Origin of the sequence: Microbacterium sp. 22296, assembly GCF_052045385.1 — a bacterium.
GTDB lineage: Bacteria > Actinomycetota > Actinomycetes > Actinomycetales > Microbacteriaceae > Microbacterium.
In genome coordinates, this window is sequence record NZ_JBQEOS010000002.1 from 352682 (window position 1) to 409991 (window position 57310).

Here is a 57310-nt window from a genome sequence, read left to right on the forward strand (position 1 = left end):
GCGGGCGGGATCAGCCCTTGATATATGGTTTGCCGGCGGCCGCGGGCCCGCGGACCTTTCCGACGAGACCGGCGACCGCGAAGATCGTCACGACGTACGGCAGCATCAGCATGAATTCGCTCGGCACGGGAGATCCGATGACGCCGAGCGTGTTCTGCAGGTTGGAGGCGAAGCCGAACAGGAGCGCCGCGAGCGTGGCGCGAATCGGATCCCACTGACCGAAGATCACGGCGGCGAGGGCGATGTACCCCGCGCCGGCGGTCATCTCTTTGTTGAAAGCGCCGACGGAACCGAGCGTGAAGAACGCGCCGCCGAGGCCGGCGATGGCGCCGCCGAGCGACACGTTCCAGAAGCGGGTCTTGGCGATGTTGATACCGACCGTGTCGGCGGCCTGCGGGTGCTCGCCCACCGCGCGCAGGCGCAGACCCCAGCGCGTGTGGAACAGGCCCACGTACACCAGCGCCACGGTGACGTACATGAGGTACACGATGACGGTCTGGTTGAAGAGCATCGGCCCGATGATGGGGATGTCGGCGAGGAGAGGGATCGGCAGGCGCGGGAAACGCGGCGGGGCGTTCAGCGTCGCCGCGTTGGGCGCGAGCAGCTGCGAGAACAGGAAGCTCGTCAGCCCCACCACGAGCACGTTCAACACGACGCCGACGATGACCTGATCGACGAAGTACTTGATCGCGAACGCCGCGAGGACGAACGACACGAGCACGCCGGAGACGCCGGCCGCGAGGAGCCCGATGAAGGGGTTTCCTGTCGCGGTGGCGACGATCGCCGAGGTGAAGGCCCCCGCGAGGAGCTGGCCCTCGATCGCGATGTTCACCACGCCCACGCGTTCGCTCAGCACGCCGGCCATCGCGCCGAAGATCAGTGGGACAGACAAGCTCAGGCCACCGGCGAGCAGGCCCGTCAACGGGATGACCGACGTGGTCGCACCGGCCGCGGCCCACGTAAGGAAGCCGATCATGAAGATCAGCGCGAAGATGACGGCAAGCCACAGCGGCGGGCGACGGTGCGCGCGCACCAGCAGAAAGCTGGCGGCGGTGATGAGCGCAAGCAGGACGGTGCAGACGGCACCGGTGACCACTCCCCCGAGAACCACCTCGGGCAGCTGCAGGAACTCCCCCGGGCTCGAGATGCGGAACACGGCGTCGCCGTCCTGGCGGGCGACCACGAACAGCACCACGGCGAGCACCGTGATGACGCCGTAGACGATCGGCGCTTTCCAACTGATGACCACGGCCTTGTCGAGCGCCTCCGGCTGCGGCGACACCCCGTGATGCTGAGCGGTGGTGCTCACTTGACCGCCTCCTTCTTCTTGGCGGCGCGGGACCTCGACGCGCGCGCACCGGGCGCGGGCAGACGGAAGATGGCGCGCACGAGCGGGGGTGCGGCGATGAACAGCACGATGAGGGACTGCACGACGAGCACGATGTCGATCGGGACGCCGTTCGCGGCCTGCATGGCGAAGCCGCCGGCCTTGAACGCTCCGAACAGGATGCCGGCCACGAGCACGCCGACCGGGGTGGAGCGGCCCAGCAGCGCCACGGTGATGGCGTCGAAGCCGATGCCGGCGTCGATGCCGCTGGAGAAGCCGGTGGTCACGGTGCCGAGCACCTGGTCGACTCCGGCGAGTCCGATGAGTCCGCCCGAGATCAGCATCGCCACGACGTACATCGACTTCACGTTGATGCCCGCCACGCGGGCGGCATTCGGGTTCAGACCGACCGCTCGGAAACGGAAGCCCAGCGACGACCGTTCCAGGATCCACCACACCAGCACGACCGCCGCGAGCGACAGGACGAACCCGAAGTGCAGGTTGTAGGCGGGCCCGAACAGGTCGGGGAAGACGGCGGTCTCCTTCATCGCCGGTGTCGTGGGGTTGCTCGACCCCGGCGCCTGCAGCAGACCGGGAGTTCTCAGCAGGTAGTAGACGAGGTAGAACGCCACATAGTTGAGCATGATCGTGACGATCACCTCGTGGGCGCCCGTACGGGCCTTCAGAAGCCCCGCGATTCCGGCCCACAGGGCGCCCGCCGCGATGCCCGCGACCAGTGCGACGAGCGTGTGCAGGCCCCACGGGAGGTCGAAGGCGAAGGCGACGTAGCCGCCGGCCGCCGCGGCGACGAGCATCTGCCCCCGGCCGCCGATGTTGAACATGCCGACGCGGAACGCCAGGGCGACGCCGAGGCCCGCGGCGATGAGCGGGGTCGCGAACGTCAGGGTTTCGGTGAGCGGACGGATTCCGGTGGCGAACTCGGGGCGGCGGAAGTTGTAGATCGCGCCCTGGAAGAACGAGGCGTATGCGCCCGACACGGACTGCCAGATCGCGACCAGGGTGTCGCCGGGACGGGCGAAGAAGTACCCCGAGGCCGCTTGCACGTTCTCGTCGGTCGCGGCGATCATGACCGCTCCGACCAGGAGCGCGAGGATCACGGCGAGGACGGAGATGATGGCGTTGCCCGTGGCGATCTCCCGCAGCGCGCGACGCCAGCGGTTCTCCTCCGTCGGCGGCTCGGGGGCGACGACGCGCGCGCCGGCCGCGGAGTCGACCGCCGATGCCCCCGCGAGAGCGGCATCGACGGATGTCGGGTCGGAGACCTCGGCGGCGCGGTCCGCGCGCGCGACACTCGGGTCGTGAGGGCTGTGCGGATCGCTCACGCGGCGACTCCTTCGTTGTGGGGCGTCTCGCCGGCCATCATCAAGCCGAGGACATCGCGCGTGGTGTCACCGGGCACGATGCCGACGACCCGGCCGCGGTACATCACCATGATGCGATCGGCGAGCGCGGTGACCTCGTCGAGCTCGGTCGACACGACGATCACCGGTACGCCCGCGTCGCGCGTCTCGACCACTCGCTTGTGGATGAACTCGATCGAGCCCACATCGACTCCGCGTGTGGGCTGCGCGGCGACGAAGAGCCGGAGATCGCGGCTGAGCTCGCGGGCCAGCACGACCTTCTGCTGATTACCCCCGGACAGGCGTCCGACGGGAGTCTCGATCGACGGCGTGCGCACGTCGAACTCGGCGACCTTGTCGCGCGCGAAATCGGCCAGAGTCGAAAGCTGCAGCGCGCCACCCTTGACGAAGGGAGCACCGTCGGCACGATCGAGCATGAGGTTCTCGGCGATCGAGAACTCGCCCACGAGGCCGTCCTCTTTCCGGTCCTCGGGCACGAAGCCGACGCCCGCGTCGAGCACCGTGCGCACGGTCGACCCGCTGAGTTCCTTGCCGTCGAGCGTGATCGACCCCTCGACGCGCTCCTGCAGGCCCACGAGGGCCTCGGTGAGCTCGGTCTGTCCGTTGCCCTGGACGCCCGCGATGGCGAGAACCTCGCCACGGCGTACTTCGAAGCTCACGTCGTTGACCACGACCTGGCCGATCGCGTCGACCACGGTCAGCCCCTTCACGGACAGACCCACGTCTCCGAGCGTCGGCGCGTCTTTGTGAACCGTGAGTTCGACCGCGCGGCCCACCATGAGCGAGGCGAGCTCGGCGTTGGAGGCGGTGGGTTCGGCCTCGCCGACCACCTTGCCGAGGCGGATGACGGTGATGCGGTCCGCGACCTCGCGCACCTCGCGCAGCTTGTGGGTGATGAAGACGATCGAGGTGCCCGCGGCCTTCAGCTGGCGCATGATCGTCATGAGTTCGTCAGTCTCCTGCGGTGTGAGCACCGCGGTCGGCTCGTCGAACACGAGCACCTTCGCGTCGCGCGACAGAGCCTTGATGATCTCGACCCGCTGCTGCACCCCGACCGGAAGGTCGTCGACGAGGGCATCGGGATCGACGTCGAACCCGAATCGGTCGGAGATCTCCGTGACCTTGGCGCGCGCGGCGGCGATGTCGAGGCGACCACCGGCTTTCGTGGGCTCGTGCCCGAGCATCACGTTCTCGGCGACGGTGAAGACGGGGATGAGCATGAAGTGCTGGTGCACCATGCCGATACCGGAGCGCATGGCGTCGCCGGGACCCGAGAAGTGCTGGACGACATCGTCGAGCAGGATCTCTCCCCCATCGGCCTGGTAGAGGCCGTACAGGACGTTCATCAGAGTGGACTTGCCGGCACCGTTCTCGCCGAGCAGGCAGTGGATCTCACCGGCGTGCACCGTGAGGTCGATGTGGTCGTTCGCCACCAGGGACCCGAAAGTTTTCGTGATCCCGCGGAGTTCGAGCTTCATGTTCCCGATCCTAAGTTCTCGACGCCGGATGAGGCAGGCGTCCGACGGGAAGGGCCGCCTCGTGAGCGGACCTGGAGAGGGGTCGGCCGGCGGAGGGAGAACCCCGGCCAAAGGGAGGGGAGGCCGGCGTACGCCGGCCTCCCCGAGAGAGTTCGTCGCCTCAGCCGGCGAGGTACGAGTCGACGGAGATCGAACCGTCGATGATCTGAGCCTTGAGGTCTTCGATCTTGCTCGTGAGGTCGGCGGGGACCCGATCCGACCAGTCGTGGTAGTCGGCGATGCCCACGCCCTCGTTCTCGAGCGTGCCGACGAACGGCGCCGCGTCGAACGAGCCGTTGCCGGCGGCGACGATGGCGTCCTTGGTGCCGACGTCGATGCCCTTCAGGATCGAGGTCAGCAGCAGGTCGCCGACGGTCGGGTCGGTCTCATAGACATCGGCGTCGACACCGACGAGGGCGATCTCGCGCCCGGCGTCACGGATGGCGACGGCAGCCGACTGGTAGATCGGGCCGCCGACGGGCAGGAGCACGTCGACGTTCTGGTCGATGATCGCCTGCGCGGTCTGACGCGCGGTGTCGTTCGCCTCGAATCCACCGGTGAACGAGCCGTCCTGCGCCGCGCGGTCCCAACCGACGACGCGCACGCTCGTGCCGTTGTCGGTGTTGTACTTCTCGACGCCCTGCGCGAAGCCGTCCATGAAGATGCTCACGGTCGGGATGTTCAGGCCGCCGAAGGTGCCGACGACGCCGGTCTTCGACGTGCCCGCGGCCAGGTAGCCGGCGAGGTAGGCCGCCTGCGCGGTGTCGAAGATGATCGGCTTGATGTTGGGCGCGTCGGTCTGGCCGTCGAAATCGCTGTCGACGGTGTCGTCGATGGAGACGTACTGCAGGTCGGGGTTGGCCGTGGCCGACTCGAGCGCCGCGGGGGCGAGGAGGAAGCCGACCGTGACGATCGTGTCGCAGCCCTGGTCGACGAGGTTCTGCAGGTTGGAGGCGTAGTCGGTCTCGGCCTGCGACTCGACCTCGATGGGGGTCTGCGAGCCGAGTTCGGTGGCAGCGGCGTCGACGCCCTCTTTACCGAGCTGGTTGAACGACTTGTCGTCGAAGCCACCGGCGTCCGACACCATGCAGGGCAGGTAGTCGCTCGCGCCGGCTGCGCCCGACGCGCCACCGGCGCTCTCGGGTGCTGCACCGCAACCGGCGAGCAGCACGGCGGCGCCGATCATGGCGAAGCCGCTGATGACGGCCTTCTTCGTGGTCTTCACGAATGGTCCTCCAAGACGGATGCCCCCAACGGGTTCGGGGGACGATCCCGTCACGTTACCTACTGTGTCGCCGCGCTTGCGTGTCGGGGGACGCCCCGCGCGCCAATGGTTACAAAGACGCAATCTCGCGTGATCCGACCGCCACACGACGTGACAGTCGAACGGGACCGGATGCCACGCAGCGCGGCATCCGGTCTCAGAGCACGTCTCTCAGAGCACGTCGCCGCGACCCGTCAGCTTCAGCGCGTCGACGACACCCTTCACGCGCTGCGCGTTCTCGGTCGTCGTGACCAGGAGCGCGTCGGGTGTGTCGACCACGACGATGTCGCGCACGCCGATGAGGCTGATCACGCGCTTGGTCTGCGAGACCACGATGCCGCTGGAGGCGTCCGACAGCACGCGCGCGTCCTCGCCGAGGATGGCGAGCTCGTTGCGCCCTCCCGAGGAGTTGAGCTTGGACAGGCTCGCGAAATCTCCCACGTCGTCCCAGTCGAAGTGACCGGGGATGACGGCGAGGCGTCCTTTCTCGGCGGCGGGCTCGGCGACGGAATAGTCGATGGCGATCTTCTTCAGCCCCGGCCAGATGCGGTCGACGGCGGGACCGCGGAGTTCGCGGTCGTCCCAGGCGGCGGCGAGCTCGAGCAGTCCCGCGTGCAGCTCGGGCTCGTTGACGGCGAGCTCGGCCAGCAGCACGTCGGCGCGGGTGATGAACATGCCGGCGTTCCACAGGTACGCGCGATCGGCGAAGTACTCCTTCGCCGTGTCGAGGTCGGGCTTCTCGACGAATCGCTCGACCGTGTACGCCTCGGGGGCGCCGTCGACGATGAGCTCGTCGGCCTTCTTGATGTAGCCGAAGCCCACCGACGCCTCGGAGGGCTGGATGCCGATGGTGCAGATGTATCCGGCGCGCGCGACGGCGACCGCCTGACGCACGGCGAAGTCGAACTGCCGGGTCTGGCGGATGACATGGTCGGCGGCGAAGGAGCCGATGATGACGTCGGGCTCGCGGCGCACGAGGATCGCGGCGGCGAGGCCGATCGCGGCGGATGAGTCGCGCGGCTCGGACTCGAGGAAGACGTTGTGGTCGGGCACGCCCGGGAGCTCCCGCTCGACGGCGGCGCGGTGGGCGCGTCCGGTGACGACGGCGATGCGGTCCTCGCCCGAGAGCGGGGCGAGACGGTCCCACGTGTCGCGCAGCAGGGTCTGGCCCGAGCCGGTGAGGTCGTGGAGGAACTTGGGGGCGTCCGCCCTCGAGAGCGGCCAGAGGCGGCTGCCGATGCCTCCGGCGGGGATCACGGCGTAGAAGTCGTCGATAGCACGGTCTGACATGGCTCGACCTTATCGCCCCGCATCCGGCATCCCCGCCGCCTGCGAGCCGGGTGAAACGGTGCCGCGCGGACACCCCGATTTATCTCGATGTCGAGAGAGTGTTAGGCCTCCCTAATCCCCGGGTTTCCCAGGCCGGACGTAGTATTCAGGGGCGCCCGTGTGACGCTCGGGGCCGGTGTCGGCCCCCACACCGTGTTCGATCAGGGAGGACGACCGTGTCAGCACCAGCACGTGCCACGCCGTCAGTGAAAACGACCACTTCGAAGAGGCCCCGCGGCACGCTCTACCGCGGCCATGAGGGGATGTGGTCCTGGGTCCTGCACCGCATCACCGGTGTGGCGATCTTCTTCTTCCTCCTCGTGCACATCCTCGACACGGCACTCATCCGCGTGTCGCCCGAGGCGTACGACGCCGTCATCGCGCAGTACAAGAACCCGATCATGGGTCTCGGCGAGGTGGCCCTGGTCGGCGCGATCGCGTATCACGCGTTTAACGGGCTGCGCATCATCCTCGTCGACTTCTGGCCGTGGGCCACACGCCACCAGCGTCAGCTGTGGTGGGGCGTCCTGGGCCTGTGGGTCGTCACGATGCTCGGCTTCACCCCCCGCCACCTGATCAACGTCTTCAGCGCCGTCACCGGGAGCCACTGATGTCCGTCGCCCAAGAAGCCGCCACGATCCCCGCCCCGCGCACGCCCAGCGTCCGCAAGAAGGGCTCCAACCTCGAGAAGTGGGGATGGATCTACATGCGCGCCTCCGGCGTGCTGCTGATCGTCCTGATCTTCGGACACCTCTTCGTCAACCTGATGACGAACGACGGCATCCACCAGATCGATTTCGCTTTCGTCGCGGGCAAGCTGGCCTCGCCGTTCTGGCAGTGGTGGGACGTGCTGATGCTCTGGCTCGCCCTGATCCACGGCGCCAACGGCATGCGCACGATCGTGAACGACTACGTCACGAACGCACGCATCCGCTCGATCCTGGTGGGGTCGCTCTGGGTGTCGGCCGGTTTCCTGATCCTGCTCGGCACGCTCGTCGTCTTCACCTTCGACCCCTGCATCGGTGTGACCGAGAGCAGCTCCCTCTGGGACGCGTGCCAGGCGGCCTGAGCCGACGGCATCCCTTCTTCCCCCTGACAGCAGAGGCAACGCACACTTGAGCACGCAGACTTCTTCGGACTCCGTCGTCAAGGACGGCGTCCACTACCACCAGTTCGACGTCGTCATCGTCGGCGCCGGCGGCGCGGGCATGCGCGCCGCCATCGAGGCCGGCCCCGGCGCGAAGACCGCCGTCATCTCGAAGCTGTACCCGACGCGATCGCACACCGGTGCGGCACAGGGCGGCATGGCGGCGGCGCTCGCCAACGTCGAAGAGGACTCCTGGGAGTGGCACACCTTCGACACCATCAAGGGCGGCGACTACCTCGTCGACCAGGATGCCGCCGAGATCCTCGCCAAAGAGGCGATCGACGCCGTCATCGACCTCGAGAACATGGGCCTGCCGTTCAACCGCACCCCCGAGGGCAAGATCGACCAGCGCCGCTTCGGCGGCCACACCGCCGACCACGGCAAGACCCCCGTGCGCCGCGCGTGCTACGCCGCCGACCGCACCGGCCACATGATCCTGCAGACGCTGTTCCAGAACTGCGTCAAGCTCGGCATCAACTTCTTCAACGAGTTCTACGTGCTCGACCTCATCACGGTGAAGGATGCCGCCGGCAAGACGCAGGTCGCGGGCGTGGTCGCCTACGACCTCGCCACGGGCGAGCTGCACGTGTTCCAGTCCAAGGCCGTGGTCTTCGCGACCGGCGGCTTCGGCAAGATCTTCAAGACCACCTCCAACGCCCACACCCTCACCGGTGACGGTGTCGGCATCGTGTGGCGCAAGGGCCTGCCGCTGGAGGACATGGAGTTCTTCCAGTTCCACCCGACCGGTCTCGCCGGTCTCGGCATCCTGCTCACCGAGGGTGCGCGCGGCGAGGGCGCGATCCTGCGCAACGCGAGCGGTGAGCGCTTCATGGAGCGCTACGCCCCCACCATCAAAGACCTGGCGCCCCGCGACATCGTCGCCCGCTGCATGGTGCAGGAGGTGGCCGAGGGCCGCGGCGCCGGACCACACCGCGACTACGTGCTGCTGGACTGCACGCACCTGGGCGCGGAGGTGCTCGAGACCAAGCTCCCCGACATCACCGAGTTCGCCCGCACCTACCTCGGTGTCGACCCGGTCGTCGAGCCCGTCCCGGTCATGCCGACCGCGCACTACGCGATGGGCGGCATCCCCACCAACATCAAGGCCGAGGTGCTCGCCGACAACGACACGGTCGTTCCGGGGCTCTACGCCGCCGGAGAGTGCGCCTGCGTCTCGGTTCACGGCTCGAACCGCCTCGGGACCAACTCCCTGCTCGACATCAACGTCTTCGGCAAGCGCGCCGGCCGCAACGCCGTCGAGTACGTCAAGACCGCCGACTTCGTGCCGCTGCCCGAAGACCCCGCCGCCGAGGTACGCGGGCTCATCGAGGGTCTGCGCAACAACAGCGGCACGGAGCGCATCGCGGTGCTGCGCAAGACGCTGCAGGACGAGATGGACAAGGGCGCGCAGGTGTTCCGCACGCACGAGTCGCTGGCCCACGTCATGGACGTGATCGCGGACCTTCGCGAGCGCTACAAGAACATCCACGTCGACGACAAGGGCAAGCGCTTCAACACCGACCTGCTCGAGGCCGTCGAACTCGGTTTCCTCCTGGACCTCGCCGAGGTCGTCGTCTACTCGGCGCAGAACCGCGAAGAGAGCCGCGGCGGTCACATGCGCGACGACTTCCCCACGCGCGACGACGAGAAGTACATGCAGCACACCATGGCGTACCTGTCGGGAGACCCCCACTCGTCGCACCCCGCCGATCACATCGAACTCGGGTGGAAGCCCGTGGTGTTCACCAAGAACAACGCCGGCGAGCTCCGCTACCCGCCGCTGGAGAGGAAGTACTGAGATGGCATCCACCGCCCTTCGACAGGCTCAGGGACCCGAGAGCTCAGTGGACACCTCGGACGAGGTCGAGCAGACGCCGGAAGACACCGGGATCCAGTCGTTCCTCGTCACCTTCAACATCCGCCGTTTCGACCCCGAGGTCGACGACGAGCCTCGCTGGGTCGACTATGACGTGGAGCTGTATTCCACGGACCGCGTGCTCGACGCGTTGCACAAGATCAAGTGGGAGACCGACGGTTCGCTGTCGTTCCGCCGTTCGTGCGCACACGGCATCTGCGGATCGGATGCCATGCGCATCAACGGCCGCAACCGTCTCGCCTGCAAGACGCTGATCAAAGATCTCGACATCTCGCAGCCGATCTACGTCGAGGCGATCAAGGGCCTGCCGCTCGAGAAGGACCTGATCGTCGACATGGAGCCGTTCTTCGCCTCCTACCGCGAGGTGCAGCCGTTCCTGATCTCGAACTCGAAGCCCGAGCCGGGCAAGGAGCGCGTGCAGTCGATCGTCGACCGCGAGGTCTTCGACGACACCACCAAGTGCATCCTGTGCGCCGCGTGCACCTCGTCGTGCCCGGTGTTCTGGACCGACGGCCAGTACTTCGGTCCTGCAGCGATCGTCAACGCGCACCGCTTCATCTTCGACTCGCGCGACGACGCGGGCGACGTGCGCCTCGACATCCTCAACGACAAAGAGGGCGTGTGGCGCTGCCGCACGACCTTCAACTGCACCGAGGCGTGCCCCCGCGGCATCGAGGTCACCAAGGCCATCGCCGAGGTCAAGCAGGCCGTCCTCCGCGGCGGTCGCTGACCTCTCCTCCCTCGAACGGCGGGTGCGCTCCGGCGCCCCGCCGTTCGGCGTTCCGCCGCTCCACCCTCGCGTCGAGGGGCGGCATCCATTCATTAGGCTCGTCGGGTGACTGAGAACCGCCACGACCCGCGGCCGCTGCCCGCGGTGCGCGACGAGGATGCCCCCGCGGGCGACGACGACGCGTCGTTCCGCGGCCGGCTCGAGGCGGCCCAGACGGCCGTACGTGAGCGGCTCGATCATCCCATCGCCCGGGCGGCGAAGATCGCCCAGTGGTTCCCGATCCGCGTGTGGCGGCACTTCCTGCAGCACAATGGATTCCTGCTCGCCGCCGGTATGAGCTACCAGGGGCTGTTCGCGGTGTTCTCGGCCCTGTACCTGGCCTTCGCCGGCGTCGGTATCTGGCTGGGCGGCAGCAAGACCGCGATCGACGGTCTGATCCACATCGTCAACAGCTACATCCCGGGCATCATCAGCGAGAACGGCCTCGTCGACCGCGAGCAGGTCGAAGCCGTCGCGCAGGAGAGCGGACGTCTGCTCACCATCACCGGCATCGTCGCCGTCGTGGTGGTGGTGTGGACGGCCATCGGGTTCGTCACGTTCACCCGTCGCGCGGTGCGCGACACCTTCGGACTCCCCTTCGACCTGCGCAACTACGTGCTGCTGAAGGCGCGCGATTTCGTCGCCTCGCTCCTGTTCGGCATCGCCCTGCTGGTCGGTGCCCTGCTGGGCTCGATCACCACCGGTGCGGTCGACCTGGTGTTCGGGCTCATCGGCTGGGACCGCGAGACCCTCGGCTGGTCGGTAGGGGCTCGGATCATCTCACTCGTCGTGGCGTTCGGTGTGAACACCCTCGCCCTGGCGTCCCTGTTCCGCTTCCTCACGGGCACGACCCTCACCTGGCGACGCGCGTGGCCGGGGGCCCTCGTCGGCGCGACGGGGATGGTCGTTCTGCAGGTCGCCGCGGGCTTCCTTTTCGTCTACACGCCCTCGAACCCGCTGCTCGCGACGTTCACCGTGCTCATCGGGTTCTTGTTGTGGTTCCGCTTCATCGGCATCGTGATCCTCGTCTCCGCGGCGTGGATCGCGGTGGCGGCGCGCGACCGCGACGTTCCCCTGCGCTCCCCCGAGGACCGTCTCGCCATGGAACAGGCGGCCCTCGTCATCGCGGCGCAGGTCGGCGTGCGCGAGGCCGAGAAGGCGGTCGCCCTGTCGCGGTGGCCCCTGCGCTGGCGTGCGAAGCGGCGACTCAGCGCGGCCGAGAAGCAGCTCGCGCGCGCGGAGGCCGACGTTCCGGCGCCTCGGCGGGTCTCCCTTCTCCCCGACTGAGCATCGCGCGGTCACCGGCCGCTCACGGGCCGGCGGCCCGCGGGGTGATGCGTGCTCGGTGGTTCCGTCGAGTTCGCCTCCCCGCGGCGATGTCCGAGGCGCGGGCTACGCTCGTGGGGTGCCTCGTTCTGTGCGAATCGTCTCCGTCAACGTCAACGGCATCCGTGCCGCCGTCCGCAAGGGCATGACCGAATGGCTCGATGCCTCGGGCGCCGACATCGTCGCCCTGCAAGAGGTCCGTGCTACCGCCGAGCAACTCGCCGAGGCTCTCCCCGGCTGGCAGATCGTCAACGACGAGTCGCTGCAGAAGGGCCGCGCGGGCGTCGCGATCATCAGCCGGCTGCCCGGCGTCGACACGCGCAGCCATCTCGGCCCCGAGCCCCTCGACGCGTCCGGCCGATGGATCGAGACCGACTTCGAGATCGACGGTGAGACGGTCACCATCGTGAGCGCCTACGTGCACAGCGGCGAGGTCGACACTCCGAAGCAAGACGCGAAGTGGCTCTTCCTGGATGCCATGGAGCAGCGCCTCGCAACCCTGAAGTCCGAACGCGAACTCGCCCTGGTCCTCGGCGACCTGAATGTCGGGCACCGTGAGCTCGACATCAAGAACTGGCGCGGCAATCGCAAGAACGCGGGGTTCCTGCCCCGCGAGCGCGCCTATTTCGACCGCTTCTTCGGGCCCGCGGGCGAGAAGGTCGAGGGCGTCGACGGAACGGTCGGCACGGGGCTCGGGTGGGTAGACGTCGGCCGCCGCGAGATGGGCGAGGTCGATGGGCCGTACACGTTCTGGTCGATGCGTGGCAAGGCGTTCGACACCGACAGCGGCTGGCGCATCGACTACCACGTCGCCACCCCAGCATTGGCGGAGCGGGTCACGGCCTACCGCGTCGACCGGGCGCCGTCCTACGACACGCGCTGGAGCGATCACTCCCCCGTGATCGTCGACTACACACTCGGGCGCTGACCGGCGGGACGCCGCGCTGTCGGCGGGCGCAACGACGATCGCGCGTCACGGAGCGCATCTTCGGCCGACCGGGTGGGTCCTCACCGATTCCCCGCCCGGCCGCTGCCGTACAGCCGCGCACACGTACCGCGATCTTCGGCACCGCGCGTCCCTGGGCACACCTGCACGTGCCGCGACCGCCACACGGCGACGCCTAGGATCGAGACGTGACTCAGCAGCGCCTCTACTCCGGAATGCAGCCCTCCGCCGACAGCCTCCAGATCGGCAACTACATCGGGGCTCTGCTGCAATGGCGCGAGTTGCAGGACCAGTACGACGCCTTCTTCTCTGTCGTCGACCTGCACGCCCTCACGCAGCCCGGCGACCCCGCCGAACGCCGAGAGAAGACTCGCCGTACCGCCGCGCAGTACATCGCCGCGGGCATCGAGCCCTCGCGCTCCACGCTCTACGTGCAGTCGCACGTGCCGGCGCACGCGGAACTGCAGTGGGTGCTGTCGACCCTCACCGGTTTCGGCGAGGCCGGACGCATGACCCAGTTCAAAGACAAGTCGGCCCGCTACGGCGCGGATGCCACCAACGTCGGGCTGTTCACCTATCCGGTGCTGATGGCGGCCGACATCCTGCTGTACCAGACCGACGTCGTGCCCGTCGGGGACGACCAGAAGCAGCACATCGAGCTGACCCGCGACCTGGCGGAGCGCTTCAACCAGCGCTTCGGCGAGACCTTCACGGTGCCCAAGCCCATGATCCAGCGCGAGACCGCCCGCATCTACGATCTGCAGAACCCGACCTCGAAGATGTCGAAGTCGGCCGAGTCCGACGCGGGCGTGCTGTGGATGCTCGACGAGTCGAAGGTGAGCGCCAAGAAGATCATGCGCGCGGTCACCGACTCCGAGGGCGTCGTGCGATTCGATCGCGACGAGAAGCCGGGCGTCTCGAACCTCCTCGTCATCTACTCGGCCCTCACCGGCCGCGAGATCACCGCCATCGAAGACGAGTACGCGGGCCGCGGCTACGGCGACTTCAAGAAGGGCCTGGCCGAGGTCGTCGTGAACGAATTCGAGCCCGTCCGACACCGCGCCCTCGAGCTTCTGGACGACCCCGCCGAACTCGACCGCGTGCTGGCGACCAACGCCGAGCGTGCGGCATCCGTCGCCGAGAAGACCCTCGCCGATGTGTACGACCGCATCGGGCTGCTCCGCCGCGGCTGACTCGCATCGTTCGACGCCGCGTGACCGCCCGCGTCACGCGGCGTCGCCGTTCCCGAGGATCGCGTCGCGCTCGCCGACCCAACGCAGGAGAACCGCGCTCTCGACCGCGTCGCGATGCCGACGGGCGGCGACCGACGTCCGTCTCTCCTGCGTCGTGTCTATCTGCGAAGCGCCGCGCCCGTCGCAGCGCCGATCCCGCTGAAGGGTCCCTTGCTGGACACAACGCAGGAGTTCTGGCTGCTGTTGACGACGTGGTGGCATCCGCGATGCCTCACAGCGCGCAAGATTCCTGCGTTATGTCGCTAGCGGCGCGCGGATCTGAGGCCCTGGACGGCACGGCGCAGAAAGTCGGGGTTGCTGAAGATCATTCTCGCCGTCGGTCGAACGACGGTATACCCGCGCTCAGCGAGCAGAAGATCACGCAGCCTGTCGCGCTCCTGCGCTTCCCATCCGCCGTGGTGTGCCCGGCTGTCGCACTCGACGACGATCCATCCGTCGACGACGAGGTCCACACGACCGACGCCGTCGATCCATACCTGCACCTGCACGGAACAGCCCAGTTGTCGCAGGAGTAAGCGCGCGAAGCTCTCGGAACCCGCCTCGGCACGACCGTCGAGAAGCGGCCGCAGGGCCGCATACTTCGCGGGAAGACCGGCGAAGAGTTCGCGCACGTCCGCGTCGGTCACGCGGCCCTGGTGAAGCGCGTTGTCGAGCATCGCGATCGACGCCCGCGGACTCTGGCACCGGATGGCGCGCGCCAATGCCTCCATGAGGGGAATGGAGTGGGCGGCGCCCTGATCACTGCTCCGCCAATGGACGACGACGTTCGATGCGCCGCTGAGGCGCTGGCGACGCGACGACGGGGAACGCAGTCTCGAATGGGTCGGCTCGACCTGCACGTGCAGGTGCGACTGGTCCAGAGCGAAGATCCCGGCCGCTCCGACGGCCGAGATGCAGTCCAGTCGGCCGCCGACACGTTGAGCCGCAACGACCGCTTCGTGGACTCCGCCGGCGACGTACACGTCGCGCCGAGCGCGATGCAGGACCCCCGCCGCGAGGGCTTCACGGATGCCGGCGCGACTCGCACCGGTCGCGCACAGATCGGCGTACGACATGACCGAGTCGAGCGGAAATCCCGCTGCCTGTTCGTTCTCCATCGCATGACGATGATCGATCGCGCGCATCCCCCGCTGCGCGGATCGACGAGTTCGTGGACAGCTTCCGGGAAGCCGGAATCGGGGAGGGGTCGAACACAACGCAGGAAATGGACGCCGGGTCCCCGGTCGCGGCTCTCGCCCGAGCGGGAGATACGGCACGACTCCTGCATTGTGTCGCCGTCCGGGCCCACGGCGCCGGAGGAGGTGCGCACCGGAGGCGCAAGCCCGCCTCGGGATGTCGGGGGTGCGTGGGAGCATGGGCGCATGCCGGAGATGCCAGAGGTCGAAGGACTCGTCGAGTTCCTGCGGGTGCGGCTCGCGGGCGTGCGGTTCGACAAGGCGAGCGTGTCGGCCATCAACGCCCTCAAGACGTACTCCCCGCCCTTGTCCGATCTCGTCGGCGCGCAGGTCACCGGAGTCGATCGTCACGGCAAGTTCGTGGACATCGCGACCGACGGCGGCATCCATCTGATCTTCCACCTCGCCAAAGCGGGTTGGCTCCGCTGGTACGACGCCCTGCCCGCGACGCTGATCAAGCCGGGCAAGACCCCCATCGCCCTGCGCGTCGGCTTCGACGACGGCTCGGGCTTCGATCTCACCGAGGCGGGCACGAAGAAGTCGCTGGCGGTGTACGCCGTCACCGCGCCCGACGAAGTGCCCGGCATTGCGCGCCTCGGCCCCGACCCGCTCGCCGACGATTTCGGCCGGGAGGAGTTCGGTGCTCTGCTCACCGGGCGGAGGACGCAGATCAAGGGTGTGCTGCGCGACCAGTCGATCATCGCCGGTGTCGGAAACGCGTATTCCGACGAGATCCTGCACGCGGCGAAGATGTCACCCTACGCCCTCGCCGCCACCCTTGCCGACGACGACGTGGACCGTCTCTTCACGGCGATGACGACGACACTCTCCGAGGCCGTCGATGCGGCCCGCGGCAAGCCCCCGGCGGAGCTGAAGGATGCCAAGCGCCGCGGCATGCGCGTGCACGGGCGACGCGGCGAGGCGTGTCCGGTCTGCGGCGACGAGGTGCGCAGCGTCTTCTTCGCCGACAACTCCCTCGAGTACTGCGCCACGTGCCAGACCGGCGGGAAGCTGCTGGCCGACCGGCGCCTGTCGCGCCTGCTGAAGTAGCCCGCCGGGTCGGGCCCCCGCTCGCGGTCGCAACGCGCCCCGCGTCGTCGTGATCGGAGTGTTCACGCACAACCAACGACGACGGCGGGCGACACCGAAGTGCCGCCCGCCGCCGTCGTCAGTGGGTCAGGAGATCGCGATCGTCACGATCGGGCTCCACCCGATGTTGCCCGCAGCGTCCGTGGCACGCGACCGGATCTGGTAGCGGCCCTTCGGGTACTGGCTCGAGTCGAGGGTCGTGCGCCACAGGCCGTCGCTGCCGCGCACGGCATCGCCGAGCTTGGTCGAGCCCGCCCAGAAGCTGACACCGGTCACCGCGACGTTGTCGCTCGCCGAGGCGACGATGTCACCACGTCCGGAGATCGTCGAGCCCGTGGTCGGGCTGGTGATCGACGTCGTGGGAGCGGTCGTGTCCTTCGACGGCGTCGGCGTCGGGGTGGGAGTCGGGGTGGGAGTCGGCGTGGGAGTCGGCGTGCGCGTCGGCGTCGGCGACGGGGTCGGCGACGGGGTCGGCGAAGCGGTCGGCGTCGGGGACGCCGTGGGCGTCGGCGAAGCGGTCGGAGTCGGCGTCGGGGTGGGAGTCGGAACCGGCCCCGAACCCGTGGGGGCGACGGTCGCCAGGTAGCCGTAGTACTTGCTCGGCGAGGAGCCGGCGGCCGAGGGGCTGCCGAACCAGGTGTGACCCTTGGCGTCGGCCGCAGAGGCCTGCGCGATGAGCTGTCGGTGGACCTGCGACGTGGTCATCCCGGAGCAGGTGCCCGTCGCGAAGCAGTTCAGGACGACGCCGCTGAGAGCCGCGGTCGCCATGGACGTGCCCGACTGGATGTATCCGAAGCGGTCACCCTTGAGCGTCGTGTAGGGGCAGGTGCCGGGCGCGGCCAGGACGTGGGCCTTGTCGGCGTCGGACACCGCGAAGTTGGTGTTCAACCACGGTGTGTCGTCCTTGGTGGAGAGGCCACAGGTGCTGGCTGCCAGTCCACCCGGCTTGCCGTCGTAGTCGGCCATGTTCGTCGCCACCAGCACCTCGTCGTACGCGCCGGGGAGAACACGGGCGAGGTCGGTGGCGCCGTTTCCGGCTCCGGCGACGACGACGACTCCCTGAGACGTCAGCTTGCAGATCGACTGGTGAAGCGCGTCACTGTTGGAGAAGCCGCAGTTGCCATCGTCGACGCCCTCGAATCCGAGGCTCATGTTGGCGACCTTGATGTTGTAGGTCGCTGCATTGTTGACGACCCAGTCGACGCCGCAGAGCACGGAGGAAAGCGTGCCCTTGTTCTTGGCATCCATCACGCGGACCGAGTAGATCGGCGCACCGGGGGCGACCCCGACCGTGCCGAAGCTGTTGTCGTAAGCGGCGATGTAGCCCGATACGCCGGTCCCGTGGCCGTTGCCGTCGCGCTCGTCGCTCGTGCCGAGGCAGTTGACCGCGTTCACGAGGTTGTAGTCGATGTGCGGGTTGACGCCCGAGTCGATCACGGCGACCGCGGGGCCCGTCCAGGGCGTCTGCACGCCGTCGCCCGCGCTGACCGGCGCCACGTCGGCCTGAACCGTTTTCGGGGTGGGGGTGTCCATCTGCGCGAAGCCCTCGACCTCGACATCAGGGGTGAGGATGCTGACGCGGCGGTCGTTCGCCAGCGCGGTGGCCTCGGCGGCCGTGAGCGACGCGGCGAACCCGTTCAGGGCAGCGGTGTAGCGATCGTCCACGTCGACGCCGTAGCGGGCCGCGAGAGCAGCCGCGTCCACGCCGTCGGCGAGCCCGATGACGTAGTCACCGGCGGGACGCGTGGCCGCCGACGCCGGCGATGCGCCGACCACACCGGCGAGCAGGACGGCGGCGACAGCCACCATCGCGCCCGCGGGACGAATAATCTTCAATGCCATTCCCTCTACCCTCGCGAAGAACTCAGGGCGGAGTGATAAGAAAGCCCGCCGACAGACAGAATAGGGCCAGAACGTTTCAACTACGTGACGCGGTGCGGATTCTTTGATATAGCTTGGGGCTTTGTTCGTGCGGGCGGTGCTCTCATCTCGAAGCCTTCTCGTCGGGGCGCCTCGCGAGAGGACGGGTCCGAGCCGCCCGTCGGGGCGCGCTGCGCACCCGCAGGATTCGTCGTGGCGGACGTCACCGTCGACCCGCCTCGCCTGCTCGCCATGTGTCCGTTCATTCCGGGGAATGAAACCGCCGACGCGGCGTTGACTAGACTTCGAAGAGCAATAACGTGCTCCGGGGTCGGTGAGAATCCGAACCGGCGGTGACAGTCCGCGAACCCCTCCGCCCAGCGGTGGGGCCGATCCGGTGGAATTCCGGAACCGACGGTGATGCGAGGGTTCCTCCCTCGCTAGTCCGGATAGGAGGCAGCACGGACGGCGCGTCGCGCCTTCCCGCTGGCCCTGCCCCGGCACCGCGGGAAGGACAGGGAAATGGCATCCGCCATCGAGATCGACGCCGTGCGGCGAGCGCTGCAGCTCGCCCGGCGCGGCCCGCGCGGGCTGAACCCGCAGGTCGGGGCGGTCATCCTCTCCCCCGACGGCGGTGTGCTGGCCGAAGGTTTCCACCGCGGCGCCGGCACCCCGCACGCGGAGGTGGACGCTCTCTCGCAGCTGGCACCGGGTGCCGCCCGCGGCACCACCGCCGTCGTCACGCTCGAGCCGTGCAATCACACCGGTCGCACGGGGCCGTGCGCGCAAGCCCTCATCGACGCCGGGGTGGCGCGAGTGGTCTACGCCCTCGACGACCCCACCGACGCCGCAGCCGGTGGGGCCGAACGCCTGCGCGGTGCGGGCGTCGACGTGGAGAGCGGCGTCGATGCCGTCGCCGCTCTCGAACTGATCAGCGACTGGATGGCGCTCCAGCGCACCGGACGCCCGCACGTCACCGTCAAGTGGGCGCAGAGCCTCGATGGGCGAGCCGCCGCCGCCGACGGAACGAGCCAGTGGATCACGGGACCGGCCGCGCGGCGCGACGTGCACGTCCGCCGCGCGCACGCCGACGCGATCGTCGTCGGCACCGGCACGGTCCGGGCCGACGATCCCGCGCTCACCGCACGCGCCGACAACGGCTCGCTGCTCGAGACCCAACCGACTCCGGTGATCATCGGCGAGAGCGAGACGGCCCCGGATGCCGCCGTGCGCCGCCACCCCCGCGCGCCGCTCTTCTACGCGACCCACGACCTTCCCGCGGTGCTCGCGGATCTCGCCGAGCAGGGCGTGCAACGAGTGTTCGTCGAGGGCGGGCCGACGCTCGCGAGCGCGTTCGTGCGGGCGGGGCTCGCCGATGAGCTGCTCGTCTACGTCGCCCCGGTCCTGCTCGGAGGGTCTCGTCTCGCCGTCGGGGACGTGGGCGTGTCGACCATCGATGAGGCGCGGCGGTTGGCCGTGGCATCCCTCGAGAACCTCGGCGACGACCTGCTGATCGTCGCGCGACCCGTGTCGACGCGCGAGACCGAGGGCCCGCACGCGTCGCCGGAACCGTCCCGCGCGCACGACGGGACCGCCGCCGCAGAACCCGCCCGCGCGACCGCGCGCGAGAACGAAGGAGACGCCTGATGTTCACCGGAATCGTCGAAGAGATCGGCGCCGTCACCGCCGTCGAGCCCTCGGGAGACGGCGTGCGGCTGACGCTGCGCGCCCCGCTGTCGGTGTCGGATGCCGGGCACGGTGACTCGATCTCGGTCAGCGGCGTCTGCCTCACCGTCGTCGACCAGGGCGACGACTGGTTCACCGCCGACGTCATGAAGCAGACCCTCGACATGTCGACCCTCGTCGATGTGGCACCGGGCCGAGCCGTCAACCTCGAACGTGCGACCGCCGCCCACGGACGGCTGGGCGGACACATCGTGCAGGGACACATCGACGGCACGGGGATCGTGCGCGAGGTGCGCCCCGGCGCCCAGTGGAGCGTCGTCCGGGTCGGCATCCCGCATCACCTGGCTCCCCTCGTCGTCGACAAGGGCTCGATCGCGATCGACGGCGTCTCGCTCACCGTCAGCGCTGTCAGCCCCGCCGCCGAGGCGGAGCCGTGGCTCGAGGTCTCGCTCATCCCCGAGACCCTCGCGGCCACCACGCTCGGCCGCGCCGAGGCCGGCACGCCCGTCAACCTCGAGACCGACATCCTCGCGCGCCACGTGCAGCGCATGCTCGCCTTCCGTACGACAGAGAACCCCGCGGCCACCGCCGCATCGACCGAGAGGGGCTCCGCATGAGCCTGTCCACCATCCCCGAGGCCCTGGAGGCCCTGCGTCAGGGGCGACCGATCCTGGTCGCCGACGACGAGAACCGCGAGAACGAGGGCGACGTCATCCTCTCGGCCCAGCTCGCGACCCCCGAGTGGCTCGCCTGGACCGTGCGCTGGTCGAGCGGCTACGTCTGCGCCCCCATGCCGGGCGAGTGGGCGGACCGCCTCGACCTGCCCCCCATGGTCGAGGTCAACCAGGACGCTCGCGGCACCGCCTACACGGTGAGCGTAGATGCCGCGTCCGGTGTCACCACCGGCATCAGCGCCGCCGACCGCGCGCGCACCCTCAACGTGCTGGCTGATGCGGAATCGGTCCCCACGAGCCTCATCCGCCCCGGTCACGTGCTGCCCCTTCGTGCCGTCGACGGCGGCGTGCGCGAACGCGCGGGGCACACCGAAGCCGCCGTCGACCTCATGCGGCTGGCGGGTCTCGAGCCCGTCGGCGCGATCGCCGAGGTGGTGGCCGACGACGGCAGCATGATGCGGCTGCCCGGACTCTTCGAGCTCGGCGAACGCGACGGCATCCCGGTGATCACCATCGAGCAGCTCATCGCCTACCTCAACGAGACCGATCCGCTGCCGGCGGCGACCCCCGCGCGTCGCCGGGTGAGCCTGCGCGCGGAGTCGAACGTGCCCACCTCGCACGGCACCTTCCGCTTCCTCGCGTACAAGGACCGCGTCACCGGCACCGATCACCTCGCGGTGGTCTCCGGCGACCTCACCGAGCGCGCACCCCTCGTGCGCGTGCACTCGGAGTGCCTGACCGGCGAGGCCTTCGGGTCGCTGAAGTGCGAATGCGGCCCGCAGCTCGAAGCCGCCCTCGACACGATCGACCGCGACGGCGGCATCGTCATCTACATGCGCGGTCACGAGGGCCGCGGTATCGGACTGATCAACAAGCTGCGCGCGTACAACCTGCAGGAGCGCGGGATGGACACGGTGGATGCCAACCTGGCCCTCGGCCTGCCCGCCGACGCTCGCGATTACGCCGCCGCCGCCGGCATCCTCGCCGATCTCGGGGTCGACAAGGTGCGACTGCTGACGAACAACACCGACAAGGTCGCGCAGCTGCGCGGCTTCGGCCTCGACGTCGTCGAGCAGGTGCCCCTCCTCGTCGGCGTCGGCCCCAACAACCACCAGTACCTCGAGACGAAGCGCGACCGGATGGGCCACATCATCGGCGCGGACGAGCTGCGCGACGCCCTCGCGCACACGAAGGAAGAGAGCGCCTGATGGCCGGCAGTGGAGCACCCGAGACCGGCGGCGTCGACGCCTCCGACCTGAACGTCGTCGTCATCGCCGGCACCTGGCACGAGGTCATCACCGACGGCCTCATCGCCGGGGCGAAGCGCGTGCTGGATGCCACCGGGGCGACCTACCGCGTCGTGCGGGTGCCGGGCTCGTTCGAGCTGCCCGTGGCGGCCAAGGCCGCCCTCGACGGCGGGGCGGATGCCGTGGTCGCGCTCGGCGTGATCATCCGGGGTGGGACGCCGCACTTCGACTTCGTCTCGTCGGCCGCGACCGACGGCCTGACCCGCGTCGCCCTCGACACGGGCAAGCCGGTCGGATTCGGCGTGCTGACCCTCGACGACGAGCAGCAGGGCCTCGACCGTGCCGGGCTCGAGGGCTCGAAGGAGGACAAGGGCGAGGAGGCCGCCGACGCGGCGATCCGCACCGCCCTCGTGCTGCGGGAGCTGCGCGGCTGACGCACGCGGCGCACCGCTGCTTCGGGGCGCGCCGCTGCTTCGGGGCGCGAAATGTGCAGCGGGGCGGANCACATCCCGCGCCCCGGTCCGGGCTGCGCCCCCGCTACGGCGGACGCTCCGCTGCACACCGAGCACGGTCCGGGGTTCGGTGGCGCGCGGGCAGCGCGACTCGAGATTGAGGTGCGCCTTGCTGGCGAGGGAGGACGCGGCATCCCTACCCTGACGGTATGGAGACCCTGCGTAACGTCATCGTCCTCGTGCATCTCGTCGGCTTCGCCGTGCTCTTCGGCGCATGGGTGGTCGAGGCCGTCGCGCGGCGAGTGCGCGTGACGCCGCTGATGAACTACGCGCTGGGCATCTCCCTGCTCACGGGTCTCATCCTGTCGGCGCCGTGGGGGATCGATCACGATCTCAACTACGCCAAGATCGGCATCAAGCTCGTGGTGCTGCTCGTGATCGGCGCTCTGCTCGGCATCGGCTCCGCTCGTCAGAAGCGCACCGGTTCGCTGTCGCCCGCGCTGTTCTGGCCCGTCGGCATCCTGACCCTGCTGAACGCAGGCCTCGCGGTCATCTGGCGCTGAGTCCCGTTCGCGTGAGAGGGCGCCCTCGCGGGCGGAGCCCTGCGTACGCTCAGCGCACACATAGACTGGAATGTCTAGACGCCCCTCACCCGGGGACGTCGCCGGTGCTCCCGCCGTGCGCTCCCTCACTCCCACCCCTGTGATCGCTGCGCCCCACCGCTGCGCCCCATCCCGGACGCGAACGAAGAACCTTCCCGTCAGGCAGTCATGACCACGTCATCCCCCTCCACCCGCACCACCACCGCACCGGCGAACCCCCGCTCGCGTGTCATCACCGCGAGCCTCGTCGGAACGACGATCGAGTTCTACGACTTCTACGCGTACGCCACCGCCGCAGTCCTCGTCTTCCCGGTGCTCTTCTTCCCCACCGGCAACGAGACGACCTCGCTGCTGCTGTCGTTCAGCGTCTTCGGCGCCGCGATGGTCGCGCGTCCCCTCGGCGCCATCGTGTTCGGGCACTTCGGCGACCGGTTCGGCCGCAAGGCGACGCTCGTGGCATCCCTTCTCACGATGGGTATCGCGACCTTCCTGATCGGATGCCTGCCGACGTTCAACGAGATCGGCGTCTGGGCGGCCGTCCTGCTGCTCGTCATGCGCCTCGCGCAGGGCTTCGCGCTCGGCGGCGAGTGGTCGGGGGCGGCGCTCGTCGCCACCGAGAACGCGCCGAAGGGAAAGCGCGCGCTGTTCGGCACGTTCCCGCAGTTGGGCGCCCCGATCGGCTTCATCATCGCCAACACGGTGTTCCTCGTCATCAACTTCGCGCTGCCGCACCCCGACGGCACGGCCCAACGCTCCGAGGAGTTCCTCACCTGGGGCTGGCGCGTGCCGTTCCTGTTCTCGGCGATCATGGTCATCGTCGGCCTGTACGTGCGCCTCAAGCTCGTCGAGAGCACGTCGTTCTCGAAGGCCGAGAAGAGCGGTGCGATCCGCAAGTTCCCGCTCGGCGAGGTCGTCCGCCGCAACGGCAAGCAGCTGGTGCTGGGCACGTTCATCATGCTCGCCACCTACGTGCTGTTCTACCTGATGACCAGCTTCACGCTGTCGTACGGCACGAAGCCCACCGTCGAGGGCGCCGCCGCCGCCGCTGAGAAGGCCGGCACCGCGTTCGACGCGGCTGCCTACGTGCCGGGCCTGGGCTTCGGGTACACCGACTTCGTCATCATGCAGATCATCGGCGTGGTGTTCTTCGGCGTCTTCACGATGCTGTCGGGTCCGGTCGCCGACGCCATCGGGCGCAAGCGTCTGCTCATCGGCGTGACGATCGCGATCATCGTCTTCGGCCTGAGCTTCTCGGTGTTCCTGCTGCCGCAGGCCGACCCGAAGTTCACCGGCGCGCTCGTGCAGGCCTTCCTCGTGTTCGGATTCCTGCTGATGGGCACGACCTTCGGACCGATGGGCGCCGTGCTGCCCGAACTGTTCCCCACGAACACGCGGTACACCGGCTCGGCCATCTCCTACAACGTCTCCTCGATCCTCGGGGCGGCCCTCGCCCCCATCGTCGCCGTCGCGCTCTGGGCGGCAGGGGGCGGCAACCCGTGGCTGGTCGGCCTCTACCTGTCGGGGATGGGCGTGCTCACCCTGATCGCCGTCGTGCTGTCGCCGGAGACGAAGGACGTCGACTACGACGACAACATCGCCGCCGGAGCGACGGCGCCGTAACGCGCTCTCGTCGAACGACGGATGCCACGGGGCCCGGGCCTCGTGGCATCCGTCGTTCTTTCGTGGGGCGGGTGCCGAGGGCGGGCGGGCCGGCGGGTGCCGGGGGGCGGGCGCGCCGGAGGGTGCCGGGGCGCGCGGGCGCAACTCCGGAGATGTGCGGGCCGGCGAGCGCTGGACGCCCCTCGAACGGCCGCGACGACCCGATTCTCCGGAGTTCGGTACATCGGCGAACCAGCGAGACCGACGGTGTCGGCGGTGGGAGGTACGGTCGAAGGACCCCATTTCCTTTCCCGAGGTGAGCATGTCCGTTCCCGCTCCCGCGCGCGGTCGGCGCGGCCGCCGCGTGCCCGAGGGCCCGCGCGCGTCCTTCCGACAGCTGCTGCCCTTCCTGCTCGAGCACAAGCGCACGCTCGTCGTCGTCGCGGTCCTGAGCATCCTCGGTGCGGGTGCGACGCTCGCGCAGCCGCTTCTCGTGGGCCAGGTCATCACGCGCGTTCAGCAGTCGGTGCCGCTCGGCGCGCTGGTGTGGCTGCTCGTCGGCTTCGTCGTGCTGTCGTCGCTGATCTCGGGCTACCAGCACTACCTCCTCCAGCGCACCGGTACCGCGGTCGTCTACTCCAGCCGCCGGCGGCTCATCGCCCGGATCCTGCGCCTGCCCATCAGCGAGTTCGACGCGCGCCGCACCGGCGACCTCGTCTCGCGCGTGGGCACCGACACCACGCTGCTGTACGCCGTGCTGACGCAGGGACTCGCGGATGCCGTGGGCAACGCGCTCATCCTCATCGGCGCGGTCATCGCGATGGCCTTCATCGACCCCCTGCTGCTCGGCCTGATCGTCGTCGTCATCGGAGCGTCGCTCGCGACGGTCGTCATCCTCAGCTCCAGGATCCGAGTCGCCTCCGCCGCTCAACAGGAGAAGGTCGGCGAGCTGTCGGCCGGCGTCGAGCGCGCCGTCGGTTCCATCCGCACCATCCGTGCCGCGGGAGCCACCGCGCGCGAGACCGCGACGGTCACCGAGACCGCGACCCAGGCCTACGACGCGGGTGTGCGCATCGCCAAGGTGTCCGCGCTCATCGTGCCGGTCGCCGGCATCGCGCTGCAGGTATCACTGCTCGTCGTGCTCGGCGTCGGCGGGTTCCGGGTGGCATCCGGAGCGATCGACGTCGCCGCCCTCGTCACCTTCGTCATCTTCCTGTTCCTCCTCGTGCAGCCGCTCGCGTCGGCGATCGGGGCGATCACGTCGGTCAATCAGGCGCTGGGTGCGCTCGGACGCATCCAGGAGGTGCTCGACCTTCCCCTCGAAGACGGGGACGACCGGCCGGGCACAGCGACGGCGGTTCCGGATGCCGCGGCCATCGCCTTCCGCGACGTGCGGTTCCGCTACCCCGACCACGTCGTGAAGGCGCGAGAGGCCGCGGCCGCGGAGGCGCGGTCGGTGCTGGCGGACGTCCACCTGGACACCGCCGCGCCGCCCGCCGAGACCGATCGTGAAGTGCTCCGCGGAGTCTCGTTCACCGTGCCGCGCGGGTCTCGCGTCGCGCTCGTGGGGCCCTCGGGGGCGGGGAAGAGCACGATCCTCTCGCTCGTCGAGCGCTTCTACGACCCCACCGACGGGGCGATCCTCATCGATGGCGTCGACGCGCGCGAGCTGTCACGCGACGAGCTGCGCGCCCGGTTCGGCTACGTCGAGCAGGACGCCCCCACCCTCGCCGGCACGATCGCGGATAATCTGCGGCTCGCCTCCCCCGCGGCATCCGATGCCGACTGCGAACGGGTGCTGCGCGCGGTGAACCTCGGCGACGTCCTCGAGCGCAACCCGCTCGGCGTCGACGCCCCCGTCGGCGAAGACGGAGTCATGCTCTCGGGCGGCGAGCGCCAGCGGCTCGCGATCGCGCGGGCGCTGCTGGCCGCTCCCCCGGTGCTGCTGCTCGACGAGTCGACCTCGTCCCTCGACGGTGTGAACGAGCAGCGGATGCGCGAGGCCATCGACGCCGTCGCAGCCGACCGCACGCTCCTCGTCATCGCCCACCGCCTGTCCACCGTCGTCGACAGCGACCTCATCGTCGTGCTGCAGGACGGCCGGGTCGTCGGTCAGGGCACGCACAGTGAGCTCGTGGCATCCACTCCCCTGTACCGCGACCTGGCGAAGCACCAGCTGCTGGTGTGAGGTCGGGGCGTATGACGGCGACGTGAGGACGCCGCGGCGTGTCGCGCCCGCGCGGGGTCGGGGGCGGGGCGGGGCGAGAAACGCGATCCGCGCGAACACACGCCTCGACAGTACATTTCTCGCCACGAGAGGCGTTTCTCGGCGACGACGGAGAAGCCGCAGCGCCCCACCCAGCCGGCGCGACCACCGCGACTGGCGCGACCACCGCGACCGGCGCGACCGGTACGACCGGCGCGACCACCGCGACCGGCGCGACCGGAATGCCGCCCCCGAGATCGCAAGGCGGCGCAAGAAACGCGATTCGCAGGAGGAAACGCGTCTACAGCGCGTTTCTCGCCACGAGAAGCGTTTCTCGGCGACGACGGCGACGCCGCAGCGCCCCACCCAGCCGACGGGACCACCGCGACCGGCGCGACCGGGATGCGGCCCCCAAGATCGCAAGGCGGCGCGAGAAACGCGATCCGCGCGAACACACGCCTCGACAGTACATTTCTCGCCACGAGAAGCGTTTCTCGGCGACGACGGCGAAGCCGCAGCAGCGGGATGCGCCGGACGGGCGCGGGCATGACGACGCCCCTCCCGCGCGCCAAGAACGGGAGGGGCGTCGTGTCTGACGCTCGCCCCACCGCGCGAAACGGCGGGCGGGGCGAGAGCGTGGTGCCCGACCCCCGCGACGGCGGGCGGGGCGAGAGCGTGGTGTCCGACCCACCGCGACGGTGGGGCGGGTCAGGGCGAGAGCAGGATGCCCGACCCCTCGAAACGGCGGGGCGGGGCGAGAGCCCGGTGCCCCACCCCGTGCAACGGCGGGGCGGGGCGGCCGGGTCAGGAACGCTGCAGGCGGTAGCGGAGCGCGGCGAGCTCGGCGCGCAGGGCCGCCGGCAGGTGCGAACCGAACGTGTCGTAGAACTCCTCCGTCAGGTCGGCCTCGGCCAGCCACGATCGGGCGTCGACCGAGAACAGTTCGGCGAGGTCGGCGGCCGGGAGGTCGAGCCCCGTGAGGTCGAGGTCCTCGATCTTCGGCAGGCGACCGATGGGGCTGTCGACCGCGTCGACCTGACCGTCGACACGACGGATGATCCAGTCGATGACGCGGGCGTTGTCGCCGAATCCGGGCCAGAGGAAGCGGCCGTCGTCGCCCTTGCGGAACCAGTTCACCTGGAAGATCCGCGGGGCACGGTCGAAGCGGAGCTTCTGTCCGACCTTCAGCCAGTGGCCGAAGTAGTCGCCCATGTTGTACCCGCAGAACGGCAGCATCGCGAAGGGGTCGCGGCGGAGTTCTCCGACCGTTCCCTCCTGCGCGGCCGTCTTCTCGGACGAGACCGTCGAGCCGATGAAGACGCCGTGCGACCAGTCGGTGGCCTCCACGACGAGCGGCACGTTCGTCGCGCGGCGACCTCCGAACAGGATGACGTCGAGCGGAACGCCCTGGGGCGCCTCCCAGTCCTCGGCGATCTGCGGGCACTGAGCGGCGCCGACGGTGAACCGCGAGTTGGGGTGGGCCGCGGGACGACCCGACGCGGGCGTCCAGGGGTTGCCCTCCCAGTCGGTGAGGTGCGGCGGCGCCTCGTCGGTCAGGCCCTCCCACCACACGTCGCCGTCGGGGCGGAGTGCGACGTTGGTGAAGATCGTGTTGCCCCACAGGGTCTCGATGGCGGTGACGTTGGTCGACTCGCCCGTGCCCGGTGCGACGCCGAAGAAGCCGGCCTCGGGATTGATCGCCCAGAGGCGCCCGTCCTCACCGGGTCGGATCCAGGTGATGTCGTCGCCGAGGGTCTCGACGCGCCAGCCGGGGATGGTGGGGCGGAGCATCGCCAGGTTGGTCTTGCCGCAGGCAGAGGGGAACGCCGCGGCCACGTGGTACGCCTTGCCCTTCGGGTCGATCACGCGGATGAGGAGCATGTGCTCGGCGAGCCACCCCTCGTCGCGGCCGATGACCGAGGCGATGCGCAGCGCGAAGCACTTCTTTGCCAGGATGGCGTTGCCGCCGTAGCCCGAACCGAACGACCACACCTCGAGGGTGTCGGGGAAGTGCACGATGTACTTCTCGTCGTTGCACGGCCAGGTGACGTCGGACTCGCCCGGCGCGAGCGGGGCACCGACGGAGTGGACCGTCTTGACCCACGGCGCACCCTGGGCGATCTGCGCGAGCACGGCCGTGCCGACGCGGGTCATGACACCGATGGATGCCACGGCGTAGGCGCTGTCGGTGATCTGCACGCCGATGTGGCTGAGGGGGCCGCCGACGGCGCCCATCGAGAACGGGACGACGTACATGGTCCGTCCGCGCATCGATCCCTCGAAGACGCCGTTCAGCGTCTCGCGGATCTCGGCCGGGGCGATCCAGTTGTTCGTAGGGCCGGCATCCTCTTCGCTCTCGGAGGCGATGTAGGTGCGCGACTCGAGGCGCGCGACGTCGCCGGGGTGCGAGCGGGCCAGGTACGAACCGGGCCGCCACTCGGGGTTGAGCTTGATGAGCTTGCCCTCGTCGACCATGTCGCGCAGCAGAGCGTCGTTCTCGGCGGGCGAGCCGTCGACCCAGTGGATGCGGTCGGGCTGCGTGAGGGCGGCGACCTGGTCGACCCACGCGGTCAGTGCGGCGAGCCCCGGACCCTCGACGGCCGGACGCACGCCGTGGCCGGGACGAGCGGCACGGGCGGCAGCGGGCGCGGCGTTGCGGGAGCTGGAGCTGAAGATGTCGGCGAGAGCCATGTCGTTCTCCTCGGTTGAGAGCAAACTCGGTGTCGTTCCTCCATATTGAGACCCTCGGCCCGCGACTTTCGACGCATTTTGGATGTAAGAATCAGGATTCTTTCGATATGGTCAAGGAATGGCGTCGTCCTTCGAACTCACCACCCTGGGTCACCGCATCCGTCATCACCGTCTGGCCCGCGGCCTGACGCTCGACGAGCTGGGGGCGCTCGTCGGCGTGGCGGGCAGCCAGCTGAGCCTCATCGAGAACGGCAAGCGCGAGCCCAAGCTCTCGCTGCTGCAGGAGATCGCGCGCGCGACCGAGACCGAAGTGACCGAACTGCTCTCGAGCGAACCGCCGAACCGCCGCGCCGCGTTGGAGATCGAGCTCGACCGGGCGCAGAGCAGCCCGTTCTTCCGGCAGCTCGGCATCCCGCCGGTCAAGGTCAGCAAAGGCACCAGCGACGACACCATCGAAGCCGTGCTCGGTCTGCACCGAGAACTGCAGCGACGCGAGCGAGCGACCATCGCCAGCCCCGAAGAGGCGCGCCGCGCCAACACCGAGCTGCGCCTGCGCATGCGCGAGACGGCGAACCATCTGCCCGAGATCGAGAACCTCGCCGAGAAGCAGCTCAAGGCGGCGGGGCACGCGACCGGCGCCCTGACCCACCGCACGGTCAGCATCATGGCCGAACAGCTCGGGTTCGAGCTCATCTACGTCAACGACCTGCCGCACTCGGCGCGCTCGGTGACCGACCTCGAGCACGGTCGTATCTACCTGCCCCCGGCGTCCATCCCCGGCGGGCACGGCCTGCGCTCGATGGCCCTGCAGGCGATGGCCCACCGCCTGCTCGGGCACCGCCCGCCCACCGACTACGCCGACTTCCTGCAGCAGCGCCTCGAGATCAACTACTACGCCGCATGCTGCCTCATGCCCGAAACCAGCTCCGTCGCCTTCTTGACGCAGGCGAAGAAGGACCGCAACCTCGCCGTCGAGGACTTCCGCGATGCGTTCGGCGTCACCCACGAAGCCGCGGCGATGCGCATGACCAACCTCATGACGACCCACCTCGGCGTGCGTCTGCACTTCCTGCGCGTCGACGGTGACGGCGCCATCTCGCGCGTGTACGAGAACGACGGACTCCCGCTGCCGACCGACGTCACGGGGTCGGTCGAGGGGCAGGTGGTGTGCAAGAAGTTCTCGGCGCGCGCCGCCTTCGCCGAGCACAACCGCACGACCGAGCACTACCAGTACACCGACACCCCCGCCGGCACCTTCTGGTGCTCCTCGCAGACGGGAACCACCAGCGACGGCGACTTCTCGATCACGGTGGGCGTTCCCTTCGACGACGCGCGGTGGTTCCGCGGCCGCGAGACCTCGAAGCGCGGGATCTCGCACTGCCCCGACGAGTCGTGCTGCCGGCGCCCCGACGCCGAGGCCGCGGAACGCTGGCAGGGCAAGGCGTGGCCGAGTGCCCGCGTGCACCGCTACATGTTCTCGCCGCTGCCGCGGGGCATGTTCCCCGGGGTCGACGACGCCGAGGTCTTCGCGTTCCTGGATCGCCACGCGGACGGCTGAGCGGGGCGCTCGCCGCGACGGTCGCCCCCCTCCGGGAACGACGAGGCCTCGGGGATGACGAAACGAAAACGACACACCAGGAGACAATTCACGAAAAGTAAAACATTTACGTTGGGGGGACACTCACCCACACGGAGGCTCCCGACATGTCACACCTTCGCACCGTCCTGTTCCTCGTTCCTCCCACAGCCGCGCAGCCCCTCGCGGCTCCCGCCGTGCGCCGCCGCCGCCGGCGCACCGCCGTCGCCGCCACCGGCGCACTGCTCCTCGCCCTCACCGTCACCGGCTGCGCCTCCCCCGCCGCCTCGTCGCCCAGCGCCGGTTCGGACTCGCTCGGCACGGCCGGCGTCGCCCTCAGCTGGATCAAGAACTACGAGTTCGCGGGGTACTACTTCGCGGAGGAGAACGGCGCCTACACCGATGCCGGGTTCGACGACGTCGACCTCATCGCCGGGGGCGGCAACACGAACTCCTGGGACCTCGTGCTCTCGGGCCAGGCGCAGATCGGTCTGGCATCCGATCTCACCGGCATCACCGGCGCCATCAACGACGGCGCCGGTCTGAAGATCATCGGTGCGCAGTTCGTGAAGAACCCCGTCGGCTTCGTCTCGCTCGCGGGGAACCCCATCCGCACGGTCGCCGACCTGACGGGCAAGCGCATCGGCGTCGACGCCGGCGGCAAGCTCGCCGTCGAAGCCGTCCTGAAGGCGAACGACCTGCCCACCGACACGGTCGAGTTCGTCTCCGTGCCCAGTGGCGTCGACCCGCTGATGAACGGCGAGGTCGATGCGCTGATCGGCTTCCTCACCAACTACCCGATCGCCGTCAAGAACGCCGGCGGCGATGTGGTGACCATGTCGTTCGCCGACGCCAACTACGCCCAGTTCGGAGACGCCGTGGTGGTCAGCGAGAAAGCGCTGACCGAGAACCGCGACGCACTGAAGGCGATCATGAAGGCCAGCATCATCGGCTGGAACACCGCCCTCACCGAGGGCACCGACGCGATCGCCGATATCGCCATGACCTACGGCGGCGCCGACAACGGGCTCGACCGACAGCTGCAGGTCGACTCCGCGAGCGTCCTGCCCTCCTTCATGCTCACCCCCGACACGGTGGCCAACGGCATCTTCACGCTGACGCCCGACCTCATCGACCAGGCCGTGTCCTCACTCGCGGCGGCGGGCATCACGGCCGACCCGAGCATGTTCGACACGTCGCTGCTGGACGAGGTCTACGCCGAGAACCCCGACCTCATCCCCGGGTTCACCGTCCCGGCATCCTGATCCCTTTCCCCGCCGCCCCGACACGAGAGGACGCCACGACATGACGTCGACACCCGCACGTGGCGTCCTCTTCGGCGTGGCCGGACTCGCCGTGCTGGTGCTGGCCTGGCACATCGTCGCCGTGACCGTCTACCAGCGTCCCAACGGCAGTCCCGGTCCGGTGCCGCCCCCTCTTCCGGTCCTCGTCCGCGCGGCGACCGGGCTGGCAGGCGGGGCCTATGCGGAAGGCGTCTCTGCGACGGCCGGAGCGGCCCTGACCGGCTACGCCCTGGCCGTCGTGATCGCGCTGGCGCTCGGCATCCTGGTCATGATGGCCCCGCCCCTGGGCCCCTTCGCCTCGCAACTGGGAGTCGTGGCCGCGTGCGCTCCCGCGGCCGCGATCGCGCCCATCGTGGTGCTGCTCAGTCCGTCGGGTAGTCGCGCGGTGAGCGTCGTGCTGGCGATGCTCGCCGTGCTGTTCCCCCTCGTGATCGGGGTGCTCCTGGGACTGCGTTCGGCCGCCCCGGCGCAGCTCGATCTCGTGCACGCCTATGGAGGCAACGCGTGGACGGCCATCCGCAAGGTGCGGGTGATCTCCGCGATCCCCGCCCTGCTCGCCGCCCTCAAGCTCGCCGCTCCCGCCGCCTTCCTCGGCGCGATGACCGGCGAATTCTTCACCGTCGGCGTCGACGAGGGGGCCGGTCGGCTCCTCATCTCGCAGCAGTACGTCGGCGACTACACCGGCATGTGGGCGATCGCCCTGCTCGCGACGGTCGTCTCAGCCCTCGGGTACGGCGCGATCGCGCTCCTCGGACGCGTTCTCGCGCCGTGGACCACGCACACGGGAGGCACCCGATGACGCGCCTGTCCCCCCGGCTCACGACGATCCTCTGCACGCTCGCCACGGCCGCCGTGCTGCTGATCGGCTGGCAGCTGGCGATCACCCTCTCGGGGCTCTCGCCCTACCTCGCGAAGACGCCGCTGGACGTCTGGGGATACCTGTTCGTCGACGGCGCCGGAAATCCGGCCGATGCCGCTGAACGCCGCGCGGCCCTCGCCCCGATGATCGGCGTCACCCTGATGCACAGCGCCGTCGGGCTCCTCCTCGGGGTCAGCGCCGGCTTCGTCGCCGCCGTCGCGCTGACCGTTTCGCGGGCGTTGCGCTCGGTCTTCCTGCCGCTCGCCCTGCTGCTGCAGACGGTGCCCCTCATCGCCATGGCCCCCGTCATCTACGCCGTCTTCGGGTCCGGCATCCTGACCGCGGCCGTCGTGGCCGCGGTGGTGACCTTCTTCCCCCTGCTGATGAACATCGGGGCAGGCCTCACCTCGTCGACGCCGGAGACCTCCGACCTCGTGCGCGCCTACGGAGGCGGCCGGTGGACCCTGCTGCGGTTCGTGCAGCTGCCGGCGTCCCTCCCGTCGTTGTTCGCCGGCCTCAAGCTCGCCGCCCCCGCGACCGTGTCGGCGGCCACCCTGTACGAGTTCCTGTTTTCGTTCGAGGGGCTCGGGGCGAACCTGCTCACCAGCAAGTCGTACTCCGACTACGGGCTGCTCTGGACGCTCGTCGTCGTCACGGTGCTCCTCTCGCTCGCCGCCTACGGACTCGTCGTCGCGGCCGAGGCGCTCCTGCTCGCCGGGCGGTTCCCGCCGCGCGATTCGACCCTCGCTCAGAAAGGCCCCGCATGACCGCGTCCGGCGTCCACGTCCGTGCCCTCACGCGTCACTTCGCCACCCGCGGCGAGACGGTCGTCGCCGTCGACGGGGTCGATCTCGACACCCCGCGCGGGTCGTTCCTGTCGCTGCTCGGCCCCTCCGGCTGCGGCAAGTCCACCGTCCTGCGCATGCTCGCGGGGCTGGACACCCCCACCTCGGGCACGGCGACGGTCAACGATCTCGCTCCCGCCGCCCTCCGCGGGAAGCACGCGTACGGCATCGCCTTCCAGGACCACGCGCTGCTGCCCTGGCGGACGGTCGAGCGCAATATCGCGTTCCCGTTCGAGATAGCGGGGCTCCCCATCGACCACGAGTGGGTGGGCGAACTGCTGCGCCTCGTGCGCCTGGAGCAGTTCGCCAAGGCCCGACCCTGGCAGCTGTCGGGCGGCATGCGTCAGCGCGTGGCCATCGCCCGGGCGCTGGCGCTGCGGCCGAACGTGCTCTTCCTCGACGAACCCTTCGGAGCGCTCGACGACGTCACCCGCCAGCGTCTGAACGTCGAGCTGCAGCGACTGTGGAGCGAGCAGCAGGCGACGACCGTCATGGTCACGCACGGCGTGCAGGAGGCCATCTTCCTCAGCGACAAGGTCGCCGTGATGAGCCCTCGCCCCGGGCGCATCAAGGAGGTCATCGACGTCGACCTTCCGCGGCCGCGCACCCTCGAGATGACGACGTCGCCCGAGTTCCACGCCTACGTCGACCGCGCCAGCGCGCTCCTGTTCCACTGATCCCCCGAAAGGCCCACCGTCATGACCGAACTCACCGCCGTCGCCGCCACGCACACCGCTCCCGATCTGGATGCCGCGGAGGAGGGGATCCGCATGTACATGCGCGCGATCGGCCTCGACACCGATCACCCCACCCTCATCGACACGCCCCGGCGCGTCGCGCACGCCGGGCTCGATCTGTTCTCGGGAATGGGAGGCGACCCGCATCGCGCGCTGGGCGGCGGTGAGCCCATCGAGGGCGTGTACCCCGGGGCGGTCGCTGTGCACGACATCCCCTACTCCTCGATCTGCGAGCACCACCTGCTGCCGTTCCAGGGTGTGGTCTCGGTGGTCTACCTGCCCGATCGGGCGCTCGCCGGCATCGGCGACTTCGACGCGATGCTGCGCGTGCTCGCCGCCCGACCGCAGATGCAGGAGCGTCTGGCCGACCAGATCGCCGAGGTCGTCTCCGAGACACTGGAGGCGAAGGGTGTGCTGGTGCGCCTCACCGCACAGCACGCCTGCATGTGGGCGCGCGGGGAACGGACCGTCGGCTCGACCGCGTTCTCCCTCGCGGGACGCGGCGTCTACGAGACCGACCCGGCGGCGCGAGCAGAGGCGCGAGTGCTGCTCGGGCTGCACTGAGATGACCAGCTCCAGCAAGGTGGCGGAGGTCGCCGCGCGCGAGGGGGTGGCCCTGGTTCCGATCGGCGCGACCGAGCAGCACGGTGCGCACCTGCCGGTGTCCACCGACACGACCATCGCGGCCGCTTTCGCCGCGGCGGTCGCTGCACGGGTGACCGGCGACGTGGCCACGTGGGTGCTTCCGGCGCTGCCGTTCGGCTTCTCCCCCGAGCACGCGGGACGCCCCGGCACGATCGGCCTGACGGCGCAGACGCTGCTCGCCCTCGCCGACGACATCGGCCGCGGCGTCGCGGCCAGCGGCATCCGTCGCCTGCTGTTCGTCAACGGGCACGGCGGCAATCCCGAACTGCTGCACGTCGCGTGCCGGCAGTTGCGGGAGCGGCGGGGGCTCGCCGCGTTCGCGGTGCACGCGCCCGGGCTGGCGCTGTCGGCCGAACTGTCCGAGGGCGTGACCACGGGTGATCTCGACGCGCACGCCGGCCACTACGAGACGAGCGTGCTGCTCGCGCTCGACCCGGGCGTCGTCGACATGGATGCCGCCCGCGCCGACGGTCTCGAGCGGGTCAGGGCCCGCGCGGACTCCCCCACCCGGCCGTTCGGAGCGGTCAGCGTGCCCTGGCACGTCGACGACCTATCCGTCTCGGGGGTGATCGGAGACCCCACCACGGCCGACGCCGCGTGGGGCGAGCGCGCCTTCGCGGCGCAGACCGCGGCCCTCGCCGACATCGTCCGCGCCGTCGCTGCGCACCCCCTTCCGCCCGAGTGGGTACACTCGCGGCGGGGGGATGCCGAATGACCGACGGTCCGGGACGAACACCGACCCTCCAAGAGGTGGCGACGGAGGCGAAAGTCAGTCTCGCCACCGCCAGCAACGCCCTCACCGGCAACCGGGGGGTGAGTCCGAAACTGCGCGACCGGGTGCTCGACGCCGCGCAGCGGGTTGGATACCCCCGGGCGTCCGGACGCCGGCGCACCGACCGCACGACCGTCGGTATCGTCCTGCCCGACGTGCGGCATCCGGCGTACGCCGAACTCGCCCACGCGTTCGAGCGTGAAGGCGCGCAGCGCGACTGGGCTCTCGTGCTAGCCGGGTCCGACTACGAGCCCGACAACGAACTCGAGGCACTCGAGAACCTCGTGCGGAGCACGGACGGCGTGCTCCTTTCGCCGTCTCGTCCCCCGCGCTCGGGCGTGCACCGGCTGCGGGCGAGTCCCGTGCCGATCGTCGCGTGCGACGAGCCCGCGGACTCCGCCCTCATCGGGGGCTGGGTGCGCTCCGACAACTTCGGCGGCGGACGCGTCGCCGCGCATCACCTCGTGGATGCCGGCGGCACCCGCTTCGCCATGCTGGGCGGCGAGGGCTACCTGCCGTCGACGAAGGAGCGGCGCGAGGGGTTCCTCGCCGGACTCGCCGATCGCGGGTTCGCCTCGGACGACGTGCTGATCGTCGGCGAGAACTACGGCATGGACGGCGGTCAGAGCGCCATGGCGGAACTCCTGGAGACGGATGCCGACGTCGACGCCGTCTTCGCAGTGAGCGACCTGCACGCCGTCGGGGCGTTCTTCAGCGCCCTGCAGGAGGGGCGGTCCGTCCCGGGCGATCTGCTGCTGTGCGGCTTCGACGGCGTGGCCTGGACGCGCCAGATCTCGCCCACGATCACCACGGTGCGTCAGGACTGGGGCAAGATCGCGGCGCGCGCGATGGACATGCTCGACACCCTCATGGCGGGCGGCGACGGAGACCGCGCCGTGATCCCCGTCGAGCTCGTCCCTGGCGAGTCGACGCAGCGCTGACGCCGCGCCCGGGCGCCGGCCGAGCACCGGGGGCAGCACCGCCCGGGTAGCCGACGCGCGGCGCCTGAGCCCGCCCCGACCCACACCCGGCGCGTACCGAACTCCGGAAAATCGCCGCCGAACGGTGCCCGGCCTGCTCCGCGACCGCACGAAGGGCGGAGATCTCCGGAGTTCTGCACACGACGGGACGACGGATGCCACGACCCCGGGTCCGCACGGGGCCTCGGGGTCGTGGCATCCGGTGCCGTCAGGCGTAGGGGTTCGCCGTCAGCGTGTACTTCGTCTGCAGGTACTCGTGGATTCCCTCGTCGCCGCCCTCGCGGCCGAGGCCCGACTGCTTCCAGCCGCCGAAGGGGGCAGCGGCGTTGGAGACCACGCCGACGTTGAGGCCCATCATCCCGGTCTCGAGCTTGTCGATCATGCGCTGCCCGCGCGCGAACGACTCGGTGAAGACGTAGGAGACGAGGCCGTACTCGGTGTCGTTGGCGAGGCGCACGGCGTCGTCCTCGTCGTCGAAGGGGACGATCGCGAGCACGGGTCCGAAGATCTCCTCGCGGAGGATGTCGCTGCCGGGCTTCACGTCGGACACGACGGTCGGCTCGAAGAACGTGCCGGGGCCCTCGATGGCCGACCCGCCGGTGGTCACGGTCGCGCCGCGCTCCAGGGCATCCGTCACGAGGGTCCGGGCCTTGTCGACGGCGCGGTCGTCGATGAGGGGGCCGATCTGCACGCCCTCCTCCGTGCCGCGGCCGATCTTCATGCCCTGCACGCGCTCGGTGACACGTCGGGTGAACTCCTCGACGACGCTGCGCTGCACGAGGAAGCGGTTGGCCGCGGTGCAGGCCTGTCCGATGTTGCGGAACTTCGCGAGCATCGCGCCCTCGACCGCCTTGTCGAGGTCGGCGTCGTCGAAGACGACGAACGGCGCGTTGCCGCCGAGCTCCATCGAGGTGCGCAGCACGCCCGGAGCAGCCTGCTGCAGCAGCTTCACGCCGACCGGGGTGGACCCGGTGAACGAGAGCTTGCGCAGGCGCGGGTCGGAGATGATGCGCTCCGAGACCGGGCCGGTGTCGGTGGTCGTCACGACGTTGACGACGCCGGCGGGGAGACCGGCATCCTGCAGGATCTGCGCGAAGAACATCGTCGTGAGCGGAGTCACGGTCGCCGGCTTGATGACGACCGTGCAGCCGGCGGCGAGCGCGGGGGCGATCTTGCGGGTGGCCATGGCGAGGGGGAAGTTCCACGGGGTGATGAGGTAGCAGGGCCCCACGGGGTGCTGCGAGACGATCATGCGGCCGGTGCCCTCGGGGTTGGCGCCGTAGCGGCCCTGGGTGTGCGCGGTGACCTCGCTGAACCAGCGGAGGAACTCCCCGCCGTACGCGACCTCGCCTCGCGCCTCGGCGAGGGGCTTGCCCATTTCGAGGGTCATCAGCAGCGCGACGTCTTCCTTGCGCTCCTGGAGCAGGTCGAACGCGCGGCGGAGGATCTCGGCACGCTCCCGCGCCGGGGTCGCCGCCCACGACGGGAACGCCTCGGCGGCGGCATCCATCGCCGCGACGCCGTCGTCGACCGTGGCATCGGCGATCTCGTGGATGACGTCACCGGTGGCGGGGTCGTTCACGGCGACGGTCTTGCCGCCGGTCGCCGCGCGCCACTCGCCGTTGATCAGCAGGCCGGTGGGTACGGATGCCAGCAGCTCGCTCTCGCGCGAATCGGTCATGGGTCCTCCTGGATCGGGGCGGGGTTCCCGCCAATTCTCGTCAGCCCGCGCATCGGGGCCGATATACGCGGTGTACAAAGCGGATGCCGGTGTCGCCGCTGTGGCGTCCCGGTGAGGCGGGTCGCGGGTCCGGCCCCTTGCCGAGAAACGCGATGGGCGGGGAGAAACGCCGCGGCAAGGCGTTTCCTCGCGCGAGAAGCGTTTCTCAGCGCTGGAGCGCGATCGACGGGGCGGCCAGCACGCCCGCGAGGAAGTGCGCAAGCCGCTCCGGCGCCGACAGCGGCAGCACGTGCGCGACGTACTGGTCGGGGCGCACGACCACCACGGCGCCCTCGACGCCGATTCCGCGTTCCGCGAAGATGTCGGCGCTCGTCCACGCCGAGGGCGCGGCGGCGAACACCTTCTCGAGGTCGGTCAGCCCCAGCGGCCCCGACCGCGGACGGAAGAACGCGGGCACGTCGATGACGTCCTCCCAGCGACCGGGGAAGATCGCCTTCACGTCGAACACCGCGTCGAGATCGGCACCCTCGGGCGTGAAACGCTCCACGATCTCCCGTGCGGCCCCGGCCCACTCCCGCAGCGCCGAGCCCTCGGCATCCGCGAACGCGTAGATCCGCCAGCGCCCGTCCGCGCGAGCGTGATGGCCGAGGTGCACCGCGTTGCCGTCGCACACGCGCACGACCTCGGCGCTCTTGAACCGCTTGCCGAGAGGGAATCCGGATGCCAGTTCCTGGGCCGCGTCCGCGGCGACGATCCGCGAGGGGGCGTAATGCGTGCCGAAGCCGGAGGGGAACTCCGCGGTGGCGAGGTAGTAGGTCGCCAGCTCATCGGGGTCGGTGATCTCGCCGGGCTTTCGGGCCATGAGCGACGACCACTCGCGGTCGAAGTCGATGAGTTGCTGGGCGACGGGTCGGCGCTCCTCGTCGTAGGTGCGCAGCAGCTCCGCCGGCGCGAGCCCGGTGAGCACGTGGCCGAGCTTCCAACCGAGGTTGAAGCCGTCCTGCATCGAGACGTTCATGCCCTGGCCCGCTTTGGCACTGTGGGTGTGGCACGCGTCGCCGGTGAGGAAGACCCGCGGGCTGTCGAGGTCGTCGACGAATTGGTCGGTCACCCGGTGACCCACCTCGTACACGCTGGACCACGCGACCTGCTTCACGTCGATCGAATAGGGGTGCAGGATCTCGTTCGCCCGGCGGATGACCTCCTCGATCGGCGTCTGCCGCACGCGGTGGGCGTCGTCTTCCGCCACCTCGCCGAGGTCGATGTACATGCGGCTGAGGTATCCGCCCTCGCGCGGGATGTGCAGGATGTTGCCCGCGGCGGCGTTGATCGCGCACTTGATGCGCCAGTCGGGGAAGTCGGTCTCGACCAACACGTCCATGACGCCCCACGCATGGCGGGCGGCGGCGCCGACGTGGGTGCGGCCGATCGCCTGGCGCACGCCGCTGCGGGCGCCGTCGCATCCCACGACGTACCGCGCGACGATCGTGCGCTCCCCCTCCGCGGTGCCGACGCGCACCTCGACGTCGTCGGCGCGCACCGTCAGGCCCCGGAACTCCACGGCGTAGTCGGGGGTGATGCGCGCGGGCCCGTGGGCCGCCGCTTCGGCGAAGTAGTCGAGCACGCGCGCCTGGTTGACGATGAGGTGCGGGAACTCGCTGATCTTGAGGCCGTAGTCCTCCGTGCGGGTCGTGCGCACGATCCGGTCGGGGTTCTCGGGGTCGGGCGCCCAGAAGTTCATCCAGCCGATGTTGTAGGCCTCGGCGGTGATGCGGTCGGCGAAGCCGAACGCCTGGAACGTCTCGACGCTGCGGGGCTGGATGCCGTCGGCCTGACCCAGCGGCAGACGCCCCTCGCGCTTCTCGATGAGGCGCGTGGTGAGCTGGGGGAACTGCGACATCTGCGCGGCCAGCAGCATGCCGGCGGGTCCGGATCCCACGATGAGCACGTCGACCTCCTCGGGGAGGCGCTCGGGTCGATCGACACCGGTGCCTGCGGCGTTCTGCACGCGCGGATCGCCCGAGACGTAGCCGTGGTGGTGGAACTGCATCGTTTCTCCTGACGTCGATGTCGGGGTTGCCTCGGCAGCCGTCGTGTTCTATATTCGAACACAGCGTTCTGCTATCGAACGAGAGGCTAGCCGCTCCATGCCCGCACGGCAAGACTCCTCCCCCGCCTCCCAGACGCTGAGCCGCGGCATCCGTTTGCTCGAGGAGCTCGCCGACGCCCGCACACCGCTCTCGATCGACGACCTCGCGGCCAGCGTCGAGCTGCATCGCTCCGTCGCCTACCGCTTGCTGCGCACGCTCGAAGACCACGGACTCGTCAGCAGGGATGCCGCGGGCGCGGTGCGTCTGGGAACGGGACTCGCAGCTCTCGCCGCGGGAGTCGCCGCCGACCTGCAGGCCGAGGCGCTGCCTGAACTGACGGCCGCCGCGAACGACCTCGGCATGACGTGCTTCCTCGTCGTGCTCGATCACGACGAGTGCGTCACCCTCGCCAGCGTCGAGCCCCGCCACGCGGTCACCGCCGTCGCGCAACGGCCCGGGTCGCGGCATCCGGTCACCCGAGGCGCACCGGGGCGCGCAATCCTCGCGCAGCTCCCTGCCCGCCGCTGGCCCGACACCGTCGACGCCCGGCTCGCTTCCGAGGTGGCGGATGCCGCGGAGCGCGGGTGGGCGACGAGCCACGACGAGGTCATCCGCTCGCTGCGGGCGGTGGCCGTGCCGCTCGCCGTACAGGGCCGTGGGCCCGCCGCGGTGGCCGCGGTGCATGTGAATGTCGACGCCGACGATGCGGCGATCGCGGCGCGACTCACCGCAGCGGCGGAGGCGATCCGCGCGGCCTTCTGAACGCGCGGTGCCCGCACCGTCGCGGGCCGGGCCCGGCGCTCGCAGAGAGATCGCCCGCCTCGATTCGTGCCCCGGCACCGGATATGATCTCTCCCGTCAGGCGCACGGAGTCGTGCGTCGCTGCTCGAAAAAAGGGCACGTAGCGCGAGAACCGCGCGAGACACATACGGCTCATTCCCGTTCCTGTTTCGCGAAAGGCTTCGCCATGCCCATCGTCTCCGCGCACGTCGCCCACACCCTCGGCCGCCACATCGACCACGTCTTCGGAGTGATGGGCAACGGCAACGCGCACTTCCTCGACGTGCTGCACCGCGAGACCGAGGTCGCCTTCACCGCGATGCGTCACGAGGCCGGTGGGGTCGTCGCCGCCGATGCGCACTACCGCGCGTCCGGCCGCATCGCGGCGGCGACCGCCACCTACGGCGCGGGTTTCACCAACACCCTCACCGCCCTCGCCGAAGCAGCTCAGGCCCGCATCCCCCTGCTGCTGGTCGTGGGAGACGAGCCCACCTCGGGGCCCCGGCCGTGGGGCGTCGACCAGGTCGCCCTGGCCTCGGCGGTGGGCGTCCGCACCTACACGGTCGGGGATCGGGATGCCACGGCCACCGTCCTCATCGCGCTCGAGCACGCGCTCACCTACCGCGTACCGGTCGTGCTGGCCATCCCGTACGACGTGGTCACGCGTGAAGCGGGACCGCTGACGGATGCCGGAACGGTGACGCTGTCGGCACCCCTCGCGCCGCGAGGGCCCGCGGCGGAGGCGACCCTCGACCGCATCGCCGACGCCCTCGCCGGAGCGGAGCGCCCGTTTCTGCTCGCCGGGCGCGGTGCGTGGCTCGCCGATGCCGGCTCCGCGCTCGGGCGTCTCGCCGAGGCGACCGGCGCGATCACGGCATCCACCGCCCTCGGCCGGGGCATCTTCCCCGCGGCCGAGTACGACCTCGGTGTCACCGGCGGTTTCGGCGCCGCCGGCGCCATGGAGCTCGTGCGCGAGGCCGACGTCGCGGTCGTGTTCGGCGCGGGTCTCAACCAGTTCACGATGCGCTTCGGCGAGCTCTTCGCCCCGAGCACGCAGGTCTTCCAGATCGACGTCGCCCCCACCGCCACCCACGCGCAGGTGGGCGGATTCGTGCGGGCGGATGCCGCTCTGGCGGCCGAGGCGCTCGTGCAGCGCCTGCACGCGCACGCTGCCGTGTCGTCCGGCTGGCGCGACCGCGTCGACGTAGCGCCCCTTCGCGAGCAGGAGCCGGGCGACGGTCTCGCGCCCGACGGCCGCCTCGACCCCCGCTCGGCCGCGGCGCGGATCGCGGAGCTGCTGCCCGAGGATCGCGTGGTCGTCTCCGACGGCGGGCACTTCCTCGGCTGGTCGAACATGTACTGGCCGGTCACCTCACCTGATCGCGTCATGATGGTCGGAACCGCGTACCAGTCGATCGGTCTCGGCTTCCCCTCGGTCGCGGGCGCCGCCGCCGCCCGCCCCGACTCCACCGTGGTCCTCACCACGGGCGACGGCGGCGGACTCATGGCCATCGCCGACCTCGAGAGCGCGGTGCGCTCGGCGGCGGGTCGCGGCATCGCGGTGGTGTGGAACGACGCCGCCTACGGCGCCGAGATCAACCTTTACGGCCTGAAGGGCCTCGCCCGCGAGCCCATGCTGATCCCCGAGGTCGACTTCGCCGCCGTCGCGCGCGGCTTCGGCGCCGAGGGCGTCGTCGTGCGCGAGGTCGCCGACCTCGATGCCCTGGCGGAGTGGACGCGGCGCGATCCGGAGCAGCGCTCCTTCCTGCTGCTCGACCTGCGCATCAGCGGCGACGTCATCGCGCCGTACCAGCGGGAGATCATCAGGGTGAACTCGTAGCCTCCCCCGCCCGACGGGCCGCGACGGCTTTTCGGCGTGCGTAACTCCGGAGATCCCATCCGCCGGGGCCGCCGGACGCGGTCTCCGCGTCGCCGGAGGGTCGGATCTCCGGAGTTGGGCCCGGCCGGGTCACTCCGCCTCGACCACCCAGGCCGATCGCCTGGCCCCGCGCGGGCGACCATCCCGGCGGCGGAACCGTCCCGGCATACTGACCGCATGGACTTCCTCCCCCAGACGAATGATTCGCTCCTCGTACGCACAGCGGCAGCGAACAGGGACGAGTGGATGGACCTCGTTTCGACGGTTCGCGCGAAGAACGCCGACGGGTTCCGCGCCTACGTGCGGTTCGTCGACGACGACCGTTGGCACGGCGCCACCGCGGAGGACCTTCGTTCCGCGATCCCTGACAGCGACGATGGTGCGTCCGTCCTGTTCGTGGCGGATGACGTCACCTTGACGACCGCGGGCTACCCCGTGATGGTCATCGACCTGCAGGAGGGGCGTCCGGCGTTCCGTTGCGTGGGGGCGGATCTCTGGTCCGTGGACAACAACCTGAACCTCTCCAACATGGACTGGGAGGAGTTCGCCGACGACGTCGACGACCACGGCGTATACACAGCGGCCTACCAATCACCGCCTGCGGATCGGTCACCGTCTGTCGCCCGCCAGATCGCGATGTGGCCGGACCAGGTCGCCGCCCGCCGACGACTCGGCGAGGACTTCGCCGCCCCTCGGCCCGTGGAGCACTTCGTCCACTTCCGGTGGCGCCGATCCGCCGACGCCGCAGCCGCGGATCTTCGCGCGCGTGGGTTCGCGGTCGACATCGGCCGCCGCGGACTCCAGCTCATCCTGACCGCCACCCGCACCGAGACGTTGACCGACGCCTCGGTGGCGGCGTTCCTCACCGAGGTCGTCGACATCGTCGAAGCGAGGAAGGGCGATTACGACGGCTGGGGCGCGAGCGTCGAGGTCGGCGGGGCATGACGGCGAGAACGCGACTGATCACCTGGGGAGCTGTCGTGGCGGTGATCGGCGGAGCCGTGGTGGTGCTCTACTTCTTCCAGCCCTGGCGCCGTTGCGACTACGAGGACACCTCCGCGGGCTGCGCGATGCTGCCCCATGACGCAGCGGCGATGTTCGTCGCGGCGATGGTCTTCGTCGTCGGGACCACCGTCGTCGCGGCGGGACTGCTGACACGCAGATCGCGGTCGTGATCGAAGCGGGCGACGCCGTGACGGACGGGAGGTAGCTTCTCGAAGTCCAGGAGGATGACAGTGGACTCCGAGCGACGGCCCCGCCGCACACGAGCGCAGCGGGGCCGGAAAGCCGCGTCAGACCCGCGACAACCCGCGGATCGGGCTGACCTCCTGCTCGGCTTCGTGGTCGGGCCCGAGGGGGATGCCGCTGCGGTCGCGCAGCAGCAGCGTCGCGACCGCGCCCAGCACGACCATGCCCGCGAGGTACCAGGTCACCGCGGTGGTGGACCCGGTCGCCTTGACCAGCGACTCGGCGATCGTCGGCGCGAACGCTCCGCCGAGGATCGCGCCGAGAGCGTACGAGATCGACACTCCCGAGAAGCGGATGGATGCCGGGAACAGCTCGGCGTACAGCGCCGCCTGGGGTCCGTAGGTGAGGCCGAGACCGACGGTCAGCACCACGAGACCGAGCGTGAGCAGACCGATGCTGCCGGTGTTCACGAGCGGGAACAGCAGGAAGACGCCGACCAGCAGCGCCGCCCATCCGATCAGGTACGTGGTGCGGCGGCCGATGACGTCGCCGATCCACCCGCCGACCCAGGTGAAGACCAGCCACGACACCGCCGAGAGCGTGACCGCACCGAGCACATCGGCCGTCGCGAGCCCGATGGGGCCGTCCGGGTTGGTCGCGTAGCGCTGGATGTACCCGCCGGTGGTCATGTAGCCCACGGCGTTGTTGCCGGCGAACACGAACGCCGCGATGATCACGAGCAGCGAGTGCTTGCGGAACAGCTGCACGATCGGCATCCGGGTCTGCTCCTTGCGCTCGGCGAGCTCGACGAACACCGGGCTCTCCTCGACCTTCTTGCGCACGTAGTACCCGACGAGGATCAGCACGAACGACAGCAGGAACGGCACGCGCCAACCCCACGCGAGGAACGCGTCTCCCGGGGCGATGACGGCCATCAGGCCGAGCATGCCGCTCGCGAGCAGCAGACCGAGGGGCACGCCCAGCTGGGGCGAGGCGCCGAACAGGCTGCGCTTGGTCTTGGGGGCGTGTTCGACGGCCATGAGCACCGCGCCGCCCCACTCGCCACCGGCCGAGATGCCCTGCAGCACGCGCAGCAGGATCAACATCACGGGAGCCGCGACGCCGATGACTTCGTAGGTCGGCAGCACGCCGATCAAGGTGGTCGACGCGCCCATGAGGATCAGCGTGATCATCAGCACGACGCGGCGGCCGTACTTGTCACCGAGGTGGCCGGCCAGGAACGCGCCGAGAGGCCGGAAGAGGAAGCTCAGCCCCACCGTCAGGAACGACAGGATCTGCGCGATCCCGGGTCCGGCGGGGGCGAAGAACAGCTGCCCGAACACCAGTCCCGCGGCCGAGGCGTAAAGGAAGAAGTCGTACCACTCGACGGTGGTGCCGACAACGGTGGCGAAGACCACGCGGCGGCGGTCCGTGGACGTGGAGATGGTGCCGGTGGGAGTAAATCCCGGCGGTTGCGAGCGAGACATGGGGACTCCTTCGAGACGTCGTCGTCATGAACCCCGGACGTCGTCATCGGTGACGAGACGCTGTTTGCGGGGGCGTTCGTCATCGTATACGATTTCGAATACGACGCAAGGGAGCATCCATGACCGACAGCACCGACCCCCGGTTCGCCACCCTCGGCGGTCGCCCGGGCAAGATCGTGGCCGTCCATCTCTCATACGCCTCGCGCGCCGACCAGCGGGGCCGTCGTCCCGTCGCCCCCTCCTACTTCTTCAAGCCGTCGAGCTCGCTCGCCCCCTCGGGAGCCGAGATCGTCCGCCCCGCCGGCACCGAACTCCTGGCGTTCGAGGGCGAGATCGCGCTGATCATCGGCGAGCCCGCCCGGTGGGTGGCCCCGGATGCCGCGTGGTCGCACGTGGCATCTGTCACCGCCGCCAATGACTTCGGTCTCTATGATCTCCGCGCGAACGACAAGGGCTCGAACGTCCGCTCCAAGGGCGGCGACGGCTACACCCCGCTCGGCCCCGCGCTCATCGACGCCCGCGCGGTCGACCCCGCCGCCCTGCGCCTGCGCACGTGGGTGAACGGCGACCTCGTGCAGGACGACTCCACCGCGGGCCTCATCTTCCCGCTCGCCCAGATCGTCGCCGACCTCTCGCAGCACTTCACCCTCGAGACCGGTGACGTGATCCTCACCGGCACCCCCGCCGGGTCGTCGGTGGTCGTGCCCGGCGACGTGGTGGAGGTGCAGGTGGATGCCGGCGCCCTCTCGACCGGCCGGCTCCGCACGTCCGTGACCCAGGGCACGCGGTCGTTCGACGCCGCGATCGGCTCGCTCCCCGCGGTCGACGACACCCAGCGCGCCGAGGCGTGGGGCTCGCCGGAGGCCGCCGCAGCCGCCCCGGCTGCCCCGTCCGCGCCGCACGCCGCGCCGAAAACAGGCGATCACACCGAGACAGGACGCCCCGACGCAGAACGCCCTGTTCTCGCCGGATCCCCTGTCCTCGCGACGGATGCCGCCGACTCGGCCCTCACGCCCGAGCTGCGCGACAAGCTCTCGCGCGTCCCGGTCGCCGCCCTCAGCGGGCAGCTGCGCAAGCGCGGCCTGAACGACGTCACGATCGACGGCGTGCACGCCCTCACCCCGGGCAGCCGCTTCGTCGGCACCGCCCGCACGCTCCGCTTCCTCCCCCACCGCGAAGACCTCTTCGCGGCGCGCGGCGGCGGTCAGAACGCCCAGAAGCGCGCGTTCGACGCGGTGGAGGAGGGCGAGGTCCTGGTCATCGAGGCCCGCGGCGAGCGCGGCTCGGGCACGCTCGGCGACATCCTCGCGATCCGCGCCCACGCGCGGGGCGCCGCGGCGATCGTCACCGACGGCGGAGTGCGCGATGCCGAGGCCGTCGCCGCGGTCGGCATCCCGGTGTTCACGGCCGGTCCGCACCCGGCGGTCCTGGGTCGGCGGCACGTGCCGTGGGAGACCGACGTGGCCGTCGGCTGCGGCGGCACCACCGTCGAGCCCGGCGACATCCTCGTCGGCGACGGCGACGGCGTGATCGTCCTGCCGCCGGCCCTGGCCGCCGAGGTGGCCGATGCCGCCCTCGCGCAGGAGGAGGAGGATGCCTGGGTCGCCCGCCAGGTGGCATCCGGTCACCCCCTCGTGGGCCTCTTCCCGATGAACGCCGCCTGGCGCGCCCGCTTCGAGAGCGAGAGGAACGCGTGATGGATGCCGAGACCCCGCTGACCGCGACCGGATCCCCCGTCGCGCCGTCCGCCGTCCGCCCCGCGCCCGCGCCCGCGCCCGCGACGAGCCAGAGCAAGTCGCAGCAGGCCTACCACTGGATCAAACACCGCATCGCGTCGCAGGAGTTCACCCCCGGCTACCGCCTCGTGCTCGGCACGATCGCGGGCGAGCTCGACATGAGCGTCGTGCCCGTGCGCGAGGCGATCCGTCAGCTCGAGGCCGAGGGTCTGGTCACGTTCGAACGCAACGTCGGCGCCCGCGTCTCGATGGTCGACGACACCGCCTATCGCTTCAGCATGCAGGCGCTCAGCCTGCTCGAGGGAGCGGCGACGGCCCTATCGGCACGCGCCCTGACCGCGAACGACGTGCGCCGTGCCCGCGAGGTCAACGAGCTGATGGTCGAGACCCTCGAGCACTTCGACCCCCGCGCGTTCACGGCCCTCAACCAGGAGTTCCACGCCATCCTGTTCGCCAAATGCGCCAACCCGCGCATGCTCGAACTGGTGCAGGCCGAGTGGGCGCGCCTCGGACACCTGCGCGACTCGACGTTCAGCTTCGTCCCCGGCCGCGCCGCCGAGTCGGTGCGCGAGCACGAGAACATCCTCGTGCTCATCGAGACGGGCGCCCCGCTCGCCGAGATCGAGAAGGTCTCGCGACGCCACCGCTCCGCCACCCTCGACGCCTACATGATCCACGAGCACCCCGACGAGGTGCTCGGCCTGCCCGCTTTCTGACCCCGGATGCCGCCCACCCCCGCGACGTCGCCGTCACGGAGCCGAGGTCCCGGCATCCACCCCTCTTCACCGAAGGAGCACTCATGACCACTCCGCTGACCACCGCCCGCCGGATCCCGGCCGATCTGCCCGAGCGCATCCAGCACTACATCGGGGGCCGCTTCGTCGACTCGGTCGACGGCGACACGTTCGACGTGCTCGACCCGGTGACCAACCGCACCTACCTCACCGCCGCCGCGGGCAAGAGGGCCGACATCGACCTGGCGGTCGCCGCTGCGCGCACGGCTTTCACCGAGGGACCCTGGCCCCGGATGCTCCCCCGCGAACGCTCGCGCGTGCTGCACCGGATCGCCGACATCGTCGAGTCGCGCGACGAGCGCCTCGCCGAGCTGGAGTCGTTCGACTCGGGACTGCCGATCACCCAGGCGCTCGGTCAGGCCCGCCGCGCCGCCGAGAACTTCCGCTTCTTCGCCGATCTGATCGTCGCCCAGACCGACGACGCGTTCAAGGTGCCCGGGCGTCAGCTCAACTACGTCAACCGCAAGCCGATCGGTGTCGCCGGCCTCATCACGCCATGGAACACGCCCTTCATGCTCGAGTCGTGGAAGCTGGGACCTGCGCTCGCGACCGGCAACACCGTGGTGCTCAAGCCCGCGGAGTTCACGCCGCTGTCGGCGTCGCTGTGGGCGGGCATCTTCGAAGAGGCGGGCCTTCCCGAGGGCGTGTTCAACCTCGTCAACGGCCTCGGCGAAGACGCCGGCGACGCGCTCGTGAAACACCGCGACGTGCCGCTGATCTCCTTCACCGGCGAGAGCAGCACCGGGCAGCTCATCTTCGCCAACGCCGCGCCCTTCTTGAAGGGCCTCTCCATGGAGCTCGGCGGCAAGAGCCCCGCGATCGTGTTCGCGGATGCCGATCTGGACGCCGCGATCGACGCCACCATCTTCGGCGTCTTCTCGCTCAACGGCGAGCGCTGCACGGCGGGCAGCCGCATCCTCGTCGAGCGCTCGGTGTACGACGCCTTCGTCGAGCGGTACGCCGCGCAGGCCGATCGCGTGATCGTCGGCTACCCCGACGACCCCGCCACCGAGGTCGGCGCGCTCGTGCACCCCGAGCATTACGCCAAGGTCATGTCATACGTCGAGCTCGGCAAGACCGAGGGGCGCCTGGTCGCCGGCGGCGGCCGCCCCGAGGGCTTCGACGAGGGCAACTTCGTGCGGCCCACGGTGTTCGCCGACGTCGCTCCCGACGCCCGCATCTTCCAGGAGGAGATCTTCGGCCCGGTCGTGGCGATCACCCCGTTCGACACGGATGCCGAGGCGCTCGCCCTCGCGAACGACACCCGCTACGGTCTCGCCGCGTACGTCTGGACCAACGACCTGAAGCGCGCGCATCTCTTCGCGCAGAACGTCGAGGCCGGCATGGTGTGGCTGAACTCCAACAACGTCCGCGACCTGCGCACCCCCTTCGGCGGGGTGAAGGCCTCGGGCCTCGGGCACGAGGGCGGGTACCGCTCGATCGACTTCTACACCGACCAGCAGGCCGTGCACATCACCCTCGGCGGCGCGCACAACCCCACCTTCGGCAAGGCGCCGGCGCACTGACTCCGGCGGGCGCGGCTGAGCCCGTCCCGCGGTGGCCGAGCCCGTCCCGCGGTGGCTGAGCCCGGCCCGCGGTGGCCGAGCCCGTCCCGCGGTGGCTGAGCCCGTCCCGCGGTGGCCGAGCCCGTCCCGCGGTGGCCGAGCCCGTCGAAGCCACCCCGACCCCGCAGAACGCCCGGTCCCTTCGACAGGCTCAGGGACCTCCGCCACCGCCGGTGGCTGAGCCCGTCGAAGCCACCTCACCACGCGAGTACCCCGCCCTCCCGGCATCCGCCCCTCTTCACACGCAAGGACGCGACATGACAGACCGCAGCCAGATGACCCGAACCTCCTCGGGCTTCTTCGTCTCGCAGGAGGCTCCGATCGAGGCCTCGAACCCCATCCCCACCCCCTCCTCCCCCGCGCCCGACATCCTGCGCTGTGCCTACATGGAGCTCGTGGTCACCGACCTCGCGGCATCCCGGGTCTTCTACGTCGACGTGCTGGGCCTGCACGTCACCGAGGAGGACGACGAGGCGATCTACCTCCGCTCGACCGAGGAGTTCATCCACCACAACCTCGTCCTGCGCCAGGGACCGATCGCCGCCGTCGCGGCGTTCTCGTACCGCGTGCGCTCCTCCGACGACCTCGATCGGGCCGTGGCGTTCTACACCGAGCTCGGCTGCGACGTGCGCCGCGAGCCGAACGGCTTCACGAAGGGCATCGGCGACTCGGTGCGTGTGGTCGACCCGCTCGGCTTCCCCTACGAGTTCTTCTTCGACACCGAGCACCAGGAGCGCCTGTCGTGGCGCTACGACCTGCACACCCCCGGTGAGCTCGTGCGTCTCGACCACTTCAACCAGATCACCCCCGACGTGCCCCGCGCGGTGAACTTCATGCAGTCGCTGGGCTTCCGCGTCACCGAAGACATCCAGGACGAGGAGGGCACGGTCTACGCCGCGTGGATGCGCCGCAAACCCACCGTGCACGACACCGCCATGACCGGCGGCGACGGCCCGCGCATGCACCACGTGTGCTTCGCCACGCACGAGAAGCACAACATCCTCGCGATCTGCGACAAGCTCGGCGCCCTCCGCCGATCGGATGCCATCGAGCGCGGCCCCGGCCGCCACGGCGTCTCGAACGCGTTCTACCTGTACCTGCGCGACCCCGACGGCCACCGCGTCGAGGTCTACACGCAGGACTACTACACCGGCGACCCCGACAACCCGGTCGTGACGTGGGATGTGCACGACAACCAGCGCCGCGACTGGTGGGGCAACCCGGTCGTTCCGTCGTGGTACACCGACGGCTCGCTCGTGCTCGACCTCGACGGCACCCCGCAGCCCGTGCGTGCCCGCACCGATTCGAGCGAAATGGCCGTGACCATCGGCGCCGACGGCTTCAGCTACACGCGCGCGCCCGAGCCCGCGGCATCCGCCCCCGCCGAGTTCAAGCTCGGCAATCAGCTCTGACCCCCCTCCAACCGGACGATGTCCCACTTATGGCTGGTTGAGCCCCTCTCAAGCGACCACGATCGGGACACGCACCGCCATAAGTGGGACGAGGGTCGTCATGTGGAGAGGAACACATGCTCACCGAACAGCAGATCGACGCCATCGCCGCCGAGCTCGCCGAGGCCGACCGCGCGCACGCGGTCATCCCGCGCATCACCGCGCGGTATCCGGATGCCACGGTCGACGACTCGTACCGCATCCAGGGCCGCTGGCGCGATACGCAGCTCGCCGCCGGTCGCACCCTCGTGGGGCGCAAGATCGGCCTGACCTCCAAGGCGATGCAGCAGGCCACCGGCATCACCGAGCCCGACTACGGCGTCATGTTCGACGACACCGTGTACCGCTCGGGAGATGAGATCCCCGTCGCGCTGTTCTCCAACGTGCGCATCGAGGTCGAGCTGGCCTTCGTGCTGAAGACCCCGCTCGAGGGACCCGATTGCACGCTGGATGACGCCCTCGCCGCGATCGACTACGCCGTCCCCGCCCTCGAGGTGCTCAACTCCCATATCGAACTCGAGGGTCGCACGATCGTCGACACCATCAGCGACAACGCCGCCTACGGCGCGATGGTGCTCGGCGATGTGCACAAGCGCCCCGACGAGATCGACCTGCGGTGGGTGCCCGGCGTGCTGAGCCGCAACGGCGAGATCGAGGAGACCGGCGTCGCAGCGGGCGTCCTCGGCCACCCCGCCACCGGCGTCGCGTGGCTGGCGAACAAGTTCCACCAGCACGGCGCGCGGCTGGAGGCGGGCGAGATCATCCTGGCAGGATCGTTCACACGCCCGATGTGGGTGGCGCAGGGCGACGACGTGCTGTGCGACTACGGACCGATGGGAACGATCTCGTGCCGCTTCGTCTGAGCCCCACCTTCCGCGCCGCCCTCGCGGCATCCGATCGTCCGCTCGCGGGCATGTGGGTGTGCTCGGGCAGCGCGGTGGTCGCCGAGATCGCCGCGGGGTCGGGGTTGGACTGGCTGCTCATCGACATGGAGCACTCCGCCGTCTCGCTCGAGAGCGTGCTCGTGCAGCTGCAGGTGGCCGCGGCGTATCCGGTCACCCCCGTCGTGCGCGTCCCCGCGAACGACCCCGTCACGATCAAGCGCGTCCTCGACGTCGGTGCGCAGAACCTCATCGTGCCCATGGTCTCCTCGTCCGACGAGGCTCGCGCCGCGGTCGCCGCGACGCGATATCCGCCGGAGGGCGTGCGCGGGGTCGGCAGCGCCCTCGCCCGCAGTGCCCGCTGGAACCGGGTCGACGAGTACCTCGCAGACGCGGCCCAGCATGTGTCGCTGACCGTGCAGATCGAGACGACAGCCGGGGTTGCGGACGCCGCCGAGATCGCGGCCGTCGAGGGAGTGGATGCCGTCTTCGTCGGCCCCAGCGACCTGTCGGCATCCATGGGGCTCCTGGGACAGCAGTCGCACCCCGACGTGGTCGCGGCCGTGCACACCGTCTTCGCCGCGTGCCGGGATGCCGGCACCCCGGTCGGCGTGAACGCGTTCGATCCCGCGGTGGCCGAGGCCTATCTCGATGCCGGGGCCGACTTCGTCGCCGTGGGTGCCGACGTCGCCCTGTTGGCCCGCGCGTCGGAAGCTCTCGCGGCGCGATTCGTCACCGCTCGCGCAGCGGCGACCGACGCGGGCGCCCGGGGCGAGGAGCGCGAGAGCTACTGAGGCTCGGACGCCCAGCGCGGGCCGAGGAGCGCGACAGCGCTCCCGAAGCCCGGAAACCTCAGCGCGACGTGCCCAGCGCCACCAGCTCCGCGCGAGTCGTGACACCGGCTTTGCGCAGGAGATTCGACACGTGGAACTTGGCTGTGTTCTCGCTGATCCCGAGTCTCTCGGCGATCCCGCGGTTGCGCGATCCCTCGGCGATCAGGCTGAGCACCTCCCGCTCCCGGGGACTGATGTCGACCATCTCATCGAAGAACTCGGGGCGCGGGGGCGGGTCGAGCGGCAGAGACACCGACAGCTCCGACCCCCAGCCGGGCGTGGAGGCCACCTCGAAGGCCCCGTTGAGCGCACGGACGCGTTCGACGATCGGGCGGAGGGAGTCGTCGTGGGCGGTGAGGCGTCCCTCGCCGTCGTCACGGATGCCGATCAGCAGATGCAGGCCGTCGCAGTCCCACTGGATGCGCACGCGCTGCGGCGTGCCGCGATCGAGCAGGGCCAGCACCGCGCTGCGCACGATCGCGCGCGCTTCGTGGGCCACCTCTCCGGGAAGGGCTCTGCCCGTCGTCGGCGGCTCGACGAACTGCACGTCGAGATCGCTGTGCCGCACGAGCGGACGCAGGTCGCTGCGAAGTCGCGCGAAGGCACCGGTCACCGGTTCGAGCAGACTGCTGCGTTGACGATCCGTCGCGGTGCGCAGCACGACGAGCGCCGCGGCGGCGGTCTCGGTCGCGAGGGTCCGCGCCGCGCGGTCGTCCCGTCGAGGCGAGCGCAGGATCGCGAGGATCGACTCGAGCGTCACGGCGTGACGATCGGCCTGCTCGGCCATGATGCGTTCGTGCTCGGTCGCCAACGCCCGCGAGGCGGGCGACGACAGCTCCATCGGTTCGACCATTCGGCCACCCTAGTCGAGGCCCACCCCCTACTCGATCGGGTAGGCCACCCCCTGCCGTGGACCGGCGCGCCCCACCGATCCGACGGCGCAGCATGGACGCATGACTCCCGACGAGACCGCCACGGTCGAGGCCTCCCTGGTCCGGATCGCGGCTGAGACGACCGCCGTCGTCGACCGCATCGCGGCCCGTCCCGGCGAGCTCGACGCCGTGCTCGAAACGCTCATCTCCGCCGACCGCGTCTTCGTTCTCGGCGCGGGTCGTTCCGGACTCGCCCTGCGCATGACCGCCATGCGGCTCATGCACCTGGGCTTCGACGTGCACGTCGTGGGCGAGACGACGACCCCCGCGATCAGCGCGGGAGACGTGCTGCTCGCAGCCAGCGGGTCGGGCACGACGGCGGGCATCGTCCGCGCCGTGGAAACCGCCGTCGAGGTCGGCGCCCGGGTGGTGGCGATCACCACGGCCCCGGATTCTCCTCTCGCGCACGCGGCCGATGCCGTCATCGTCGTTCCCGCCGCCGCCAAGCTCGATCGCTCGGCGACGGCCTCGACGCAGTACGCGGGCGGGCTGTTCGAGCAGAGTGTCGTCCTGGTCGGCGACGCGGTGTTCGACGCGCTGTGGCGGCGCTCCGACCTCTCGGCCGACGCCCTCTGGCCCCGCCACGCGAACCTCGAATGACCTCCCCCTCCCCCAGAAGCAAGGACACCCGCATGAAACTGCAATTCGCCATGGACACCCTCTCCACCGACGCCGCCCTGGAGCTCGCCGCCGCCGCGGCCCCGCACGTCGACATCCTCGAGCTCGGGACCCCGCTCATCAAGAGCGCGGGCGTGTCGGCGATCACCGCGATCAAGCAGGCGCACCCCGACAAGATCGTCTTCGCCGACCTCAAGACGATGGATGCCGGAGAGCTCGAAGCCGACATGGCCTTCCGCGCCGGCGCCGACCTCGTCACCGTGCTCGGATCCGCCGGTGACAGCACGATCACCGGCGCCGTCACGGCCGCGAAGAAGCACGGCAAGGGCATCGTGGTCGACCTCATCGGCGTCGCCGACAAGCCGACGCGCGCGAAGGAGGTCGTCGCCCTCGGCGCCGAGTTCGTCGAGATGCACGCAGGCCTCGACGAGCAGGCCGAGGAGGGCTTCACGTTCGGAACCCTTCTGCGCGACGGTGAAGCCGCGGGCGTTCCGTTCTCGGTCGCCGGCGGCGTGAACGCCGACAGCATCGCCGACGTACAGAAGGCCGGCGCGCAGGTGGCCGTCGCCGGCAGTGCGATCTACAGCGCCCCCGACGTGGGCGCGGCCGCGGCCGCCCTCCGCGCCGCCATCGTCTGACCGCCGCCGGCTGACCGACCCCCGGTCACGTCCCCGCGCAACAAGAAAGGGGCCGAGCCTTCCGGCTCGGCCCCTTTCGGCGATCGAGAGGGTCAGTCCTCGTCGTCGTCCTCGTCGTCGTCGCCGATGATCTCGATGTCCTCGACCTCGAGGTCGGGCGTCAGCTGCACGTGCACGAGCGCGTCGGGGAACGACGTCTCGCCCGCGAAGACCACGATGATCGCGTCGGCGAACACGCCCACGCCGATCGCCTCGAGGTCGGTGCGCAGGTCGACGTCGGCGTCGAGTTCGCCGTCATCGAGGGCGTCCTCGATGTCGCTCGCGACCTCTTCGACGATCGCGCGCCAACGGTCCTCGCTCACCGTGAGGATGTCCTTGAGCCCCGCCATGATGGCGTCGAGGTCGGGAGCGTCCTCGTCCTCGATCTCGGGGTCGAGGTCGACCTCGACCTCGACACCCGCAGCCTCCAGGTGCGCCGCACCGATGACGCTGTCTTCGTCGATCTGGGCATCGTCGAGAAGGCCGCTCTCGGTGACGCGGCGGAGGAGGTCGTTCAGCACAGACTCAGTCATGAGAAAACCTTGCCACGTCGGGAGGGTGGACGCCTCCCCCATTGCGCGTGAGAATCCGTCTGTTCAGTCGGCGGCATGGCGCGGTTCACCCTCCGGCGGTGGCGCAGCGCCGTCCTGTCCCCCTGACGCGGTGCCGCCGCCCCTGGCCGCGATGCCGTCGCGGCCCCCTGGGCGCGTGTCACCACCGCGGCCGCTTCGCGTGGCGCCGACGGAGTGCCCGCGCTCGAGGTGGGTGTCTCAGGCGGATGCCGCGCGCTCCGCCGCCTCGACGACATTCGTCATGAGCAGTGCCACGGTCATCGGGCCCACCCCGCCCGGGTTGGGCGAGACGAAACCGGCGACCTCGGCCACGTCAGGGTGCACGTCGCCCTGCACGCGCGACTTCCCGGTCTCGGGGTCGGTCTCGCGGGTGACGCCCACGTCGAGCACGGCGGCTCCCGGCTTGACGTCCTCCGCACGGACGATGTGCTTCACGCCCGCGGCGGCCACGATCACGTCGGCCTCCCGGAGGTGCTTCGACAGGTCGGCGGTGCCGGTGTGCGTGAGCGTCACGGTGGCGTTGATCTCGCGACGGGTCAGCAGCAGGCCGATCGAGCGGCCGATGGTCACGCCGCGCCCGACGACGACGACCTCCTTGCCCTTCAGGTCGTAGTCGTTGCGCAGCAGCAGCTCGATCACCCCCCGCGGCGTGCAGGGCAGCGGGGTGAGGATGGGCGCGTTGACGTTGAGCACGAGACGGCCGAGGTTGGTGGGGTGCAAGCCGTCGGCATCCTTCGCGGGATCGATGCGCTCGAGCACCCGATCCGTGTCGATGTGCTTCGGCAGCGGCAGCTGCACGATGTAGCCGTGGCACGCGGGGTCGGCGTTGAGTCGGTCGATGACGGCCTCGACCTCCTCCTGCGTGGCCTCCGCGGGCAGCTCGACCTGGATCGAGTTCATGCCGATCGCCTCGGACTGCTTGTGCTTCATCCCCACGTACAGCTGCGACGCCGGATCGGCGCCCACGAGCACGGTGGCGATCCCGGGCACGATGCCACGCTCGCGGAGAGC

At 70.1% G+C, this 57310-nt stretch carries 49 protein-coding genes and 1 riboswitch (1 of these 50 only partly in view); of the genes, 35 read left to right on the forward strand and 14 right to left on the reverse strand.

The features are described from left to right. Window positions 1-10: 10 nt before the first annotated feature. The 5 genes from ACTJJP_RS05225 to ACTJJP_RS05245 all read right to left on the reverse strand — a co-directional run bounded on the left by ACTJJP_RS05225 (window position 11) and on the right by ACTJJP_RS05245 (window position 6780). The gene (locus ACTJJP_RS05225) at window positions 11-1309 is read right to left on the reverse strand and encodes an ABC transporter permease (RefSeq protein ID WP_440773959.1); all 1299 of its coding nucleotides are present in this window, start codon (window positions 1307-1309) and stop codon (window positions 11-13) included. Continuing rightward, complete coding sequence (locus ACTJJP_RS05230; protein WP_440773960.1) at window positions 1306-2670, reverse strand: ABC transporter permease; 1365 nt, start codon at window positions 2668-2670, stop codon at window positions 1306-1308. Before ACTJJP_RS05230 ends, ACTJJP_RS05225 begins: the two co-directional genes overlap by 4 nt. Then, a complete protein-coding gene (locus ACTJJP_RS05235; RefSeq protein WP_440773961.1) occupies window positions 2667-4187 on the reverse strand; it encodes an ABC transporter ATP-binding protein in 1521 nt (506 codons plus the stop codon). Before ACTJJP_RS05235 ends, ACTJJP_RS05230 begins: the two co-directional genes overlap by 4 nt. 160 nt (window positions 4188-4347) lie before the next feature. Then, the gene (locus ACTJJP_RS05240) at window positions 4348-5412 is read right to left on the reverse strand and encodes a BMP family lipoprotein (protein ID WP_440774161.1); all 1065 of its coding nucleotides are present in this window, start codon (window positions 5410-5412) and stop codon (window positions 4348-4350) included. A gap of 249 nt (window positions 5413-5661) precedes the next feature. Then, on the reverse strand, window positions 5662-6780 hold the full coding sequence (locus ACTJJP_RS05245; RefSeq protein WP_440773962.1) for a mannose-1-phosphate guanylyltransferase: 1119 nt from the start codon (window positions 6778-6780) through the stop codon (window positions 5662-5664). Between the two features lie 215 nt (window positions 6781-6995). Here ACTJJP_RS05245 and sdhC point away from each other — a divergent pair, with 215 nt between their 5' ends. The 7 genes from sdhC (at window position 6996) to trpS (ending at window position 14076) form a co-directional block, all read left to right on the forward strand. Then, complete coding sequence (gene sdhC, locus ACTJJP_RS05250; protein WP_440773963.1) at window positions 6996-7430, forward strand: succinate dehydrogenase, cytochrome b556 subunit; 435 nt, start codon at window positions 6996-6998, stop codon at window positions 7428-7430. Further along, on the forward strand, window positions 7430-7888 hold the full coding sequence (locus ACTJJP_RS05255) for a succinate dehydrogenase hydrophobic membrane anchor subunit (protein ID WP_440773964.1): 459 nt from the start codon (window positions 7430-7432) through the stop codon (window positions 7886-7888). The genes sdhC and ACTJJP_RS05255 overlap by 1 nt, the downstream gene beginning before the upstream one ends. Window positions 7889-7934: 46 nt before the next feature. Beyond that, window positions 7935-9764 (forward strand): succinate dehydrogenase flavoprotein subunit, encoded by a 1830-nt coding sequence (sdhA, locus tag ACTJJP_RS05260; RefSeq protein ID WP_440773965.1) that lies wholly within the window; start codon window positions 7935-7937, stop codon window positions 9762-9764. Between the two features lies 1 nt (window position 9765). Beyond that, window positions 9766-10572, forward strand: coding sequence for a succinate dehydrogenase iron-sulfur subunit (locus tag ACTJJP_RS05265; protein ID WP_440773966.1), 807 nt, complete (start codon window positions 9766-9768; stop codon window positions 10570-10572). Between the two features lie 105 nt (window positions 10573-10677). Next, window positions 10678-11898, forward strand: a complete 1221-nt coding sequence (locus ACTJJP_RS05270; RefSeq protein WP_440773967.1) for a YihY/virulence factor BrkB family protein — start codon at window positions 10678-10680, stop codon at window positions 11896-11898. 118 nt (window positions 11899-12016) lie between these two features. Then, a complete protein-coding gene (locus ACTJJP_RS05275) occupies window positions 12017-12865 on the forward strand; it encodes an exodeoxyribonuclease III (protein ID WP_440773968.1) in 849 nt (282 codons plus the stop codon). Window positions 12866-13071: 206 nt separating this feature from the next. Next, entirely contained in the window at window positions 13072-14076 is a 1005-nt protein-coding gene (gene trpS / locus ACTJJP_RS05280) for a tryptophan--tRNA ligase (RefSeq protein WP_440773969.1), read from the forward strand. Window positions 14077-14378: 302 nt separating this feature from the next. Here trpS and ACTJJP_RS05285 read toward each other — a convergent pair whose 3' ends face one another. Next, window positions 14379-15233, reverse strand: coding sequence for an endonuclease domain-containing protein (locus ACTJJP_RS05285; RefSeq protein ID WP_440773970.1), 855 nt, complete (start codon window positions 15231-15233; stop codon window positions 14379-14381). 264 nt (window positions 15234-15497) lie between these two features. Between ACTJJP_RS05285 and ACTJJP_RS05290 the strand changes: the two genes are divergently transcribed. Continuing rightward, window positions 15498-16361 (forward strand): Fpg/Nei family DNA glycosylase, encoded by an 864-nt coding sequence (locus ACTJJP_RS05290; RefSeq protein WP_440773971.1) that lies wholly within the window; start codon window positions 15498-15500, stop codon window positions 16359-16361. 126 nt (window positions 16362-16487) lie between these two features. Here ACTJJP_RS05290 and ACTJJP_RS05295 read toward each other — a convergent pair whose 3' ends face one another. Further along, on the reverse strand, window positions 16488-18242 hold the full coding sequence (locus tag ACTJJP_RS05295; protein WP_440773972.1) for a S8 family serine peptidase: 1755 nt from the start codon (window positions 18240-18242) through the stop codon (window positions 16488-16490). Window positions 18243-18577: 335 nt separating this feature from the next. Next, window positions 18578-18726, forward strand: a riboswitch (FMN riboswitch). A 56-nt stretch (window positions 18727-18782) separates the two neighbouring features. Between ACTJJP_RS05295 and ribD the strand changes: the two genes are divergently transcribed. The 7 genes from ribD (at window position 18783) to ACTJJP_RS05330 (ending at window position 26708) form a co-directional block, all read left to right on the forward strand. After that, on the forward strand, window positions 18783-19907 hold the full coding sequence (ribD, locus tag ACTJJP_RS05300; protein WP_440773973.1) for a bifunctional diaminohydroxyphosphoribosylaminopyrimidine deaminase/5-amino-6-(5-phosphoribosylamino)uracil reductase RibD: 1125 nt from the start codon (window positions 18783-18785) through the stop codon (window positions 19905-19907). After that, window positions 19907-20563 (forward strand): riboflavin synthase, encoded by a 657-nt coding sequence (locus ACTJJP_RS05305; RefSeq protein ID WP_440773974.1) that lies wholly within the window; start codon window positions 19907-19909, stop codon window positions 20561-20563. The genes ribD and ACTJJP_RS05305 overlap by 1 nt, the downstream gene beginning before the upstream one ends. Next, the gene (gene ribA, locus ACTJJP_RS05310; RefSeq protein ID WP_440773975.1) at window positions 20560-21828 is read left to right on the forward strand and encodes a GTP cyclohydrolase II; all 1269 of its coding nucleotides are present in this window, start codon (window positions 20560-20562) and stop codon (window positions 21826-21828) included. Before ACTJJP_RS05305 ends, ribA begins: the two co-directional genes overlap by 4 nt. Further along, on the forward strand, window positions 21828-22301 hold the full coding sequence (ribH, locus tag ACTJJP_RS05315; RefSeq protein WP_440773976.1) for a 6,7-dimethyl-8-ribityllumazine synthase: 474 nt from the start codon (window positions 21828-21830) through the stop codon (window positions 22299-22301). The genes ribA and ribH overlap by 1 nt, the downstream gene beginning before the upstream one ends. Window positions 22302-22528: 227 nt before the next feature. Continuing rightward, entirely contained in the window at window positions 22529-22882 is a 354-nt protein-coding gene (locus ACTJJP_RS05320; RefSeq protein WP_440773977.1) for a Fe-S protein, read from the forward strand. A 207-nt stretch (window positions 22883-23089) separates the two neighbouring features. Beyond that, window positions 23090-24541, forward strand: coding sequence for an MFS transporter (locus tag ACTJJP_RS05325; protein ID WP_440773978.1), 1452 nt, complete (start codon window positions 23090-23092; stop codon window positions 24539-24541). A 301-nt stretch (window positions 24542-24842) separates the two neighbouring features. Beyond that, entirely contained in the window at window positions 24843-26708 is a 1866-nt protein-coding gene (locus tag ACTJJP_RS05330; protein ID WP_440773979.1) for an ABC transporter ATP-binding protein, read from the forward strand. Between the two features lie 822 nt (window positions 26709-27530). On the opposite strand, the gene ACTJJP_RS05335 is transcribed toward ACTJJP_RS05330, so the two are convergent. After that, a complete protein-coding gene (locus tag ACTJJP_RS05335; RefSeq protein ID WP_440773980.1) occupies window positions 27531-29417 on the reverse strand; it encodes a phosphoenolpyruvate carboxykinase (GTP) in 1887 nt (628 codons plus the stop codon). A 118-nt stretch (window positions 29418-29535) separates the two neighbouring features. Between ACTJJP_RS05335 and ACTJJP_RS05340 the strand changes: the two genes are divergently transcribed. The 8 genes from ACTJJP_RS05340 to ACTJJP_RS05375 all read left to right on the forward strand — a co-directional run bounded on the left by ACTJJP_RS05340 (window position 29536) and on the right by ACTJJP_RS05375 (window position 37096). Beyond that, window positions 29536-30975 carry a helix-turn-helix domain-containing protein gene (locus ACTJJP_RS05340; protein WP_440773981.1) on the forward strand — a complete coding sequence of 480 codons (1440 nt, stop codon included), beginning with the start codon at window positions 29536-29538 and terminating at the stop codon, window positions 30973-30975. Window positions 30976-31121: 146 nt separating this feature from the next. Next, a complete protein-coding gene (locus ACTJJP_RS05345) occupies window positions 31122-32258 on the forward strand; it encodes an ABC transporter substrate-binding protein (RefSeq protein WP_440773982.1) in 1137 nt (378 codons plus the stop codon). A 40-nt stretch (window positions 32259-32298) separates the two neighbouring features. Then, a complete protein-coding gene (locus ACTJJP_RS05350; protein WP_440773983.1) occupies window positions 32299-33096 on the forward strand; it encodes an ABC transporter permease in 798 nt (265 codons plus the stop codon). Next, window positions 33093-33923, forward strand: coding sequence for an ABC transporter permease (locus tag ACTJJP_RS05355; RefSeq protein WP_440773984.1), 831 nt, complete (start codon window positions 33093-33095; stop codon window positions 33921-33923). Before ACTJJP_RS05350 ends, ACTJJP_RS05355 begins: the two co-directional genes overlap by 4 nt. Then, on the forward strand, window positions 33920-34678 hold the full coding sequence (locus ACTJJP_RS05360; RefSeq protein ID WP_440773985.1) for an ABC transporter ATP-binding protein: 759 nt from the start codon (window positions 33920-33922) through the stop codon (window positions 34676-34678). Before ACTJJP_RS05355 ends, ACTJJP_RS05360 begins: the two co-directional genes overlap by 4 nt. 21 nt (window positions 34679-34699) lie before the next feature. Continuing rightward, window positions 34700-35302, forward strand: a complete 603-nt coding sequence (gene folE, locus ACTJJP_RS05365) for a GTP cyclohydrolase I (protein WP_440773986.1) — start codon at window positions 34700-34702, stop codon at window positions 35300-35302. A 1-nt stretch (window position 35303) separates the two neighbouring features. Next, complete coding sequence (locus tag ACTJJP_RS05370) at window positions 35304-36098, forward strand: creatininase family protein (protein WP_440773987.1); 795 nt, start codon at window positions 35304-35306, stop codon at window positions 36096-36098. Further along, window positions 36095-37096, forward strand: a complete 1002-nt coding sequence (locus tag ACTJJP_RS05375) for a LacI family DNA-binding transcriptional regulator (protein WP_440773988.1) — start codon at window positions 36095-36097, stop codon at window positions 37094-37096. Before ACTJJP_RS05370 ends, ACTJJP_RS05375 begins: the two co-directional genes overlap by 4 nt. A 247-nt stretch (window positions 37097-37343) precedes the next feature. Here the strand turns inward: ACTJJP_RS05375 and ACTJJP_RS05380 are convergent, their stop codons facing one another. Further along, window positions 37344-38816: an NAD-dependent succinate-semialdehyde dehydrogenase gene (locus ACTJJP_RS05380; protein WP_440773989.1), complete on the reverse strand. Its 1473-nt coding sequence runs from the start codon at window positions 38814-38816 to the stop codon at window positions 37344-37346. Window positions 38817-39021: 205 nt separating this feature from the next. Then, window positions 39022-40866 (reverse strand): FAD-dependent monooxygenase, encoded by a 1845-nt coding sequence (locus ACTJJP_RS05385; protein ID WP_440773990.1) that lies wholly within the window; start codon window positions 40864-40866, stop codon window positions 39022-39024. 97 nt (window positions 40867-40963) lie between these two features. On the opposite strand from ACTJJP_RS05385, the gene ACTJJP_RS05390 reads away from it, so the two are divergent. The 4 genes from ACTJJP_RS05390 to ACTJJP_RS05405 all read left to right on the forward strand — a co-directional run bounded on the left by ACTJJP_RS05390 (window position 40964) and on the right by ACTJJP_RS05405 (window position 44740). After that, the gene (locus tag ACTJJP_RS05390; protein ID WP_440773991.1) at window positions 40964-41668 is read left to right on the forward strand and encodes an IclR family transcriptional regulator; all 705 of its coding nucleotides are present in this window, start codon (window positions 40964-40966) and stop codon (window positions 41666-41668) included. 205 nt (window positions 41669-41873) lie between these two features. Continuing rightward, window positions 41874-43526, forward strand: coding sequence for a thiamine pyrophosphate-binding protein (locus tag ACTJJP_RS05395; RefSeq protein WP_440773992.1), 1653 nt, complete (start codon window positions 41874-41876; stop codon window positions 43524-43526). 216 nt (window positions 43527-43742) lie between these two features. Then, window positions 43743-44510, forward strand: a complete 768-nt coding sequence (locus tag ACTJJP_RS05400; RefSeq protein WP_440773993.1) for a DUF6924 domain-containing protein — start codon at window positions 43743-43745, stop codon at window positions 44508-44510. Beyond that, the gene (locus ACTJJP_RS05405) at window positions 44507-44740 is read left to right on the forward strand and encodes a hypothetical protein (RefSeq protein WP_440773994.1); all 234 of its coding nucleotides are present in this window, start codon (window positions 44507-44509) and stop codon (window positions 44738-44740) included. The genes ACTJJP_RS05400 and ACTJJP_RS05405 overlap by 4 nt, the downstream gene beginning before the upstream one ends. 117 nt (window positions 44741-44857) lie before the next feature. Here ACTJJP_RS05405 and ACTJJP_RS05410 read toward each other — a convergent pair whose 3' ends face one another. Continuing rightward, a complete protein-coding gene (locus ACTJJP_RS05410; RefSeq protein ID WP_440773995.1) occupies window positions 44858-46240 on the reverse strand; it encodes an MFS transporter in 1383 nt (460 codons plus the stop codon). A gap of 119 nt (window positions 46241-46359) precedes the next feature. Here ACTJJP_RS05410 and ACTJJP_RS05415 point away from each other — a divergent pair, with 119 nt between their 5' ends. The 6 genes from ACTJJP_RS05415 (at window position 46360) to ACTJJP_RS05440 (ending at window position 53461) form a co-directional block, all read left to right on the forward strand. Continuing rightward, window positions 46360-47937, forward strand: a complete 1578-nt coding sequence (locus ACTJJP_RS05415) for a fumarylacetoacetate hydrolase family protein (RefSeq protein ID WP_440773996.1) — start codon at window positions 46360-46362, stop codon at window positions 47935-47937. Further along, window positions 47937-48692, forward strand: a complete 756-nt coding sequence (locus tag ACTJJP_RS05420) for a GntR family transcriptional regulator (RefSeq protein WP_440773997.1) — start codon at window positions 47937-47939, stop codon at window positions 48690-48692. The genes ACTJJP_RS05415 and ACTJJP_RS05420 overlap by 1 nt, the downstream gene beginning before the upstream one ends. An 83-nt stretch (window positions 48693-48775) precedes the next feature. Next, window positions 48776-50296: a 5-carboxymethyl-2-hydroxymuconate semialdehyde dehydrogenase gene (gene hpaE, locus ACTJJP_RS05425; protein WP_440773998.1), complete on the forward strand. Its 1521-nt coding sequence runs from the start codon at window positions 48776-48778 to the stop codon at window positions 50294-50296. Window positions 50297-50592: 296 nt separating this feature from the next. Then, entirely contained in the window at window positions 50593-51747 is a 1155-nt protein-coding gene (hpaD, locus tag ACTJJP_RS05430; protein ID WP_440773999.1) for a 3,4-dihydroxyphenylacetate 2,3-dioxygenase, read from the forward strand. A gap of 116 nt (window positions 51748-51863) precedes the next feature. Further along, entirely contained in the window at window positions 51864-52649 is a 786-nt protein-coding gene (locus tag ACTJJP_RS05435; protein WP_440774000.1) for a 2-keto-4-pentenoate hydratase, read from the forward strand. Beyond that, entirely contained in the window at window positions 52634-53461 is an 828-nt protein-coding gene (locus tag ACTJJP_RS05440; RefSeq protein WP_440774001.1) for an HpcH/HpaI aldolase family protein, read from the forward strand. Before ACTJJP_RS05435 ends, ACTJJP_RS05440 begins: the two co-directional genes overlap by 16 nt. A gap of 58 nt (window positions 53462-53519) precedes the next feature. On the opposite strand, the gene ACTJJP_RS05445 is transcribed toward ACTJJP_RS05440, so the two are convergent. Next, complete coding sequence (locus tag ACTJJP_RS05445) at window positions 53520-54353, reverse strand: LuxR C-terminal-related transcriptional regulator (RefSeq protein ID WP_440774002.1); 834 nt, start codon at window positions 54351-54353, stop codon at window positions 53520-53522. Window positions 54354-54453: 100 nt separating this feature from the next. On the opposite strand from ACTJJP_RS05445, the gene hxlB reads away from it, so the two are divergent. Then, window positions 54454-55032: a 6-phospho-3-hexuloisomerase gene (hxlB, locus tag ACTJJP_RS05450; RefSeq protein WP_440774003.1), complete on the forward strand. Its 579-nt coding sequence runs from the start codon at window positions 54454-54456 to the stop codon at window positions 55030-55032. Between the two features lie 32 nt (window positions 55033-55064). Beyond that, window positions 55065-55688: a 3-hexulose-6-phosphate synthase gene (gene hxlA, locus ACTJJP_RS05455; RefSeq protein ID WP_440774004.1), complete on the forward strand. Its 624-nt coding sequence runs from the start codon at window positions 55065-55067 to the stop codon at window positions 55686-55688. 92 nt (window positions 55689-55780) lie between these two features. Here hxlA and ACTJJP_RS05460 read toward each other — a convergent pair whose 3' ends face one another. Together ACTJJP_RS05460 and ACTJJP_RS05465 are read right to left on the reverse strand one after the other, a co-directional pair. Next, on the reverse strand, window positions 55781-56260 hold the full coding sequence (locus tag ACTJJP_RS05460) for a cytochrome C5 (RefSeq protein WP_440774005.1): 480 nt from the start codon (window positions 56258-56260) through the stop codon (window positions 55781-55783). Window positions 56261-56497: 237 nt separating this feature from the next. Next, a protein-coding gene (locus tag ACTJJP_RS05465; protein WP_440774006.1) for a bifunctional methylenetetrahydrofolate dehydrogenase/methenyltetrahydrofolate cyclohydrolase crosses the window boundary here: on the reverse strand, window positions 56498-57310 show its 3' portion. It continues 72 nt past the right edge of the window; the window shows 813 of its 885 coding nt (coding positions 73-885); its start codon lies off the right edge, out of view — the gene reads right to left on this strand; its stop codon occupies window positions 56498-56500.

Excerpts from the sequence above, each read along its gene's own strand:
- folE (WP_440773986.1), top strand. The coding sequence starts at position 34,700 with ATGACCGAACTCACCGCCGTCGCCGCCACGCACACCGCTCCCGATCTG.
- ACTJJP_RS05400 (WP_440773993.1), top strand. The coding sequence starts at position 43,743 with ATGGACTTCCTCCCCCAGACGAATGATTCGCTCCTCGTACGCACAGCG.
- ACTJJP_RS05290 (WP_440773971.1), top strand. The coding sequence starts at position 15,498 with ATGCCGGAGATGCCAGAGGTCGAAGGACTCGTCGAGTTCCTGCGGGTG.
- ACTJJP_RS05395 (WP_440773992.1), top strand. The coding sequence starts at position 41,874 with ATGCCCATCGTCTCCGCGCACGTCGCCCACACCCTCGGCCGCCACATC.
- ACTJJP_RS05385 (WP_440773990.1), bottom strand. The coding sequence starts at position 40,866 with ATGCAGTTCCACCACCACGGCTACGTCTCGGGCGATCCGCGCGTGCAG.
- ACTJJP_RS05415 (WP_440773996.1), top strand. The coding sequence starts at position 46,360 with ATGACCGACAGCACCGACCCCCGGTTCGCCACCCTCGGCGGTCGCCCG.
- ACTJJP_RS05340 (WP_440773981.1), top strand. The coding sequence starts at position 29,536 with ATGGCGTCGTCCTTCGAACTCACCACCCTGGGTCACCGCATCCGTCAT.
- ACTJJP_RS05295 (WP_440773972.1), bottom strand. The coding sequence starts at position 18,242 with ATGGCATTGAAGATTATTCGTCCCGCGGGCGCGATGGTGGCTGTCGCC.
- ACTJJP_RS05445 (WP_440774002.1), bottom strand. The coding sequence starts at position 54,353 with ATGGTCGAACCGATGGAGCTGTCGTCGCCCGCCTCGCGGGCGTTGGCG.
- ACTJJP_RS05405 (WP_440773994.1), top strand. The coding sequence starts at position 44,507 with ATGACGGCGAGAACGCGACTGATCACCTGGGGAGCTGTCGTGGCGGTG.
- hxlA (WP_440774004.1), top strand. The coding sequence starts at position 55,065 with ATGAAACTGCAATTCGCCATGGACACCCTCTCCACCGACGCCGCCCTG.
- ACTJJP_RS05330 (WP_440773979.1), top strand. The coding sequence starts at position 24,843 with ATGTCCGTTCCCGCTCCCGCGCGCGGTCGGCGCGGCCGCCGCGTGCCC.
- ACTJJP_RS05320 (WP_440773977.1), top strand. The coding sequence starts at position 22,529 with ATGGAGACCCTGCGTAACGTCATCGTCCTCGTGCATCTCGTCGGCTTC.
- ACTJJP_RS05420 (WP_440773997.1), top strand. The coding sequence starts at position 47,937 with ATGGATGCCGAGACCCCGCTGACCGCGACCGGATCCCCCGTCGCGCCG.
- ACTJJP_RS05460 (WP_440774005.1), bottom strand. The coding sequence starts at position 56,260 with ATGACTGAGTCTGTGCTGAACGACCTCCTCCGCCGCGTCACCGAGAGC.
- hpaE (WP_440773998.1), top strand. The coding sequence starts at position 48,776 with ATGACCACTCCGCTGACCACCGCCCGCCGGATCCCGGCCGATCTGCCC.
- ACTJJP_RS05410 (WP_440773995.1), bottom strand. The coding sequence starts at position 46,240 with ATGTCTCGCTCGCAACCGCCGGGATTTACTCCCACCGGCACCATCTCC.
- ribD (WP_440773973.1), top strand. The coding sequence starts at position 18,783 with ATGGCATCCGCCATCGAGATCGACGCCGTGCGGCGAGCGCTGCAGCTC.
- ACTJJP_RS05435 (WP_440774000.1), top strand. The coding sequence starts at position 51,864 with ATGCTCACCGAACAGCAGATCGACGCCATCGCCGCCGAGCTCGCCGAG.
- ACTJJP_RS05375 (WP_440773988.1), top strand. The coding sequence starts at position 36,095 with ATGACCGACGGTCCGGGACGAACACCGACCCTCCAAGAGGTGGCGACG.
- ACTJJP_RS05255 (WP_440773964.1), top strand. The coding sequence starts at position 7,430 with ATGTCCGTCGCCCAAGAAGCCGCCACGATCCCCGCCCCGCGCACGCCC.
- ACTJJP_RS05350 (WP_440773983.1), top strand. The coding sequence starts at position 32,299 with ATGACGTCGACACCCGCACGTGGCGTCCTCTTCGGCGTGGCCGGACTC.
- ACTJJP_RS05390 (WP_440773991.1), top strand. The coding sequence starts at position 40,964 with ATGCCCGCACGGCAAGACTCCTCCCCCGCCTCCCAGACGCTGAGCCGC.
- ribH (WP_440773976.1), top strand. The coding sequence starts at position 21,828 with ATGGCCGGCAGTGGAGCACCCGAGACCGGCGGCGTCGACGCCTCCGAC.
- ACTJJP_RS05265 (WP_440773966.1), top strand. The coding sequence starts at position 9,766 with ATGGCATCCACCGCCCTTCGACAGGCTCAGGGACCCGAGAGCTCAGTG.
- ACTJJP_RS05345 (WP_440773982.1), top strand. The coding sequence starts at position 31,122 with ATGTCACACCTTCGCACCGTCCTGTTCCTCGTTCCTCCCACAGCCGCG.
- ACTJJP_RS05245 (WP_440773962.1), bottom strand. The coding sequence starts at position 6,780 with ATGTCAGACCGTGCTATCGACGACTTCTACGCCGTGATCCCCGCCGGA.
- hxlB (WP_440774003.1), top strand. The coding sequence starts at position 54,454 with ATGACTCCCGACGAGACCGCCACGGTCGAGGCCTCCCTGGTCCGGATC.
- ACTJJP_RS05285 (WP_440773970.1), bottom strand. The coding sequence starts at position 15,233 with ATGGAGAACGAACAGGCAGCGGGATTTCCGCTCGACTCGGTCATGTCG.
- ribA (WP_440773975.1), top strand. The coding sequence starts at position 20,560 with ATGAGCCTGTCCACCATCCCCGAGGCCCTGGAGGCCCTGCGTCAGGGG.
- ACTJJP_RS05370 (WP_440773987.1), top strand. The coding sequence starts at position 35,304 with ATGACCAGCTCCAGCAAGGTGGCGGAGGTCGCCGCGCGCGAGGGGGTG.
- ACTJJP_RS05360 (WP_440773985.1), top strand. The coding sequence starts at position 33,920 with ATGACCGCGTCCGGCGTCCACGTCCGTGCCCTCACGCGTCACTTCGCC.
- ACTJJP_RS05305 (WP_440773974.1), top strand. The coding sequence starts at position 19,907 with ATGTTCACCGGAATCGTCGAAGAGATCGGCGCCGTCACCGCCGTCGAG.
- ACTJJP_RS05380 (WP_440773989.1), bottom strand. The coding sequence starts at position 38,816 with ATGACCGATTCGCGCGAGAGCGAGCTGCTGGCATCCGTACCCACCGGC.
- ACTJJP_RS05355 (WP_440773984.1), top strand. The coding sequence starts at position 33,093 with ATGACGCGCCTGTCCCCCCGGCTCACGACGATCCTCTGCACGCTCGCC.
- ACTJJP_RS05325 (WP_440773978.1), top strand. The coding sequence starts at position 23,090 with ATGACCACGTCATCCCCCTCCACCCGCACCACCACCGCACCGGCGAAC.
- ACTJJP_RS05235 (WP_440773961.1), bottom strand. The coding sequence starts at position 4,187 with ATGAAGCTCGAACTCCGCGGGATCACGAAAACTTTCGGGTCCCTGGTG.
- ACTJJP_RS05240 (WP_440774161.1), bottom strand. The coding sequence starts at position 5,412 with ATGATCGGCGCCGCCGTGCTGCTCGCCGGTTGCGGTGCAGCACCCGAG.
- hpaD (WP_440773999.1), top strand. The coding sequence starts at position 50,593 with ATGACAGACCGCAGCCAGATGACCCGAACCTCCTCGGGCTTCTTCGTC.
- ACTJJP_RS05335 (WP_440773980.1), bottom strand. The coding sequence starts at position 29,417 with ATGGCTCTCGCCGACATCTTCAGCTCCAGCTCCCGCAACGCCGCGCCC.